This is a genomic window from Corynebacterium sp. H113 (assembly GCF_037572315.1).
Taxonomy (GTDB): Bacteria; Actinomycetota; Actinomycetes; order Mycobacteriales; family Mycobacteriaceae; genus Corynebacterium.
Map to the genome: position 1 here is coordinate 1 of NZ_JBBHKZ010000005.1, position 57,671 is coordinate 57,671.

At 56.3% G+C, this 57,671-nt stretch carries 47 protein-coding genes and 1 riboswitch (1 of these 48 running past the window's edge); of the genes, 27 read left to right on the forward strand and 20 right to left on the reverse strand.

Features of this window, described 5'->3' with window-relative positions; genetic code table 11:
- Positions 1-998 (reverse strand): biotin/lipoyl-containing protein (locus WG938_RS09885; protein ID WP_339980058.1); only part of this gene is annotated, 998 nt, incomplete at its 3' end.
- A 212-nt stretch (positions 999-1,210) separates the two neighbouring features.
- Positions 1,211-2,752, reverse strand: coding sequence for a leucyl aminopeptidase (locus WG938_RS09890; protein ID WP_339980059.1), 1,542 nt, complete (start codon positions 2,750-2,752; stop codon positions 1,211-1,213).
- A gap of 356 nt (positions 2,753-3,108) precedes the next feature.
- On the opposite strand from WG938_RS09890, the gene WG938_RS09895 reads away from it, so the two are divergent.
- Positions 3,109-4,227, forward strand: coding sequence for a branched-chain amino acid aminotransferase (locus WG938_RS09895; RefSeq protein WP_339980061.1), 1,119 nt, complete (start codon positions 3,109-3,111; stop codon positions 4,225-4,227).
- Positions 4,228-4,564: 337 nt separating this feature from the next.
- Here WG938_RS09895 and WG938_RS09900 read toward each other — a convergent pair whose 3' ends face one another.
- From WG938_RS09900 to WG938_RS09915, 4 genes are read right to left on the reverse strand one after another with little or no spacing between them, the layout of a single operon-like run.
- The gene (locus tag WG938_RS09900) at positions 4,565-5,443 is read right to left on the reverse strand and encodes an adenosylcobinamide-GDP ribazoletransferase (protein WP_339980063.1); all 879 of its coding nucleotides are present in this window, start codon (positions 5,441-5,443) and stop codon (positions 4,565-4,567) included.
- Between the two features lie 14 nt (positions 5,444-5,457).
- Positions 5,458-6,495, reverse strand: a complete 1,038-nt coding sequence (cobT, locus tag WG938_RS09905; protein WP_339980064.1) for a nicotinate-nucleotide--dimethylbenzimidazole phosphoribosyltransferase — start codon at positions 6,493-6,495, stop codon at positions 5,458-5,460.
- Positions 6,496-6,520: 25 nt separating this feature from the next.
- On the reverse strand, positions 6,521-7,102 hold the full coding sequence (locus WG938_RS09910) for a bifunctional adenosylcobinamide kinase/adenosylcobinamide-phosphate guanylyltransferase (protein ID WP_339980066.1): 582 nt from the start codon (positions 7,100-7,102) through the stop codon (positions 6,521-6,523).
- Between the two features lie 40 nt (positions 7,103-7,142).
- A complete protein-coding gene (locus WG938_RS09915; RefSeq protein ID WP_339980068.1) occupies positions 7,143-7,862 on the reverse strand; it encodes a DUF3043 domain-containing protein in 720 nt (239 codons plus the stop codon).
- Between the two features lie 240 nt (positions 7,863-8,102).
- On the opposite strand from WG938_RS09915, the gene WG938_RS09920 reads away from it, so the two are divergent.
- Positions 8,103-8,444, forward strand: a complete 342-nt coding sequence (locus WG938_RS09920; RefSeq protein WP_339980069.1) for a HesB/IscA family protein — start codon at positions 8,103-8,105, stop codon at positions 8,442-8,444.
- A gap of 290 nt (positions 8,445-8,734) precedes the next feature.
- On the opposite strand, the gene asnB is transcribed toward WG938_RS09920, so the two are convergent.
- Positions 8,735-10,660, reverse strand: coding sequence for an asparagine synthase (glutamine-hydrolyzing) (asnB, locus tag WG938_RS09925; RefSeq protein WP_339980071.1), 1,926 nt, complete (start codon positions 10,658-10,660; stop codon positions 8,735-8,737).
- 580 nt (positions 10,661-11,240) lie between these two features.
- Between asnB and ctaC the strand changes: the two genes are divergently transcribed.
- Together ctaC and ctaF are read left to right on the forward strand one after the other, a co-directional pair.
- Positions 11,241-12,404, forward strand: a complete 1,164-nt coding sequence (gene ctaC, locus WG938_RS09930; RefSeq protein WP_339980073.1) for an aa3-type cytochrome oxidase subunit II — start codon at positions 11,241-11,243, stop codon at positions 12,402-12,404.
- A gap of 33 nt (positions 12,405-12,437) precedes the next feature.
- A complete protein-coding gene (ctaF, locus tag WG938_RS09935) occupies positions 12,438-12,884 on the forward strand; it encodes an aa3-type cytochrome oxidase subunit IV (protein WP_339980075.1) in 447 nt (148 codons plus the stop codon).
- Between the two features lie 197 nt (positions 12,885-13,081).
- Here the strand turns inward: ctaF and WG938_RS09940 are convergent, their stop codons facing one another.
- The 5 genes from WG938_RS09940 to ctaE form a co-directional block, all read right to left on the reverse strand.
- On the reverse strand, positions 13,082-14,800 hold the full coding sequence (locus WG938_RS09940) for an ABC-F family ATP-binding cassette domain-containing protein (protein WP_339980076.1): 1,719 nt from the start codon (positions 14,798-14,800) through the stop codon (positions 13,082-13,084).
- A 391-nt stretch (positions 14,801-15,191) separates the two neighbouring features.
- Positions 15,192-16,820 (reverse strand): cytochrome bc1 complex cytochrome b subunit, encoded by a 1,629-nt coding sequence (gene qcrB / locus WG938_RS09945; RefSeq protein ID WP_339980077.1) that lies wholly within the window; start codon positions 16,818-16,820, stop codon positions 15,192-15,194.
- The gene (qcrA, locus tag WG938_RS09950) at positions 16,817-18,028 is read right to left on the reverse strand and encodes a cytochrome bc1 complex Rieske iron-sulfur subunit (RefSeq protein ID WP_339980079.1); all 1,212 of its coding nucleotides are present in this window, start codon (positions 18,026-18,028) and stop codon (positions 16,817-16,819) included. The genes qcrB and qcrA overlap by 4 nt, the downstream gene beginning before the upstream one ends.
- Entirely contained in the window at positions 18,025-18,915 is an 891-nt protein-coding gene (qcrC, locus tag WG938_RS09955) for a cytochrome bc1 complex diheme cytochrome c subunit (RefSeq protein ID WP_339980080.1), read from the reverse strand. The genes qcrA and qcrC overlap by 4 nt, the downstream gene beginning before the upstream one ends.
- A 68-nt stretch (positions 18,916-18,983) precedes the next feature.
- Positions 18,984-19,598: an aa3-type cytochrome oxidase subunit III gene (gene ctaE, locus WG938_RS09960; protein WP_339980081.1), complete on the reverse strand. Its 615-nt coding sequence runs from the start codon at positions 19,596-19,598 to the stop codon at positions 18,984-18,986.
- A 519-nt stretch (positions 19,599-20,117) separates the two neighbouring features.
- On the opposite strand from ctaE, the gene trpD reads away from it, so the two are divergent.
- Positions 20,118-21,188 (forward strand): anthranilate phosphoribosyltransferase, encoded by a 1,071-nt coding sequence (gene trpD, locus WG938_RS09965; RefSeq protein ID WP_339980082.1) that lies wholly within the window; start codon positions 20,118-20,120, stop codon positions 21,186-21,188.
- A 6-nt stretch (positions 21,189-21,194) separates the two neighbouring features.
- Here the strand turns inward: trpD and WG938_RS09970 are convergent, their stop codons facing one another.
- Positions 21,195-22,790, reverse strand: coding sequence for a DEDD exonuclease domain-containing protein (locus WG938_RS09970; protein WP_339980084.1), 1,596 nt, complete (start codon positions 22,788-22,790; stop codon positions 21,195-21,197).
- Positions 22,791-23,231: 441 nt separating this feature from the next.
- Positions 23,232-23,389, forward strand: a riboswitch (cyclic di-AMP (ydaO/yuaA leader).
- Between the two features lie 13 nt (positions 23,390-23,402).
- Here WG938_RS09970 and WG938_RS09975 point away from each other — a divergent pair.
- The 7 genes from WG938_RS09975 (at position 23,403) to WG938_RS10005 (ending at position 30,505) form a co-directional block, all read left to right on the forward strand.
- Positions 23,403-24,041, forward strand: a complete 639-nt coding sequence (locus WG938_RS09975; RefSeq protein WP_339980085.1) for a C40 family peptidase — start codon at positions 23,403-23,405, stop codon at positions 24,039-24,041.
- Between the two features lie 226 nt (positions 24,042-24,267).
- Positions 24,268-25,317: a C40 family peptidase gene (locus WG938_RS09980; RefSeq protein ID WP_339980088.1), complete on the forward strand. Its 1,050-nt coding sequence runs from the start codon at positions 24,268-24,270 to the stop codon at positions 25,315-25,317.
- Between the two features lie 42 nt (positions 25,318-25,359).
- On the forward strand, positions 25,360-26,508 hold the full coding sequence (locus tag WG938_RS09985) for a glycosyltransferase family 4 protein (RefSeq protein WP_339980089.1): 1,149 nt from the start codon (positions 25,360-25,362) through the stop codon (positions 26,506-26,508).
- A 91-nt stretch (positions 26,509-26,599) separates the two neighbouring features.
- A complete protein-coding gene (locus WG938_RS09990; protein WP_445292919.1) occupies positions 26,600-27,607 on the forward strand; it encodes an ROK family protein in 1,008 nt (335 codons plus the stop codon).
- A gap of 73 nt (positions 27,608-27,680) precedes the next feature.
- Entirely contained in the window at positions 27,681-28,445 is a 765-nt protein-coding gene (locus WG938_RS09995; protein ID WP_339980091.1) for a lysophospholipid acyltransferase family protein, read from the forward strand.
- Between the two features lie 29 nt (positions 28,446-28,474).
- Positions 28,475-28,966 (forward strand): polyadenylate-specific 3'-exoribonuclease AS, encoded by a 492-nt coding sequence (locus WG938_RS10000; RefSeq protein ID WP_339980093.1) that lies wholly within the window; start codon positions 28,475-28,477, stop codon positions 28,964-28,966.
- A 150-nt stretch (positions 28,967-29,116) separates the two neighbouring features.
- Positions 29,117-30,505, forward strand: a complete 1,389-nt coding sequence (locus tag WG938_RS10005) for a class II 3-deoxy-7-phosphoheptulonate synthase (RefSeq protein WP_339980095.1) — start codon at positions 29,117-29,119, stop codon at positions 30,503-30,505.
- A 134-nt stretch (positions 30,506-30,639) separates the two neighbouring features.
- On the opposite strand, the gene pknB is transcribed toward WG938_RS10005, so the two are convergent.
- Positions 30,640-32,910 carry a Stk1 family PASTA domain-containing Ser/Thr kinase gene (gene pknB, locus WG938_RS10010; RefSeq protein ID WP_339980096.1) on the reverse strand — a complete coding sequence of 757 codons (2,271 nt, stop codon included), beginning with the start codon at positions 32,908-32,910 and terminating at the stop codon, positions 30,640-30,642.
- A gap of 59 nt (positions 32,911-32,969) precedes the next feature.
- Between pknB and WG938_RS10015 the strand changes: the two genes are divergently transcribed.
- Positions 32,970-33,335, forward strand: coding sequence for an Rv2175c family DNA-binding protein (locus tag WG938_RS10015; RefSeq protein ID WP_339980097.1), 366 nt, complete (start codon positions 32,970-32,972; stop codon positions 33,333-33,335).
- A gap of 29 nt (positions 33,336-33,364) precedes the next feature.
- Here the strand turns inward: WG938_RS10015 and WG938_RS10020 are convergent, their stop codons facing one another.
- Genes WG938_RS10020 through WG938_RS10035 form a run of 4 tightly spaced genes read right to left on the reverse strand, consistent with a single transcriptional unit; the run spans position 33,365 to position 38,690 of the window.
- A complete protein-coding gene (locus tag WG938_RS10020; RefSeq protein WP_339980098.1) occupies positions 33,365-34,369 on the reverse strand; it encodes a phytoene/squalene synthase family protein in 1,005 nt (334 codons plus the stop codon).
- Positions 34,366-35,874, reverse strand: coding sequence for an alpha-(1->6)-mannopyranosyltransferase A (locus WG938_RS10025; protein ID WP_339980099.1), 1,509 nt, complete (start codon positions 35,872-35,874; stop codon positions 34,366-34,368). The genes WG938_RS10020 and WG938_RS10025 overlap by 4 nt, the downstream gene beginning before the upstream one ends.
- Entirely contained in the window at positions 35,871-37,559 is a 1,689-nt protein-coding gene (gene crtI / locus WG938_RS10030) for a phytoene desaturase family protein (RefSeq protein ID WP_339980100.1), read from the reverse strand. Before crtI ends, WG938_RS10025 begins: the two co-directional genes overlap by 4 nt.
- Before the next feature lie 18 nt (positions 37,560-37,577).
- Positions 37,578-38,690, reverse strand: coding sequence for a polyprenyl synthetase family protein (locus tag WG938_RS10035; protein ID WP_339980102.1), 1,113 nt, complete (start codon positions 38,688-38,690; stop codon positions 37,578-37,580).
- Between the two features lie 154 nt (positions 38,691-38,844).
- On the opposite strand from WG938_RS10035, the gene WG938_RS10040 reads away from it, so the two are divergent.
- The gene (locus tag WG938_RS10040; protein ID WP_339980103.1) at positions 38,845-39,831 is read left to right on the forward strand and encodes a methylenetetrahydrofolate reductase; all 987 of its coding nucleotides are present in this window, start codon (positions 38,845-38,847) and stop codon (positions 39,829-39,831) included.
- Here WG938_RS10040 and WG938_RS10045 read toward each other — a convergent pair.
- Together WG938_RS10045 and WG938_RS10050 are read right to left on the reverse strand one after the other, a co-directional pair.
- Positions 39,828-40,472, reverse strand: coding sequence for an LppM family (lipo)protein (locus tag WG938_RS10045; RefSeq protein ID WP_339980104.1), 645 nt, complete (start codon positions 40,470-40,472; stop codon positions 39,828-39,830). The genes WG938_RS10040 and WG938_RS10045 overlap by 4 nt on opposite strands.
- A gap of 65 nt (positions 40,473-40,537) precedes the next feature.
- Positions 40,538-41,149 (reverse strand): GNAT family N-acetyltransferase, encoded by a 612-nt coding sequence (locus tag WG938_RS10050; protein ID WP_339980106.1) that lies wholly within the window; start codon positions 41,147-41,149, stop codon positions 40,538-40,540.
- A 282-nt stretch (positions 41,150-41,431) separates the two neighbouring features.
- Here WG938_RS10050 and WG938_RS10055 point away from each other — a divergent pair, with 282 nt between their 5' ends.
- The 13 genes from WG938_RS10055 to murC all read left to right on the forward strand — a co-directional run.
- Positions 41,432-41,842: an SAV_6107 family HEPN domain-containing protein gene (locus WG938_RS10055; RefSeq protein WP_339980108.1), complete on the forward strand. Its 411-nt coding sequence runs from the start codon at positions 41,432-41,434 to the stop codon at positions 41,840-41,842.
- A gap of 153 nt (positions 41,843-41,995) precedes the next feature.
- A complete protein-coding gene (locus WG938_RS10060; RefSeq protein WP_339980110.1) occupies positions 41,996-42,418 on the forward strand; it encodes a DUF3040 domain-containing protein in 423 nt (140 codons plus the stop codon).
- Positions 42,419-42,976: 558 nt separating this feature from the next.
- A complete protein-coding gene (gene mraZ / locus WG938_RS10065; protein WP_339980111.1) occupies positions 42,977-43,408 on the forward strand; it encodes a division/cell wall cluster transcriptional repressor MraZ in 432 nt (143 codons plus the stop codon).
- 190 nt (positions 43,409-43,598) lie between these two features.
- A complete protein-coding gene (gene rsmH, locus WG938_RS10070; RefSeq protein WP_339980112.1) occupies positions 43,599-44,684 on the forward strand; it encodes a 16S rRNA (cytosine(1402)-N(4))-methyltransferase RsmH in 1,086 nt (361 codons plus the stop codon).
- A gap of 51 nt (positions 44,685-44,735) precedes the next feature.
- The gene (locus WG938_RS10075) at positions 44,736-45,494 is read left to right on the forward strand and encodes a hypothetical protein (protein ID WP_339980114.1); all 759 of its coding nucleotides are present in this window, start codon (positions 44,736-44,738) and stop codon (positions 45,492-45,494) included.
- A gap of 127 nt (positions 45,495-45,621) precedes the next feature.
- Positions 45,622-47,661 (forward strand): peptidoglycan D,D-transpeptidase FtsI family protein, encoded by a 2,040-nt coding sequence (locus tag WG938_RS10080; RefSeq protein ID WP_339980116.1) that lies wholly within the window; start codon positions 45,622-45,624, stop codon positions 47,659-47,661.
- Between the two features lie 56 nt (positions 47,662-47,717).
- Complete coding sequence (locus WG938_RS10085) at positions 47,718-49,292, forward strand: UDP-N-acetylmuramoyl-L-alanyl-D-glutamate--2,6-diaminopimelate ligase (protein ID WP_339980117.1); 1,575 nt, start codon at positions 47,718-47,720, stop codon at positions 49,290-49,292.
- A gap of 3 nt (positions 49,293-49,295) precedes the next feature.
- A complete protein-coding gene (locus tag WG938_RS10090; protein WP_339980118.1) occupies positions 49,296-50,834 on the forward strand; it encodes a UDP-N-acetylmuramoyl-tripeptide--D-alanyl-D-alanine ligase in 1,539 nt (512 codons plus the stop codon).
- Positions 50,835-51,941, forward strand: coding sequence for a phospho-N-acetylmuramoyl-pentapeptide-transferase (mraY, locus tag WG938_RS10095; protein WP_339980119.1), 1,107 nt, complete (start codon positions 50,835-50,837; stop codon positions 51,939-51,941).
- The gene (gene murD / locus WG938_RS10100) at positions 51,938-53,350 is read left to right on the forward strand and encodes a UDP-N-acetylmuramoyl-L-alanine--D-glutamate ligase (RefSeq protein WP_339980120.1); all 1,413 of its coding nucleotides are present in this window, start codon (positions 51,938-51,940) and stop codon (positions 53,348-53,350) included. The genes mraY and murD overlap by 4 nt, the downstream gene beginning before the upstream one ends.
- A 3-nt stretch (positions 53,351-53,353) precedes the next feature.
- Positions 53,354-55,129, forward strand: a complete 1,776-nt coding sequence (gene ftsW, locus WG938_RS10105; protein WP_339980122.1) for a putative lipid II flippase FtsW — start codon at positions 53,354-53,356, stop codon at positions 55,127-55,129.
- Positions 55,110-56,240 (forward strand): undecaprenyldiphospho-muramoylpentapeptide beta-N-acetylglucosaminyltransferase, encoded by a 1,131-nt coding sequence (murG, locus tag WG938_RS10110; protein WP_339980123.1) that lies wholly within the window; start codon positions 55,110-55,112, stop codon positions 56,238-56,240. Before ftsW ends, murG begins: the two co-directional genes overlap by 20 nt.
- 66 nt (positions 56,241-56,306) lie before the next feature.
- Positions 56,307-57,671, forward strand: partial view of a UDP-N-acetylmuramate--L-alanine ligase gene (gene murC / locus WG938_RS10115; protein ID WP_339980124.1) — the 5' portion only. The gene runs 126 nt beyond the window's last position; 1,365 of the gene's 1,491 nt are visible here — the first part of the coding sequence; it begins with the start codon at positions 56,307-56,309; its stop codon lies off the right edge, out of view.

Here is a 57,671-nt window from a genome sequence, read left to right on the forward strand (position 1 = left end):
TCTTCCTTCGGCTCTGGCTTCTTTGCTTCTGCCTTTGGAGCTGCGTTGGCATCGCCGACTCGTGCGATGACTGCGCCTACGTCGACGGTGTCGTCTTCGTCAGCGAGGATTTCAACGAGGGTGCCTGCAACTGGGGAAGGAATCTCGGTGTCGACCTTGTCGGTGGAGACTTCGAGAAGTGGTTCGTCGACCTCAACAGTGTCGCCGACCTTCTTCAGCCAGGTGGTAATGGTGCCTTCGGTAACGGATTCGCCGAGTTCTGGCATTTCGACGTCGGTAGCGTCGCTGGAAGCTGCTGGTGCTGCTTCCTCTTCTTCGGCTGGCTCTTCTGCTGGTTCCTCAGCAGGAGCTTCTTCGGCCTGTGGTTCTTCCTTCGGCTCTGGCTTCTTTGCTTCTGCCTTTGGAGCTGCGTTGGCATCGCCGACTCGTGCGATGACTGCGCCTACGTCGACGGTGTCGTCTTCGTCAGCGAGGATTTCAACGAGGGTGCCTGCAACTGGGGAAGGAATCTCGGTGTCGACCTTGTCGGTGGAGACTTCGAGAAGTGGTTCGTCGACCTCAACAGTGTCGCCGACCTTCTTCAGCCAGGTGGTAATGGTGCCTTCGGTAACGGATTCGCCGAGTTCTGGCATTTCGACGTCGGTAGCGTCGCTGGAAGCTGCTGGTGCTGCTTCCTCTTCTTCGGCTGGCTCTTCTGCTGGTTCCTCAGCAGGAGCTTCTTCCTTAGCCTCTTCAGCCGGGGCGTCCGAAGCTGCTTCGCCTTCTTCGCCGACCTTAGCGATAACTGCACCGACATCTACGGTGTCATCTTCCTCAGCGAGAATTTCCAGCAGGACGCCAGCAACTGGAGAAGGAATTTCGGTATCTACCTTGTCGGTCGAAACCTCAAGCAAAGGTTCGTCGACCTCAACAGTGTCGCCGACCTTCTTCAACCAGGTGGTAATCGTACCTTCGGTGACGGATTCGCCCAGCTCGGGCATCTCAACAGAGGTCGCCATGTGTGCACTCCTCGACTAATTGGTCTAAAGACGATGATCACATCCAAGACTACAGCCTGTCTGAAAGCCGTGCTTACAAGGTTGGGCCAAAACTGTTTTGCTTATCGAATTGCTACCTAAAAATGCAGGAGAGGCCACCCAAATCGCCCGTCGCCGGGTGTTTTCGGGTGGCCTCATTACTGGCATTCACCTTTGATGGTGGTCGAATTCAGTTACTCCAGGTTTTCAATGACGGCCAGCATTGTCCGAACTGGAACGCCAGTTCCGCGCTTTGGGGTGTAACCCCACGCGCCATTGGTGTTGAACGCTGGACCAGCAACGTCAATGTGAGCCCACTGGACATCGTCTGCGACGAACTCGCGAAGGTACGCAGCAGCGACGCTCATGCCACCCTCGCGTGAGGTCGTGACATTTCGTAGATCAGCGACGGGAGACTTCAGACCCTCGGTGAGCTCCTCAGGCATTGGCATTGCCCAACCGTTCTCTCCAATTTCGCGAGAAAGTTCAGCGACGCGATCTCGGAATTCATCGGTGCCCAACACGCCAGGCGTACGTCCACCAAGCGCAACGAGCTGTGCGCCGGTGAGCGTTGCGGTGTCGATAAGGTGAGTCGGCTGATCCTCGCATGCACGTACAAGCGCATCCGCAAGAATGAGACGCCCCTCAGCGTCAGTATTCAAAATTTCGATGGTTTTGCCACCGTACTGAGTAACAACATCGCCCGGACGGTACGACTTTCCGTCCGGCATATTCTCAGCCATTGGAATCGTTGCGACGACCGGCACCGCAGTCTCCAACTTCGCGGCGAGCACCACGGTCGCGATAACCGCTGCCGCACCACCCATATCGGAGATCATGTTCTCCATGCTGGCGCCTGGCTTCAACGAAATTCCACCGGTATCGAAAGTGACACCCTTGCCAACGAGCGCCATCTTCGCGTCCGACTCTCCCTTGCCTGCCCATTCCATCCGCACTAGGCGAGGTCCGCGGGCGGAGCCACCACCGACGGCGGTGAGACCACCGAAGCCCTGTTTCTCCAACGCGACGTCGTCAAGAGTGGTCACAGTAAGTCCTGCAGCTTCACCCAGGTCAGTTGCGATATTCGCGAACACCTCAGGGTAGAGGTGGGAAGACGGTGCGTTGACGAGGTCACGCGCAGTGCATACTGCGTCGACAATTGCAGTCGAGCGCTGGATCTCCGCATCCGTCGCACCAATAACATGCAGGGTGCAGTCCTTGCTGGAATCGGTCTCGTTCGACTCGCTTTCCGACGCTTCCTTCAAGGACTTCAAGCCGGAGTAAGAGTATGCACCCAGTGCGAAACCCTCGGCTGCTGCCTGTGCATCGATATCGCCAAGTGCGGTAGCAATGGAAGTGGCTCCCTTAGCTGCGCGACCAGCGGCACCAGATGCGCGACGGATGATTTCTGCGTCAGGGTCCGTATTGCCCAAACCAACAGCAATTACTGACTGCACACCAAGCCCGGAAGGTGCCGGAATGCGGGTAGTTGTTTCAAGCGAAGCGTTGGCATCTACTGCCTCGAGAGCTTCGAGGAGGGGCTTTGCGTATTCACCGACGACATGTGGGACTACGAGTTCCAGACCATCTTCGCCATCCATAATCGCGACAACGAGGCACTCCACAGAATCTGGCAAGGTGGCTGCGTCAGCTGCAGCTGCCCTGATGTCGATTCGAGTGCCGACAGCAGGGAGATGGCGCAACAAGATCTCGGAATTGGGGGTCTGGAAACTCATGAATTCTCCTTCATTGGTAAAGGCTGTGGGCAATGACTGTGCGGAGACTCCACATCGAACACGGGAGCAAACGCACCTGCCTCCCGCGGTTGTTGCGAGTTGCACAGTGATCATTCCTCTGTGTCGCCACTGTATATGTCACTGCGGATTGTGTCGTTAACTGAGACTGGTGAATCGGTGTCGGATGGTGATGCTTGTAGGCAGTGGGATGGTCACCCGTGGGGGTAATTATGTTGGCTAATAAAACTTGAATGTGATGTGCGTCACGCTCTAGTATCCCGGTTGGTGGGACTAAAATCCCAAAGCTTGGACACCTTCTCGTTTCACCTCGGTGAGTCGAGGTTTACTATGGGGATATGTCGTCACTTGAATTCGCCATCGAGCGCACCCCGAATCCACTTTCCGACTCTGAACGAGACTCAATCCTGGCAAACCCAGGTTTCGGTAAGCGGTTTACTGACCACATGATTCGAATCGACTGGGATATCGAAAAGGGCTGGCATGACGCAAAGGTCATGCCATATGGTCCGGTTTCTCTCGATCCTGCTACGTCGGTTTTGCACTATGGACAGGCGATTTTCGAAGGACTGAAGGCGTATCGCATGGAGGACGATTCCGTCGTCACGTTCCGTCCAGAGCAGAATGCGGAGCGATTCCAGATGTCGGCACGTCGTCTGGCAATGCCAGAGTTGCCGGTTGACCTGTTCTTGGAATCGCTTCGTCAGCTCGTGGAAATCGATAAGGCCTGGGTTCCTAAGGCTGGCGGTGAAGAGGCGTTGTACTTGCGTCCACTCCTGTTCGCAACCGAAGCAACACTCGGTGTGCATCCTTCGACGTCATACACCTTCTTGCTGATGGCTTCACCAGCTGGTGCCTACTTCAGCGGTGGCATCAACCCAGTGAAGGTGTGGCTGTCGCACGAGTATGTTCGTGCATGCCCAGGTGGTACCGGTGCTGCCAAGTTTGCAGGCAACTACGCAGCCTCTCTCGCTGCACAGGCGCAGGCGGAAGAAAAGGGCTGCGACCAGGTGGTCTGGCTCGACGCCATCGAGCGCACCTATATCGAAGAGATGGGCGGCATGAACCTTGCCTTCCTGTATGAAGATGACACCGCACCATCTGGAATCAAGCTGGTCACCCCGGCATTGTCCGGCTCGCTGCTTGCTGGCATCACGCGTGACTCGCTGCTAACTGTTGCACGGGATCTGGGCATGAATGTCGAAGAGAAGCGCATTTCGACGGATGAGTGGGAGCAGGACGCCAATAGCGGTGCAATGCTTGAAGCATTCGCCTGTGGCACCGCAGCTGTTATCACGCCGGTCGGCTTCGTTGAGTCTCGTGATGGATCGTTCACGATCAACAACGGTGAAACCGGCGAGTGGACCATGAAGCTGCGCAACCAGCTCACCGGCATTCAGCGTGGTTCGGTCGAGGACACCCACGACTGGCTCCATGAACTGAGCCCAGCCAAGTAGGCAAGTAGCCAAAGGTAGCCAAATGTTCCTTGGCTGCCGAAGATGAGCACGCAGCCACCGCATCCTGCGGTGGCTGCAGTGGTTAGAAACGAAAAATATCCCGAGTGGAAATCCACTCGGGATACTTCGTAAATCGGGAGGCCGAAGGTGTGCTCGTTGATGGTGCCCCGGCAAACGGTCGGCACTAAATAATTTGGGCGAGCCCCGAAACGAGCCTCCTACTCCGCCTTCCCGGCGGTGTGCCCTTAGTGTATGCCCGCTCACAACCAAGGTCAATGGTTTTGTGCGAAAGATAGTGAAAATCGGGGGTGGAGTCAGGGGAGGGTGCTCTGACCAGCTAGAACGCGAAGATGGTTAATGAAACTGTTACTGCAATCTGAATTGTGGCCCCCAAAACATCGCCGTTGACACCCGCCAACTTCTTCTGACAATGCCGCACAAACAGGACGGTGCTGGAGAGCGATACGATCGTCGCAAAGATCCCGAGGAATCCGGCAGCAAACCAGGCCCCAATTGCAATGAGCGCCCACCACAAGGCGATCGTTTTGGTGCCTTGAGTGCCTACCGTCAAACCTCCGAATCCAGTGCTTGACATGGGACGGAACCACGAAGAACACGCCGTTGTCGCAGCCGCTCGCCCAGCAATCGTGGCGATGACGAGCAGCGAAGCGTGAGCCACCTGCGTACCCCATGAACCATCAGATTGAGCAATCTTTGCAATGATCGCACCCATCGACATGGCCTGTACAAGAAGAACAAGCGCCACTGTGGCAGCGCCCATTGGGCCAGTCGAGGGATCGCGAAGGATGGCCTGGGCGCCAGCTGGATCCCGGTAGGAGCCCAGCGCGTCGGCAACGTCTGCCAGCCCATCAATGTGCATGGCGCGAGTCACTATCTCGGTTGCGCAGACGAGTAGAGCTCCAAACATGGGGTAGAGCGCGGGGTTGATGCCATTGATGGGATCAGCAGACCACGAGGCCAAACCTGCGAAGAGTAGGGCGAGGACCCCGACGACGAAACCCGGGATCACACCGGCAACTGGAGCGGCAGCCATCGCACGGCGTCCCGTGATGCGGTCGAATGTCGCAGCACCACGCATGGGTACGATAGTCAGCCAAGAAATGGCCGTCGTGACGCCTTCGTACACCGGATTACCGTGCTGCGCTGGATCACCTTTCAAATCAGAGTGATCGGAGGGCCCCGCTTTTCCCGACATAATGCGGTACCCGATTAATCCTTACCAGCGACGCCGGCATCAGCGAACGTCGCCATGTCGCGCATAATCGCACCGGCAGCCTTGACGACTGGAATCGCAGCTGCAGCGCCCGAACCCTCACCAAGTCGCATGCCATATTCCAACAAAGGCTCCAAATCGAGGTGCTTCAGCGCAATAGAATGCGCCGGCTCAACAGAGCGATGCCCTGCAACCCACCACTGGCGTGCACCCGGCGCTAACTGGTCCGCCAACAGCGCAGCAGACGTGACGACGGCTCCGTCCAAAATGCATGGCGTCCGCCGAACGGCAGCCTGAGCCAAGAATGCGGCCATCGCAGTGAGGTCTGGAGAACTAATGCGTCGGAGCACCTCAACTGGCTCGTTGCGGAGCCGGCGAACGCGGAACATCGCGTCGCGAATAGCGGCGGTCTTGATCTTCCAGCCTTCGTCGTCAATGCCCGTGCCACGGCCAACGACGACAACAGGTTCGGTGCCGGTGATAGCACCAATCATCGCAGCAGCTGGGGTGGTATTTCCGATGCCAAGGTCTCCCGGAATGAGCAGATCCGCGCCTTCGTCGACTGCCTTATTCGCGAGCGCAATACCCACGTGAATGGCCTTCTCGACTTCGCCGTGGCTCATGGCATCTTCACGATCAATTGACCCACACGAGCGGCGTACCCGGTACGCCCCCTCGGCTTCGTGGTCCAACGAAATATCTACTGATTCGACGGTCGCGTCACCATTAGCTGCAAGAACATTAATCGCGGCCCCATTCTGGCGGATATTCTCGTGCATCTGGATCGACACTGCAGGCGGAAAAGCTGATACACCATGCTGAGCAATACCGTGGTCACCTGCGAACACGACAACTCTGATGTCCTTCAGCTCTCGCGGTGGGCACTCGCCCTGGCACGCGGACAGCCAGATGCCGACTTCTTCTAAACGACCCAACGATCCTGCAGGTTTCGTTAGTTGCAAGTGTCGTTCACGGGCCAATTCCGCGATGTGTTCATCAGGGGCAGCCACCGGGCCAAAGTAATCCGCAGTCATGCATTAAAGATTAGTGCATGAAGAGTTAAGGCTGCTTCATCACCAGCTCGCAGCCAGCTACCACGAGCACAACCTTGTCACAGACCTCAGCCAACTGGGAATTCAGTGAACCAATTTCATCGCGAAAAAGCCTGCCCGAACGGTGCTCTGGGATCACACTCATGCCCACTTCCGGGCTCACAATGACCAGATGTTGCTCTGTGCTTTGCGACGGCCACCCCGCCACAGCATTTACCAATTCCTCGGTGTAATGCGCCAGGTGGCCACGTGGTTTTTCCCACGCGTCGTGCTGGTCAATGAGGTGGGTAAGCCAGGTTCCGACGTCGTCGAGAAGAACGTGCCCGGGAGCTGCCAGGGACTCCGGGGTGCGCAGAACATCCACGGCATCGGTGTCGTCGATGGTGGGCCAGTGAGCAGGACGACGAAGCTGGTGGGCGGCGATGCGTGCACCAAAGTCGTCGTCGCCAGGCCAAGGGCGGGCGGTGGCGACATAGTTGACAACCGGGCTGTCCGTGAGGCCCTCGGCGCGTGAGGAATCGTGGGCAAAAAAAGACTCAGCCCACGCAGATTTTCCGGAGCGCGCGCCACCAAGAACGAGAATCCGCATGGGCTGATGCCTTTCTACAAAGAAACTGGAAGCAAGAAACCTAGTAAGTGCCACCGATTTCGACTTGTGGACGAGGCGTGCGCAGACGACGTGGCTGTGACGCGCGTGAGTACGCATAAAAGCCGAGGCTCATTGGCTTCTCATCTGTATTTGGGTAGCGCTCACGAACGACGGCCATTGCCTTGCGGCCGATCCAGATGCCCTCGGCAAAGAGCGCCAAAATCATGACCATCGCAACCAACGTGGCAATGTTGGCTACCTGAGGCATCGAATTGCCAATCAACATGATGAGCAGCAACAAGAATGCAAATGGCATGAAGATGTTGGCGAAGAAACGACGAGAATCGACCCAGTCGCGGACAAGCTTGCGCTCCTTGCCCTTGTCACGGTCCAGGAGATACTGCGGGTCCCCAGAGGCCATGCGCTCATCAGCAATACGACGCTGCTCTCGTCGCTCTGCTCGTTCCTTGGCCTTCATGGCCTTCAGTTCGTCCTTGGACATCGACTGCTTCAGTTCACGCTTACGCGCGCGAGCTTCCTTCGATGTCAAAGGTGCGTCGACTGGTCCACGACGTACACCTTGCGCACGCTCGACCTCGTTACGCTTCGGCGTTGGGCGCCCCTTCTTTGGCGTATATGCGCTGCTGACCGGGCGTGCGTCAGCAGCAGGAGTAGCTTCCGCTGCAGGCTTTGCTTGAGCAGCAGCATCAGAGCTGCTTGATCGGTCAGCATTCTCGTTCTTATTCCACGGCTTCTTCACAGCCTCAAGATTAGGGCGTAGGGACTGAACTGCAAAAGTGGGGTGTATCGCGTTCGCTCAGGGCTTAATGGAATTGCGGGCGAACCGTCGTGAAGTAAACGAAGATCGGGACTACCCTTTCAAAGAACAGAGTCGATGGAATAGACTTCAGACCTATTACGTTGCCCCAAGGGCAGTACCGGGCAGGAAAATGTTCCGGACTCAGAATTTTCTTCTACATAAGTGAAGGAGCACCAAGGAATGACCACTGCACAGAGCACTGGCGTCACCCTGACCGAGACTGCAGCAGCTAAGGCAAAGGCTCTGCTTGATCAGGAAGGCGCAACCGATCTTTCGCTGCGCATTTCTGTCGCACCAGGTGGCTGCGCTGGCCTCCGCTACCAGCTGTACTTCGACGACCGTAACCTCGACGGCGACGTTGCAGAAGAGTTCAACGGCGTTCGCCTCGTTGTAGACCGTCAGTCGGTTCCTTACCTCATGGGCGCAACCATTGACTTCGCAGACACCATTGAGCAGCAGGGTTTCACCATCGATAACCCGAATGCAACTGGTTCGTGCGCTTGTGGCGACTCGTTCAACTAAGTCACTGTACCTCGTTGGCTTGTTGCCTGCGCAAGCAGGACGTAGTGATATAGCGAGGAAGCCTCAATAAAAAGGGGAGCCTTGCCCACATGAATTGTGTGGGTAAGGCTCCCTTTTATCTTCGGCCGAATGCGAAATGAGGCCCCTTCCGTCCTTCGGCCTCCCCGCCGTTTCGTCTCTCTGATCGACTCTCTGACGTATGACCGCGCTGGCAACATTTGAGGCCGAAAATTGCGTGAAATTGTTGCTAACTCGGTCATAGGTCGGAAGAAGCGGCCGTGCAATGAAGGCTAGAGGTTCACTGGGTAATCGCGCTCTTCAATCTCAGGCTTGATACGACCCTCGATGAAGATGCCATGCCAAATCATGAACGCAAGCACCGTCCAGAGACGACGAGAGTTGTCATTCTCGGTTGGGTGGTGTTCTTCGAGCATCTTCAAGACTGCAGCCTTGTCAATCAACTCTTCCGTCTGCGACTCACGAATGACATCCTCGGCCCAGCCACGAAGCTCGTCTCCAGCCAGCCAGTGACGAATTGGCACTGGGAAGCCCAACTTACGACGGTTCAAAACGTGTTCAGGAACAATCTGCTCCATGGCACGTCGCAAAGCGTACTTAGTGGTGCCGTTAGAAATGCGCATGTCCACAGGAAGGGTCTCTGCGACCTTCAGTACCTCGCGGTCCAGGAATGGAACACGAAGCTCCAGTGAGTTAGCCATGGTGATCTTGTCTGCCTTGACCAGAATGTCGCCGCGCAGCCACGTGAACAGGTCGAGGTGCTGCATACGAGTTACTGGATCCCAGCCCTGTGACTGAGCGTAAATCGGAGCAGTAACCTCGCGGTGATCCCACTCACGTGGAGCCCATGGCAGAACCGACTTCAACTGTTCGTAATTAAAGGAGCGAGCGTTGCCGTAGTAGCGATCTTCCAGTGGGGTAGTGCCACGCTGGAGCAGCGACTTGCCGCGGACACCGTTAGGCAGTGCGTCGCCGACCTTCGCTAGGCCACGCAACAATGGAGAAGGAACCTTCTCGAAAGGCTTCAGCGACAATGGCTCCTTATAGATGGTGTAGCCACCAAAGAGCTCGTCAGCACCCTCGCCAGAAAGTACGACCTTCACGTGCTTACGTGCCTCAGCTGCAACGAAGTACAGCGGGACAAGCGCAGGGTCTGCCACCGGATCATCCAAATACCAGATGATCTTCGGAATCGCCGCCGCGAACTCCTCCGGAGACACCACCTTCACGATGTGCTCCACACCAATCGCAGCTGCAGACTCCGCCGCGACATCGACCTCCGAGAAGCCCTTGCGTTCAAAACCAGTCGTGAACGTCAACAGATTAGGGTTGTGGCGCTTCGCTAACGTCGCAATCGCCGTCGAATCGATTCCACCGGACAGGAATGAACCAACCGTCACATCTGCACGCATGTGCTTCTCGACGGAGTCCTCCAAAGCATGAGCGATCGAATCAAAGACATCCTGCTCCTTGCCCTTCGCCACTGGCTTAATAGGGAAGGAAGGCTTGAAATAGCGCGTCTGCTCGACGATGCCACCTGGCTTCACGAAAGCGCTGCAGCCCGACTCGAGGCGACGGATGCCGGTGTGAAGAGACTCCGGTTCCGGCACGTACTGCAAATCCATGTAGTGAACCAGTGCGCGACGGTCCAGATCCTTCGTATCCACGCCCAACTCCGGAGCCATCTCCAGGATGGACTTCTTCTCAGACGCGAAAGCTGTGCCACGCTCAGTCGTCGCAAAGTAGAGTGGCTTAATGCCGAAAGGATCGCGGGCTAGGAACAGGCGACGCTCGACCGTGTCCCAAATGGCAATGCCAAACATGCCACGCAAATGCGTGACGACATCTGCGCCCCAATGGTGGAAGCCAACCAGGATTGGTTCACCGTCACCGGAGGTATTGAAGGTATAACCAGCATCGGTCAGTTCCTTGCGGAGCTCCAGATAGTTGTAGATCTCGCCGTTAAACGTCATGGAATAACGATTCGGCTGATCCTCCGGACCCCACTGCAGAGGCTGGTGGCTGTGCTCCAAGTCGATAATGGAGAGGCGATTGAAGCCAAATACGGCGTCCTCGTCGTGCCACGTTCCGGCCTCGTCTGGGCCACGGTGGCGCATACATGGCAGAGCGCGCTCGACAGCTGGAACCAGCTGCGCGGCATCAGCGTTTGCGGACAGAATTCCGAGAAGACCACACATGCCTTTTAGTGAGTACCTTTCCTAATGGATACGGCGAGCACCTCGACCGTACAAATCGGTCGAAGACTTTCGAGATGTAATCGATGCGTATCACCGCGTCCGCACTGGATAGTTAACTGTGCGAGACGTGACAGTGAAGTCGCGAAAGCAAAGGTGCAAGCAATTACTTCGACCACATTAGTACGGTAACCAACAATGTCGTGAACATTCGTGTTGGTGGTGTTAGTCACCGGGCTGGCGGACGGAGATTTCTCTCAGGGAGTAGGGCGCGGAGGACAGGGGACTGGCGCAGAGGTTCCTGATGAAAAGGAAACCTCTATTCCTGCCGTTGTCCTAGTTGTGAGCGTTTCAAGTGGGTAAAATTGCGTGCAATCTGTGGGAATCGGTACCTAATCTAAGAGATCTACCCCCGTAGGGTGGGGCACTCTCAGAGTTTTATTAGGCACGTTATACTCGGTGACACCCCTAAAGGTCTGTCCATTGTGGAGAATTCACAGGAATGGACTAACCTGCATTGGTAAGACTGAACCGATATTTAAGGTTCTTTAACAAATTGTGTGGATCAGGAAGGCAGACACACGTGAATCAGCGTAGAGAGCATGGAGCCGTTCGTAAGCTCGGCATCCTCGGCGTCCTCGCCGGAAGCGCCACCCTGCTCGCAGGTTGCGACGTCAATCCGCCGGAAAACGGCTTCTTCAAGCTACTCCGCTTCGGTTGGCCAATGGGCGTTACGCCTGAGGCAGAAGCAATGGGTAACTTCTGGGTGTGGGTCTGGGTTGCCGCGTGGATCATCGGCATCATCGTTTGGGGTATCACCCTGTACTCGATGGCCGCATTTACTGCTAAGAAGGCAAAGAAGACTGGCGAGGGTGAATTCCCACGTCAGACTGCTTACAACGTTCCACTTGAGCTGATTTTGACGATCTTGCCAATTCTGATCGTCATGTCTCTGTTCTTCTTCACTGTTCAGACGCAGGACAAGGTCACCGCGCTGGACAAGGAGCCAGAGGTCACCGTTGACGTCACCGCGTTCCAGTGGAACTGGAAGTTCGGTTACGCAAACGTTTCTTCCGACCTGATGGGTGGCGAAGAGTACACCGGGCGCAAGGAAAACCAGAGCCCAGAAATCTTCTTCACGGACGAGCACGCTGACGACGCTGAGAAGGCAGAGCAGAAGCAGTTCCCAGTTCACGGTCTGTCCAAGTCTGACCTCTCCTTCTTGCACTTCAACGAGATCGAGACCCTGGGTACCACCGAAGAGGTTCCAGTTCTGGTTCTCCCAGAAGACACTGCAGTTGAGTTCGACCTGGCTTCCGCTGACGTCGTTCACTCCTTCTGGGTTCCAGAGTTCCTCTTCAAGCGAGATGCATTCCCTCACCCAGATGCGAACAAGGTAAACCGTCTCTTCCAGATCGAGGCAATCGAGTCTGACAAGATTCAGAACCGTCCAGAGGACAACCCATCCTCCGAGGTTCACAATGCATTCGTTGGTCGTTGTGCTGAAATGTGTGGTACCTACCACGCAATGATGAACTTCGAGATCCGCGTTGTTCCTCGCGAGGACTTCGCTAAGTACATCAAGTTCCGCCAGGAGAACCCAGCCGCTACGAACGCTGAGGCTCTCAAGGAAATCGGCGAGCCAGCATTCGCAGTTTCCACCTCTCCGTTCAACGCTGGTCGTACCGAGACTCGTGACATGGGCAACCGTGAAGAGTCCAACACCGTCGACCTGAACCAGAACTAACCGCCCACTTTTTGGATTAGGAAGTCAACAGATATGAAGTCTGCAGCAAAGCTCTTCTACGGACTTACCGTGTTCTTGGGCACCATGACCGTGGTGTACATCTTCGGCACCATGTACTTGCAGGACACCGGTAACGTCATCAACGAAAACCAGGGCCGCCTCGAGTGGGTCGGTGCAACTGGTCTGTTCCTCGGTACCCTGCTCACCCTGATGCTCGGCGTTTACCTCCACTTCACGGAGACCCGCTCTGACATCACCCCTTCCGACTGGGAAGAAGCCGAGATCGCGGACGGCGCAGGAACCCTGGGCTTCTTCTCCGCAAGCTCCATCTGGCCATTCGTAATGACCATGGCAATCCTGCTCATGGGCTACGGCATCGCTTTCATGGCATACTGGCTCATCGTTCTCGGTGCGGTTATTCTCATCGTTTCCGGTACCAAGCTGAACACCCAGTACATCCAGCCAGTCGAAAAGCACTAGTCTGGAATACACTGTAAAAACGCCCTGTAGAACCCGGCCTTCCGGTTCTACAGGGCGGTTTTGTGTGCAGACAACCAATCTACGTAGGCATCCAGCGCAACCACAGCGTGCATAGAAAAGCCCGGAAGTCACCTCCCAGGACCCAACACTGGCATGTGACTTCCGGGCTGCTAGCACCGTGTAGAACTAATCAAGGCCTACGCAAACTCGACAGGCTTTTGTCCCTTAGGCAGCTCGGCTACTTGGCCTTCTTCTACGACCAAGTGACGCGCCTCTAATCGATCAACCATGCGGCGGTCGTGGGTAATCACGATGACAGTTCCTTCTGTCGCCACGATTGCGTCCTGGACTTCCTCAATCAGGTCAACCGAAAGGTGATTTGTCGGCTCGTCGAGAAGCAGAATCTCCGGGGGATCAGCTACTACGAGGGCCAAGGCAACACGACGTTGCTGACCAACAGAAAGATCCGAAACAGGACGGTTACGGTCGCGCTTTGTTAGCAACCCAAGGTCTTCCAACGTGACCTTTGGGTTGGGAGCACGGTCATAGAGCTCCTGAGGCGTCAGATTTGGGTTGTCCCAATGCTGTTCCTGCGCGAGCATTGCGATACGCGCCTCTTGGCCGATACGCGCCTCACCGGCCTGTGGAGCTACTTCGCCCATCATGACCTTTAGTAGCGTCGACTTGCCCGCTCCGTTCGGTCCAGTGACCACGACGGTGTCGCCCGGGCGAATGGTCAAAGAACCTACATGAATTCGATCAGGGACAACAACGCCACGCAACTTGATGTGGAAGTCCTCTTCGCTGCCTGCAGCTGCGCGCTTCGACGGCAACGGAGCTGTCAGTGGCGCATCGAAACCGAGCAGGGCAGGGGGCTTCGGTACACCGTCTTCGATCAACTCTTCAAGACGCTGTCGGGCAGCCCGGATTCGACGAGCAACTTGTCGATCAGCACGACCCCCAGCATGCCCGTAGCCCATCTTCTCGTTGTCGCGCTTCGGCTTGACGGGACCGGCATCTTCATTGACATTGTCAATGGTCTGTTCCAGCTTTGCACGTTCATGCTGCTCGGTACGCCACTGATGCTCCCAGAGTTGGCGTTCGTGGCGCCTGTGCTTGTCGTAATCGGTGTAGTTGCCACGGAACAAGCCGATACCCGGACGGTTCGGTACTAGGTCTCCAATGATTGTACAAACCGCATCCAGGAAGTCACGATCATGCGTTGCGACGACTACGACGCCAGGGTGCTTTCGAATCGTGTCAATCACAAGTGCGCGGCCACGGTCGTCGAGGTGGTTAGTCGGCTCGTCGAGAAGCAAGATCTCGGGCTTACGAATTAGGGTCAAAGCAAGACCCAAACGGGCACGTTGACCACCTGACATGTCTACGGTCCTCTGCTCGAGTACCGGACCGTCGGGGCCATCACCAGAGAGGCCGAGGTGATCGAGGACAACGGCAGCGTGATGCTCGGCATTCCAGTCATCGTGGGCCATGACATCGCTGAAGATGTCTGAATACGCCTTCTCGGCGGCCGCTGCAGCTTCATCACCGTCAGCTGTGGCCATGAGTTCGGCAGCTTCTTCTAAAGCCGCTAGACGGCGCTTTGATGGCCCGAGGGCTTCGTCGACAAGCATTTGCACTGTGGAGTCAAAAGGATCCTCTAGCTCTTGAGAGCCCAGCACACGAACACCGATATGAGAAACCTTGCCGCGGGTTGGCTTTCGGCGTCCTGACAACACCCATAGCAGCGTTGATTTGCCTGCGCCGTTGTCGCCGACGAGTCCGAGTACGTCGCCGGCCGATACAGTCAGATTGATGTCTTGGAGAACCGGCGTCCCCTCGTAATCAAAACTGACACCATTCGCGACAAGTTGAGTGTTGGTTGCGTCGACAAAACTCAATGTTGATTCAGCCATAAGCCGATTCGCCTCCTTCTAGAGATACCTAACTAATGCAATCCCGAAAATTGTGAAGGCGCTGCGAATTGATGGGGTAGGGGATCGTAAATGCTAGCCCGGTTCGCAACTGGCGTAATCAGTTCATAGCTGAAGATTATACGCTGTTAAGTCCGTGTTAAGTAGCGATTGCTCACGCGCCCTGATGATGTCTCGTTGGACTGAGACCTGTGTCCGCTGGCTTTCACGTCCACTGAGTTTTGCCTGCGCTGATGGAAAGTGGGCAACTAACGGGGCCTGACCGACTAATGCGCGCCGTCGAGAAAGAGCGCAGAAATGCGAAAACCGCCCTACTAGGAATTGTGATCCTAGCGGGCGGTTTTGGAACGCAGTGAAAGTAGGCGCTTAAACCTTACTTCTCCAGCTCTGCGCGATCTGCGGCGTTCTTTGCCTCCAGCTCGCGGAACATCTGAGTACGCTGCTTGTCGTTCTCTTCCTCGATGCGAGCGGCTTCAGCTGCGATCTCAGGAGAGTCAGGCTTGAAGTAGCTGCCTCGACCTGGAGCGCCGGATGCGCCGAGCTCGTTCATCTGGGTAGGAACGTATGCACCCTGGTACTCGAGTGGAATTGGATGACCGTGCTCGTCAACAGGACCCAGTGGCTGGTGAACCTCAATGAAGGAACCAGATGGGAGCTGGTTGATGATGCCAGTCTCAATACCGTGCTCGAGGATCGCACGGTCACGACGCTGCAGGCCAATGCAAATGCGGTACGTGACGAAGTACGCAATTGGAGGCAGCAGAATCAGACCGATACGACCGACCCAAGTCATCGCATTCAGCGAGATGTCGAAGTGGTAAGCAACGAGGTCGTTACCACCGGAGATCGTGAGCAGACCGTAGAAGACCAGAGCCATTGCACCCAGACCGGAGCGGACTGGAACGTCGCGTGGACGCTGCAACAGGTTGTGGTGGCCTTCGTCGCCAGTGATCTTGGCTTCGATGAATGGGTAGGTGAAGAGCAGGACCACCAGCAGTCCGAGCAGCAAAGCTACCCAGAAGACTGCAGGAATGGTGTAGTTGCCGAGGTACAGCTCCCATGCAGGCATGACACGAGCAGCACCGTCAGTCCAGAGCATGTAAATATCTGGCTGGGAACCAGCGGACACCTGCGATGGGTTGTATGGACCCAGGTTCCAAATCGCGTTGATCTGGAACAGACCAGCGATGAAGAACAGGAAGCCGAAGGTGATCAGACCGAACGATGCAGCCTTGACTGCGAAGATCGGCAGGATTCGAACACCGACAACGTTGTTCTCAGTGCGACCAGCGCCTGGGAACTGGGTGTGCTTCTGGTACCAGACCAAGGCCAAGTGAGCGGCGATGAGACCGAGCAGCAGGGCAGGGATGATCAGAACGTGAGCGATGTACAGACGAGGAATAATGATGTCGCCTGGGAAGTCGCCGTTGAACATCATCCAGTGCATCCAGGTACCGATGATTGGCAAACCAATGATGATTGCCGACATGATTCGGAGACCAACACCGGAGAGCAGGTCGTCTGGCAGGGAGTAGCCCATGAAGCCTTCTGCAACCGAGAGGAGCAGGAGGATCGAGCCGATAACCCAGTTAGCTTCACGTGGCTTACGGAAAGCACCGGTGAAGAAGATGCGGAACATGTGCGCCATGATCGAGATGGCGAACAGCAGAGCACCCCAGTGGTGGACCTGACGAATGAACAGGCCACCACGAACCTCAAACGAAATCTGCAGGGCGGTCTCGTAGGCGCGGGACATTTCCACACCATTGAGTGGCGCATATGCACCGTCGTAAATGACCTTCGACATCGATGGGTCGAAGAACAAGGTCAGGTAGACACCGGAAACGAGCAGTACGATAAACGAGTACAGCGCGATTTCACCCAGCATGAATGACCAGTGGGTAGGGAAGACCTTGTTCAGCTGCTGACGCAGGCCAGCAGACATGGTGTAGCGGTCGTCCATGTTACTTGCAGCGCGTGCTGCCTTTACGGAATTACTCATGACTGACGCTCCCAGAATGCAGGGCCTACAGGCTCAATGAAGTTGGACTTGGCGTAGAAGTAGCCCTCTTCGTCCACATCGATATCGAGCTCTGGCAGTGCGCGGGCAGCCGGACCGAAGACTGGCTTACCAAACTGCAGGGCGTCGAACTGGGACTGGTGGCATGGGCACAGAATGCGGTTGGTCTGAGCCTCATACAGCGAAGTTGGGCAACCAATGTGCGTACAAATCTTCGAGTATGCGAAGTAGTCGCCGTAGTGGAACTCTTCCTGGCCTTTGCGCAGGGTAGCGCGAGCAGCATCGGAAGAACGCAGGCGAATCAACATGACCGAGTTACGGGAACCGTGAATCGAGTGCATGTGAGCTTCGTAAGCATCGCGATTTGCATCGTACTTATCGCCGTCGTTGACATCAGCCTCTGGAAGCGGGAAGACCGTTTCCATTGCGCCAGCGGAGAGATCTTCTGGGCGAACACGAACCAGGCGGGAAACGCCGCGGGTGTGGTAACCGTGGGAGTCTTCTTCCGCAATTGCGCCGGTGTCGCGACCGAGGTAAACCTTCTCGCCCTTTTCGACGAGGGTCCAGCCGGTGGTCCACAGAGTGCCATCACCAGTGACGTCCATTTCGTGGCGTGGCTTCCAAGGATTCTTGATCATGCCACCGATTGGCAGAACCATGCCGAGGCCGGCGAGAACTGCACCGGTACCGAGCAGGCCCTTGATAGCGGAACGACGACCAAGAGTCGAGGTCTGCCAAGAATCGTTCAGCAGGGCGACGATGGTCTTACGGTCAACTTCTTCTGAAGGACCATCGTGGCGGCGCTGCACCGAGATCTCTTCTGGAACGAAACGCTTGGTGTACTTAACAGCACCAACGCCTAGGGAGATGATGGAGCCACCGAGGGTGAAACCGAGCAGTGGGGTGTACAGAGTGTAACGCCACAGGTTCTCGGAGCCGTGGCCCTCGTAGTTCCATGGGTAGAACAAGTAGATGGCGATGAATGCCAGTGCGAGAACTACTGCCAGCGACAGCCAGATGATGACGCCAGTTGCGGCGCGCTTTTCAGCTGGGTCGTTCTCGATTGGGAAGCGCTCCTTGCGGAACGCAATGGTAACGTCGTCGAGCTCTGCGCCGAGGCGAGCGAGCTCTGCGTTATTCATCTTCGACAGCTCTTCGGAGCTGTAGGTCTTCTTAGTGTTGTCACTCATTGGCGTGATCCAATCCACAGGGCTGCGGCGCAGAGAGCCACGATGCCAACAATCCACATGAACATGCCCTCAGTCACTGGGCCGATGCCACCGAGGCCCCAACCACCTGGGGTAGGGGTTTCGGAAGCATTCTTGATGTAAGCGATGAGGTCCTTCTTCTCGTCGGCAGAAAGCTGACGGTCAGAGAACTTCGGCATGTTCTGAGGGCCGGTAAGCATTGCCTGGTACAGCTCCTGCTCGTTTGCAGGATCCAGAACTGGTGCATACTTACCGCCAGACAGTGCGCCACCACGACCGGTGAAGTTGTGGCAGGATGCACAGTTCAAACGGAAGAGCTCCGAGCCACGTGCAACGTCGGCTGGATCGATTTCACCGTTCGGGCCGGCGTTCTTACCGCGCAGGGATTCCATTGCGATGGAGCCGTCTTCGTCGCGGACGATGCCTGCGCCACCACCATGAGACTGAACGTAGGCAGCAATTGCCAGCGTCTGCTCTTCGGAGTAGCGAGGGGTCTTACGCGAAGCCTGTGCCTCGTTGCGGAGCATAGGCATACGACCGGAGTGAACCTGGAAGTACACAGCGCCTTCACCGACACCGATGAGAGACTTACCGCGGTCCTTGACGCCCTGCAGGTTAGCGCCGTGGCACGTGATGCAGGCGACGTCGTAAAGTTCCTTACCCTGCTGAATCTGAGCTGCCTTGTCCTGCTCCGCTGTAGCAGTCTGGGCATCTGGGGTAAGTGCGTTAGCAAGGAAGCCCGCGCCGGTGAGGGCGAGAGCAAGCGCCATTACGCCGGAAGCGGCGCGACGCATCTTACGGCGACCCTTAGTCTTAGGGGCCGCCGTCGAGGAGACATTCTCCTCAGTAGCGGGGTTTTTGATTTCCATCTTGTTCCCTTTAAGAGTTCGTGGAAAGTGGATGGCCTCGTAGTCGCAGTTAGACCGCGACAGGCGGCCTACTGGATGAAGTAGATGGTTGCGAACAGACCAATCCACACGACGTCAACGAAGTGCCAGTAGTACGAAACCACGATGGCTGCCGTTGCCTGGGCTGGGGTGAACTTCGCCTTGGAGATACGGATCATCACAATCACGAAAGCCACAACACCTGCAAGAACGTGTGCTGCGTGGAAACCGGTGGTGATGAAGAATACCGAACCGTAGACGGAGTTCTGGATGGTCAAACCGTGGCCGACAAGAGTTACATACTCATATGCCTGACCAAGAAGGAAGATCGTTCCCAGCAGGGTCGACAATGCGTACCACCTGCGGAGGGCGAAAACGTCGCCACGTTCGGCCGCGAACACGCCCCACTGGGCAGTGAACGAAGACGACACCAAGATCACGGTGATCAAAAGTGCGTACGGGACGTTGAGGTGGCCGGTACCCCAATCCCACGATTCACCTTGGCCATTTGCGCGAGATACGAAGTACATCGCGAAAAGACCGGCGAAGAACATTAATTCCTGAGACAGGAACACGATCGTGCCGACACTGACCATATTTGGCCGATTCAGTGTCGCGGCACGACGTGGTGCTGTCATACCTTGATTTTCAACTGCGCTCGTCACGCTTAACAGTATGGCCTGTTTCTTAGGTGTAGTCACGTTGCAACCCCCATTTTGGCCAGAAATTTCGCAAAAGCCCAGGTCGTTGCAAAAGGTTCCTGAGAATTCACAAAGATTTTCGGATTACCGGGAACTCTTTGGGGTCGCTTTCCGACGCGCACCTGAGTGGGGGTTTTGATGAGCCAGGCATCCATGACCGCAAAGCGTCGAGCACTGCACCTGTGAGCTCCAGTAGCTTATGGAACTCTCATGCCTGATTAATGTTCCACAAGTGTATATGAACGACAGCTCCATGGGCGAACGGGGGAGCTTTGCCGTCCGCCCACGGATTGTGATGTTGACAAGTACTATTGTCTCCGTGCTCGGGGTCCGGATGCACGCAACGTCGATGAGCTGATCGACCCCGAGAATCTTGTTAACCGAGACTGAACGTATTGTGATCGTGGATGTCCCAACTGCGTGCGTTTCCACGTCGTTGTATCTCAGAGATTTGTAGCCCATATATAAGGAGGAATATCAGCCATGACAGAGTTGACCGAGTTAGTCGCCGATACGTCGTGGCGTGAAGTCCTTGGGGCTATCGGTGCGCGACGCGAGCTGACGGAGCCAGAGATCGCGTTCGCAATGGATCAGATCATGTCTGGTCAAGCAACGGACGGGCAGGTCGCTGGTTTCTCATTCGGCCTCTTCGTCAAGGGCATTACTCCTGCCGAGTTGGATTTTGCTGCCAATGGAATGTTGTCCTTTGCTACTGAGCTTGACGACGAAGAAGTCCTGCAGGCTGTTGCCGATGGTGCGGTCGATATCGTCGGAACTGGCGGCGATGGTGCGCATACCGTAAATATTTCGACTATGTCGTCGGTTGTCGTCGCGGCATCGGGTGTTCCGGTTTTGAAGCACGGCAATCGTGCAGCGTCGTCAAAGTCGGGTGGCGCGGACATGTTGGAAGCGTTGGGTATTGATATTGCCGATGGTCGAGTCTTCTCGCCGTCGCACCCTGACTTCGTTCTGCGATTTATCTTTGCAGCGTCGTATCATCCGGCGATGCGCTATGCAGGGCCGGTGCGTAGAGAACTTGCGGTGCCGACGATCTTCAATTTGCTTGGTCCACTGACCAATCCGGCTCAGCCCTCGTGCAGTCTGATTGGCTGTGCTTTTGAAGAGCAAATGGAGGCCATGGCGGGTGCATATGCACGCCGCGGTCAACGTGTACTCCTTGTCCGAGGTAGTGATGGCCTGGATGAAGTAACGGTGACTGGACCTACTCGGCTGTTTTTTGTCGAGCACGGCGAGGTCCACGAGGATGTGATCGATCCGGAGGATTTCGGATTCTCGTATGCACCAGCGGATTCCTTGCGTGGTGGTACGCCGGAGTACAACGCAGAGATTGCTCGCCAAGTCTGGGCTAGTGAGCTTCATGGTCCCATTCGAGATGCAGTAGTTCTCAACTCCGCTGCATCTTTGGTTGCATCCAAGGGATTGCAGGGGCGCACGCTTCAGCAGGCGCTGACGGAGGAAGTGGCAATTGCCGATCATGCGTTGTCGTCGGGGCGTTGTAAGGAAATTATCGAGTCGGTCATCGCGAACTCCTGATGTGCGTCAGGCCCCTTTAGCCTCACGTGCTCTTAGCGCCCATTCTCGATATTTGCCGACACCTTCTATATGGGATGCCCACGGAGACGAGGTTGGTCCAATATAGACGTCGTCACGTGTGAGCCATTTCCAGGTAATGGAGAGCTCATCCGGTGTCGTGCCACGGAAGGGGGCGGCAGTTGGCGTGACCGTTTCTGCGGATGCAGCGAGTAGTTCGATGACATGGGCGACGCGGGCGCCTCGTGGGCAGTGTCCGGACGCAGCGAGTTTCCCGTGACGAACAATTGCGAGATTCCAGCCTCCGCAGCCGTCTGGGAAGGCAGCATGAACTTCTTCGATTGCTGCCAAACTTGCGAGGCGTTGTTGACGGTCCAGAAGCAAGATTAATTCCGATGTCACATCACGCAAGTGGGCAGCACGACGGTATCGGCTTTGGTCTGCTGCATCTGACACGGCGCGGATGAGCGCGGCAATGCGGTCCGCGCCCCCATGGCGAAGTTCGGTGGCGATGCGGGTGAAACTGCCGTCGCCGATTCCTAGGGTGTCGCGTGCTTCGAGCGCGGCATTTCGAGTCTTGAATGGGCCGATGCTGAGTTCGCCTTGCGGAAGCCGACTGGCTTTGGCGGAGTCAGCCTTGCCATTGCTAATGAGGTACCAGCCTCGACCGGGTTCCTTCCGCTGGCGGTTATAGGGTGGGCGCGTGCTGGACAGAAGCCTGGCCTCCCGGACTTCAGCTGCGAAGCCATGGACGCACTCGATGGTGTCAATGCTTTCGGTGAGCATGACCATTTCTGACATTCGTTTCCGCGGGTCTGAACCATTGAAGTACTGGTTCAGCCGTCTGCGAAGGTCGACAGCAGTACCTATATATAAGGGGTCGCCGTTGGCAGATTTGAAAACGTACACACCCGGGCTGTGAGAAACATTGTCAATGAGGGAGCGTTTCGCGCGGACGCGAGGATCGACTGCAGGGGAGTATGCAGTTAATTCGTCAAGTGTTTCGACATTATGTCCGCCCAACCGTTCAATAAGGAAATAGAGGACATCGACGGTCGCGGCGGCGTCGTCAAGCGCTCGGTGCGTAGGTGTCGTACGTGCTTTCGCATATCGTGCCAGCGTGCCGAGTTTGAACGATCCGACCGTCTGTCGGTCCAGGACTTTTCGAGCGAGCCCTAGCGTGTCGACGACCGTCGGAGCTGGCCAAGGGAGTCCGAGTGCTTTGCAATTTGCCTGAATAAAACCGATGTCGAAGCGAGCGTTGTGAGCGACCCACACTGAACCTTCGGCAAACTTCAAAAACTGGGGCAGGACAGTTCCTATTTGGGGCTTGCCGACGACGTCGTGATTTGTAATACCCGTCAAATTGGTGATGAAGCCTGAAATGTCGACTCCAGGATCAATCAAAGTGTTAAAGCGTGCCAGCTCGACGCCTCCCCGAGTTTTCACAGCACCGATTTCCAGAATGTGATCACCGTCTGGGCGCATCCCTGTTGTTTCCAAGTCGAAAACGACAAAGGTCGTATTGAACAACAGGGTGTCAGCCTCTGATACGGATTCTCCCGAACCGGAGGACAAGGGGAGAGAAGGCTGATGTTCGATCACGGCTCCACTGTAGTTTCTCGCTTGGATTGGATGATGTTCGACCGCTATGAGTACTCGCGGGCAGCGTTATGAAGCCGTAATCGTAATGTGAATAGCGGGGGACAAGTGAAAGTTGGGGCAGAAAATAAACCGGGAAAGTGTATAGTGACATAACTCACATATAGAATTTTCATGGATGAAATGGTGCCAAACCTATGGAAGTACGCTGTTGTAATTCACCCGCTCATAGCTCCAGGTGGAACACTGTTTTTGAAATCTCCTGTCGGCAGGGTTGGTAGGGTAGCAATTTTGATAACGGCAAGGTAACGGCTTGATGGTCGCCTTGGTAACGACTTGGTTTCAGGTTGGTATTCGCGCGTCGACTGGACATAAGTCGATTCCATTTCGTAATCTTGCTGAGACATTGCAGCGGGGCCACAAAGTGTGGTGGCCGCTCATGGACAAGAAACCAGGCCAAATCAATTCCCTACAAGGAATTGAACCGGGGAACCACCTCAAACCATGGGGTGAATCTCACCGGTATTTGCCGGTGGGTAGGAAGTTCTTCCATACGCTTCCGAACCCGTCAGCTAACCCGGTCGGCACTAAACAGGAAGATTCGGAGTCTTTATCATGGGTATGCATTCCCGCCGTTCCAAGATTGCACGCAACGCAGCAGTTTTCTCTGCAACCATCGCTGGTGTTACCGCACTTGTTGCTCCAGCTGCATCCGCAAATCCACTTGCTCAGGTTCCAGGCCTGGACATGATCCCAGGTGCTCAGCAGGTTGTTGACCAGTTCGGTCAGTACATCCCACAGGGTGACATCGCTTCGCAGATCCCGGCTTCGGCACAGCTTCCAGGTGCTCAGCAGGGATTCGAGCAGGTCAACAACTTCGTAGGTAATCAGGCGGACGTACCTTCCGTAGGTGGACAGTCCGGCGTTGTTGCAGCAGCTCGCTCCCAGATCGGTACCCCATACGTTTGGGGTGGCACCCAGCCAGGCGGCTTCGACTGCTCCGGTCTGACCCAGTGGTCTTACTCCCAGGTTGGCAAGTCCATCCCACGCACCTCCCAGCAGCAGGCATCTTCTGGTGCTCCAGTTGCTTTCGGTGCAAAGCAGCCAGGTGACATCATCTCCTTCTACTCCGGCGCTAGCCACGTTGGTATCTACTCCGGTGGCGAAAACGTTATCCACGCTCCAACCGAGGGTGACGTTGTGCAGGAATCCCCAATTTCCTACATGCCAGTTAACAACGTGGTTCGCTTCTAATAAGCGTTTCTTGTTTCCATTAGGTGTCAGTAGTCGGCACCTAGTTGGTTAATACGCCGTAATTGAATAGATTCTTATCATCCTGTTTCAAGGGCGAGGTTCCACTGTGATGGAAACCTCGCCTTTCGGCGTTTTCTCGGTCGAACTTCAGTTCAATATGCCTGGTAGATACTGCTAGTATCGATGGCAGTAGTTTCTTTAATTCTGTTCTTGAAAGGCGTACCAGTTGTCTAAACGAGGACGTCGTGGTGCTTCTTGCTCCACCACCCGCGGAGCGCTTCTTGCAAGTGTCGTAATTTCGGCGATGTTGGTTCCTGTAGCCGTAGCGCCTTCCGTGTCGGCGCAACCCGTCGAGTCAAATAATGTGTTCGCTCAGATCGAGTCACTGTCGCGCGAAGCGTCAGCTGTTTCTGAGGAGTACATCCGCATCGACGAAGATGTGAAGGCGAAGGAAGCTGAGCTTGCGGGTTTGGAAACTCGCGTCACCCAAGCGACGGAGAGGGCAGAGAGCCTGCGGAGCTCTGCAGATGAGTTGAAGGGTGATGTCGGTACGTATGCCTTGCAGCGTATGCGTGGCCAGACTCTGGATCCGATGACTGCGGTTCTTGGCTCAGATGACGCGCAGTCAGCGATTGACCGTTCGGCGTATGTCAATCAGCTCGCTCGCGACAAAGAAAACAAGCTCGCTGCAATTTCTCAGGCGCAACGCGCTGCTGCTGATGAGTACGCGGCGGCTTCCTCTGCCCGCACTATTGCGCAGTCGGAGCTGAAGGGTCTGGAAGTAAAGCGTGGCGAGCTCGACAAGCGCGCTGACGAGCTCGAAGCCTCCATCGATGAAGTTACCGTGCTGGTCAATGCGCTTACTCCAGAAGAGAGAATTGTTTGGGAAAACAAGAACAACCCGGTCACGGTTGGGTTGGAGACGTTCACTGGATCTTCTGCAGCGGTTGATGCCGCGATGACCAGGATTGGTGCACCCTATGTGTGGGGCGCAACCGGTCCGGATTCCTTCGATTGCTCAGGTTTGATGCAGTGGGCATATGCGCAGATCGGCAAGTCCATCCCACGCACTTCCCAGCAGCAGCTCGCTGGTGGCACCCCAGTCGCGTTCGAAGATCTGCAGCCAGGTGACCTGATCGGCTTCTACCCAGGTATTACGCACGTCGGTATGTATGTTGGCGATGGCAAGATTATCCATGCAGCGGACTACGGCATTCCTGTTCAGGTAGTGCCGATGTCTCAGGGGGGTCCATACCAGGGGGCTGTTCGCTTCTAGGCATTGCACGCTTCTCCGGGCACATTCGCTACTGTTGCGGGTGTGCCCGGACGTGTTTTGCTGATTACTAATGATTTCCCACCCCGCCAGGGTGGTATCGAGTCGTACCTTCGTGATTTCTGCGACTGCTTGAACCCTGAAGACATCACTGTTCTCGCATCGACTCGAGCTCCGGGCGCGGAGACGGTCGAGCACGACTCAGCGTTGCCATATCGAGTGCACCGTCTGCGGGATCGGGTCTTGCTGCCACTTCCGCACGTAGCCCGTGCAGCTGCGAAGATCATCGCTGACGAATACATCCATACCGTATGGTTCGGAGCTGCGGCACCAATGGGTTTGCTGGGCGCTGCTTTACGACGAGCCGGTGCCGACCGCGTCGTTGCCACTACTCACGGCCATGAAGTGGGTTGGTCCATGGTTCCTGGCGGGAGGCAATCACTACGGACAATAGGCCGTTCCGCGGATGTAGTGACATACATTTCGCAATACACGCGCAATCGTTTTGCAGCGGCGTTTGGCGCTGGTACTGCGTTTGAACGATTGCCTTCTGGCGTCGACATTGATCGTTTCGCGCCTAACGCTGAGGCTGGTCTTGCTATTCGTCAACGCCATGGACTTGATGAATCCACTCCGCTGATCGTGTGCATTTCTCGGCTCGTCCGTCGTAAAGGGCAGGATATGTTGATTCGAGCACTGCCTGCGGTGCTTGCCGACGTTCCCAATGCCAGGTTGATGATTGTGGGTGCAGGTGGGCGTCGCGAAGCTCTAGAGAAACTGGCGGAGCGAAAAGGGGTAGCGGACCGCGTCATTTTTACGGGAGCTGTCCCGTATGAGGAATTGCCGGCGCATTACAACGCTGCGTCTGTCTTCGCGATGCCAGCACGAACCCGAGGGGCAGGGTTGGACGTGGAAGGTCTGGGCATCGTGTATCTCGAGGCGCAAGCGTGCGGTGTGCCAGTTATCGCGGGCGATTCTGGTGGCGCGCCGGAGACGGTTATTGATGGCGAAACTGGTTTCGTTGTCGGTGGTCGAGATGTAGCTGGATTAGGTAGCGCGTTGGTCAAAGTCTTGGCGGACCCAGTGCGCGCTGCGGAGATGGGTGCTGCTGGTCGTGCGCATGTCGCAGAGCATTGGACGTGGGATGTGATGGGCGCGCAGCTTCGTCGAATCTTGGCTGTTGATACTGAATAACCTTCTCGCTGCATTCCTAGGTAGAATGAGCGAGTTCGTTCGTATCTAAATGCATTCAGATGTGCACTTTGGGTAGCGCACCTTAAAAACAATGGAGTTTGCAGTGCCTTTGGAAGCCTCTCCGCAGCAGATGCAAGATGTAATGCCGACAACGATCGGCTTCGACATCGGCGGCACCAATCTGCGTGCAGCAGTGGTGCGCGGAGACGGAACGATTGTCGAAAGAATGCAGACATCTTCCGACGGTTCGGTGAAGGCTGTGGAAGACGGCATCGTTCGAGTGACAGAACGTTTGTATGCCATGCATCCTGAAGCTCAGGCGGTGGGGTTGGCGGTCGCTGGGTTCTTGGATAAGGATCGGCAACGAGTGCGCTTTGCGCCGCACTTGCCGTGGCGTGACGCAGATGTAGTTGCCCGACTGAGCCCTCGGCTTCCAGTACCTCTCGAACTCGAGCACGATGCCAACTCGGCCGCGTGGGGTGAATACAAATTCGGTGTCGCACAGAACGTTGATAATTGGGTTCTTTTCGCTGTCGGCACCGGTATTGGCGGCGCCATGATGCACAACGGCGAGATCTTCCGTGGTGCATACGGCACTGCACCAGAATTCGGTCATCTCACAGTTGTGCCCAATGGCCGCCCATGCTCGTGTGGCAAGCGTGGCTGTCTCGAACGCTACTGTTCTGGCACAGCACTTGCAGCCACTGCTTGTGAGCTTGCCTCGACCCGACGCTTTGCGACGCCACTCGTCGAATCATGCCTCCGTGGAGAAGTCACAGGCACTGACGTGATGGTGGCAGCACGAAATGACGATCGACTTGCTGTCGCCGCAGTCCAGGAATTTGCTCATTGGTTGGGGCAGGGGTTGGCGCTGGTAGCGGACATCTTCGATCCTGAGCTCATTGTGATCGGAGGTGGCGTGGCCCAGGCAGCAGACCAGTATCTGGACACTGCCACAGCATTGCTGGGGCGTTACACCACTGGAGCTGGTTATCGTCCGCTTCCACGTGTTGATGTGGCCTCGCTCGGAGTGGATGCTGGCTTGATTGGGGCTGCGAACATTGCAGCGACGAGCGTCGTCAAGAATTCCCGTACGTAGTTTTCACGGAGAAATTTAAGCCACGCCCTTGCGAAGGCCAGCGAATGTCACAGCAAGCGGTAAGATTCGACCCGTGAACAATCGGTGGTATTGGTTTTTTAAGAACATTCTTATCGGCCCATTCCTTCGGGTATGGAACCGTCCGTTTTACAAGGGTGGCGAGAAGATCCCCGAAACCGGTGGAGCTCTGATGGTGAATAATCACCTCGCGGTGATGGATCACTTCTTCTTCCCGCTGGTGTGTGATCGTCAGCTCACGTTCCTAGCAAAGCAGGAGTATTTCACTAACCCTGGTTTGGTTGGCCGGATCCAGAAGTTCTTCTTCACTTCGGCAGGTCAGGTTCCCATTAACCGCGAGTCTGGCGATGCGGCTCGTGATGCCCTGCAGGCTGGACTGAAAGTGCTTGAACGCGGTGATCTGATCGGCCTGTCCGCCGAAGGTACACGTAGCCCAGATGGGCGACTGTACAAAGGCAAGACTGGTGCTGCACGTATGGCTCTCAAGAGCGGTGCGCCGGTAGTTCCCGTCGCTTTGATCAATACCGAAAAGGCGAATCCAATTGGTACCTGGATTCCACGCCCATACCGCGTTGGCGTCGTCGTCGGCGACCCGATTGACCCAGCTGATTACGCAGACATCACCGATGAGTACCAGGCTGCTCGTGCGCTGACGGACGACATCATGAAGGCTCTACAGGAACTCTCCGGCCAGGAATACGTTCATGAGTATGCGTCGGTCGTGAAAGAGTCGCTGAACGCAGGCAAGGGCTACCCAGAGGGCACGGAACCAGGTGGCGCACTGACTACACCAGCAACGAATCCAGTACCACGCGGATAACACGATGGTGGCTAACGTAAAGTAAGAGCGTGCGCTATTTTTATGACACCGAGTTCATCGAAGACGGTCACACCATTGACCTAGTATCTATCGGTGTCGTCTGTGAGGACGGTCGAGAGTACTACGCAGTATCGACCGAATTTGATGAACGCAAGGCAGGGCAGTGGGTTCGACAGAATGTGCTGAACCAGTTGCCAAGCCCGTCGTCCCCACTATGGAAGTCCCGCGCAACCATTCGAGAGGAACTCACCGAGTTTCTTTGTCCTCGCGGCGATGATCGCCCGGAGCTGTGGGCGTGGATCGGCGCTTATGACCATGTCGCATTTGCTCAGCTGTGGGGAGATATGACGAAGCTCCCACGACAGATGCCACGTTTCACCCGTGAACTACGTCAGTACTGGGAAATGGCTGGTAAGCCACGACTTTCGAAGCAGGCTGACGGAAAGCACGATGCTTTGGCAGATGCCCGGCATAACTTGGTTCGTTTTAACGAGATCGCGAAGGCGTTGCCTCTCCGCTGATGCGACCGAACACGACATTGTGTGTCATGTCAGTTCTCGACGAATTGCTGTGCCGGTGCCAGTTTCGGTGATCGGCACAGTGCCCCCGGTTATCACTAGAACATGGCTAGTTAGGTCCAGCAATGTAGTTAGTGGCTAGAATGTTCCATTGTGAGTTGGAGCATTGACCTACCCGTAGACGAATTGCCTGATCTGCCACCATTGCCAGCGGACCTACGTGCCCGTTTGGATGAGGCACTGACCAAGCCGGCATTGCAGCAGCCGAGCTGGGATAAGGATCACGCGCATCGCGTGCGCCGCATCCTTGAATCTGTGCCACCTATTGTGGTCGCGCCGGAGATTCGTAAGCTCCAACAGGAAATGGCCGACGTGGCTAACGGTCGCGCATTCCTTTTGCAGGGTGGCGACTGCGCTGAGACGTTCGAGTCCAACACTGAACCGCATATTCGCGCGAATGTGAAGACCCTGCTGCAGATGGCCGTAGTTCTTACGTACGGTGCATCGACCCCAGTGGTGAAAATGGCTCGTATTGCAGGTCAGTATGCGAAGCCACGCTCAAAGGACATCGATGGCGATGGTCTGTTGAGCTACCGAGGTGACATGGTTAATGGTGTCGAGCCAACAGAGGAGGCTCGCGTCCACGACCCAGCTCGAATGGTTCGCGCCTATGCTAACGCATCTGCCGCCATGAACTTGGTTCGTGCCCTCACTAACTCCGGTACCGCTGACTTGCATCGTTTGCACGAGTGGAACCGTGAGTTCGTCACCAACTCGCCAGCAGGTGCGCGCTACGAAGATTTGGCGCGCGAGATCGACCATGCGCTGTCCTTCATGGCAGCCTGTGGTGTGTCGGATACCAATTTGCAAACCGCGCAGATCTACTCATCGCATGAAGCATTGGTCGTGGACTACGAACGCGCGCTGCTTCGCCTGGCCGAAGACGAGGACGGCAGCGAGAAGCTGTACAGCCTGTCTGCCCACCAGTTGTGGATCGGCGAGCGTACCCGCGGTCTTGACGATTTCCATATTGCGCTGGCTGCGCTGATCGGCAACCCAGTGGGTGTGAAGATCGGCCCGACGACGACGCCGGAAGAGGCTGTTGCGTACGTCGAGAAGCTAGATCCATTGAACCAGCCAGGTCGATTGACTCTGACCTCGCGCATGGGCAATGACAAGGTTCGCTCGACATTGCCAGCAATCGTCGAAGCTGTGGAAGCTACTGGCCACAAGGTGATCTGGCAGTGCGACCCTATGCACGGAAACACGTACAGTGCATCCAACGGTTACAAGACCCGTCATTTCGACCGTATTGTTGACGAGGTGCAGGGCTTCTTCGAAGTTCACCGCCAGATCGGCAGCCACCCGGGCGGTTTGCACATCGAGTTGACCGGTGAAGACGTAACGGAGTGCCTCGGTGGTGCGCAGGACATTCTTGATGTTGATTTGCCAGGTCGCTACGCATCAGCGTGTGATCCGCGATTGAACACCCAGCAGTCGCTGGAACTCGCGTTCCTTGTTGCGGAGATGCTTCGTAACTAGTCAGCGCAACTGGTTAAAACATTGCACACAGTGGGGTCGACCTATTTTCAGGTCGACCCCATAGTTGTTCAATGGTGAAAATCAGCAGCGATCAGAGAAAAGTGCCACGAAACGAATGCTTTTCGTTTGTGCTGCTACAGAGTTCGAACCGTCACCTTATCGCCAGACTTCGCGGATTTCCCTGCGCGTGGAGTTTGAGTAATGACCAGTGCGTTTTCGCCACCATCATTCTTCAAATCGAGTTCAAGTCCCGCCTCGCTGACCGCAGTACGCGCTTCGGCAACGGTCATCCCAATCACCATGGGCACACTGACGCGGTTTGAGACAACGATGTCAATATTTGGCTCCGCCGGGTCAACTAGTTTTCCGGCAGCGGGCGAGGTCGACTCGACCTGACCGGCTGGCAGCGAAGACGACGAGGTTTCCTTTGTCTCCGTCACAGTCAACCCCGCAGCGTGCAGAGCGGTGGTGGCTTCCTCAGCGGACATGCCCCGGACATCGGGCACTTCGATGGCATTATTAACAACAAGCGTGACCTCAGAGTCGCGTTCCAGACCAACTCCCGGTTCAGGTGAGACATCGAGGACTTCGTTCATGTCCGCTCCTGCCTCAAATTCCGTGTCAACGCGCGCAACTTTAAGCCCTGCTTCTGTCAACCGGGAACGAGCAACGTCTTCGGAGTCACCGATAACGTCGGGGACCTTCACAGGAGCGGCGCCCTTTGAGTGGTACACAGTCACAGTGGAGCCAACGAGTACAGCTTCACCTGGCGACGGTTGTGTAAACACCACTCCTCCGACAGGAACGTCATCTGAAAAGACTGGGTTGCCGGTCTTTTCCTTCAGTGTTCTTTCGGTAAGGGCAGCAGAGTAGTCAACTGCCGAACTATCCGAAGGGTAGCTCGGCACTACCGGTTTTCCCAGGCTGATCACCACTGCAACGTCTTCGCCTTTGACAACCTCACTGCCGACGCTGGGGTCGGTCCCGATGATGTGCGTCTTGGGGACACTGTTGTGGTACTCGTCCTTGGTCACCGGCGTAAAGCCAGCATCCGTCAAAGTCGTTATCGCTTGGCTCTGCGTCATTCCCGAGATAGATGGCACTTCGCCATAACGCCCCGAACCAAGCCACCATGCACCAAGACCCATGCCAAAGGTGGCAACCAGCGCAATGATGAGCCAGATCGCGCATCCGGTGCGCGTACGCTGACGACCAGCACGCTGGTGGGAGCCACCATTCTCAACCTCGTCGGTGTCGACTTCCCGTGGTGGGAACCGTTCCGGAACTGGAGCTTCTGCCTGGTACTGAGTTGTCTGCGAATCAACGGATGGCGCAATGGCCGGTCCAATGGGAACCGCCGGGCCAGGTGGTGCTGGGAACAGCACGCCCGTTTCATTACCGCCGTCATCGACAGCCCAGTCTTCCCGTGCAACCTTGGTGAAGTTCAGTTGTGAACCGGCTGCCTCGGCAGGCCGGGCTTCCGGACGGGTATTCATCTGTGTTGCTGCTGCCTCCAACGCACGATGCGAAGCGGAGTCAACCGGCGCTGGAACACGGAACCGTGGCAGACCGAGCTTTACGACGACGTCGTCAAGCGCTTCTCCAAACTCCACAGCAGTAGCGAATCGTTCGTGCGGATCGCGGGCACAGGCGCGGAGGACGAGATCATCGAACTCCGGGGGAACTCCATCGATGAGCTCGGACGGAGGAGGCACATCTTCTTTGAGACGCTTGAGAGCGATGCCGAGTGAACCATCACCAGTAAACGGTGTCTCACCAGTGAGCAGCTCGAACATGAGGACCCCCGCCGAATACACATCGGATGCGGGGGTGATGTCAGTTCCGGTGACTTGCTCAGGGGAGAGGTAGGCAACAGTGCCGACGATGACGGACGTAGACGTGATCTTGGCATCGGCCACAGCCCGCACGAGCCCAAAATCGGCGAGCTTTACTCGGCCGTTGTCGGAGATCAGGACGTTTTCCGGTTTGATATCGCGGTGCACCATGCCACGTTCATGCGCCAGTGATAGAGCTTCCAGAACCGGCTTCATCACCGCTGCAACCGCATGCGGAGGCATGGGGCCACGTTCGCGCAGTAGCTCGCGCAGCGTGCCGCCGTCGACAAGTTCCATGATGAGAAAGACGTGTCCAGCTGAGTCGACTCCCTGGTCATACACATTGACCAGGGTTGGATCCGTCATGCGCGCGACCGCACGAGCTTCGCGTTCAAAGCGGGCGCGGAACGATGCATCGTCAACGAACCGGGGATCCATGACCTTTGCAGCAACATGGCGACCGAGGCGAAGATCCGTGGCACGATGCACCGTACTCATGCCACCACGCGCAATGGTGGCGCCGATGCGATAGCGACCATCAAGAATGTCGCCTTCACGCAGTTCGGCCATCCGAGTCCGCCCCTTTCCGGAAAAACAAGTTTTTGTACTACAGCGGTAAGGTTACCTGTGTGAGAAAAATCCCTACCTGTACGGACATTCTAAATCCTGAAGAATCCACCCTAACCCTGCCAGATGTCGCGGATCGTATTGGCGTCGTTGTCACTCGTGTCCACTCGCTGCTGCAGGAGGGCAAGCTCGTTGCTGTTATGCGTGACGGAGTTCCGCGAATCCCTGAGCGCTTTCTCGACGACGATTCGGTGAATCGCTTTGTCCCCGGAGTTTTAGCAGTGCTGTCCGATGGCGGGTTCTCAAAGGAAGAATCACTGGAATGGCTGTTCGCCGACGATGAGTCGTTGCCAGGACGCCCAGTTGACGCGCTGCACGGGCACCTTGCACGTGAGGTCATGCGTCGTGCGCAGGCAATGGCGCTGTAAAACTCTGTCGCTGTAACTAACAGCCTGGTTTATTTAGTTTGCGCTGTTAGCGCACGTAGCCGTTTTTGTGGTCTGCCGGCGATCCACAGCAACATGCCAGCAGCTCCATTAGGAACGGCTACTTCCATTTTTCGAAGCTGCGGAACAACTGCGCGACCAGCGAAAACGTCATAGTTCGCTTTGACAATTTCGTCGAGAATATCCGAATACAGGACACGCGCCGTTCGAATGGCCTGTCTACTTGGCACCGCCAACATATCGATGCCTTTCTCGGCAGTGCGATACATCGACTGGTTTACAGCAATGAAGTGAGCAATCGCGGATCGAACTCGTGCATCTGCACATCCGTGAACATGGCAGTACCGCAGCCGATCCTCATCGACACCGAATGCCTCCCACTCATCGAGGGGGAGATACACACGATCGCGTTGCAAATCTTCCGATACATCACGCAGGAAATTCGTGACTTGGAAGGCTCGTCCTAACTCAGCTGCGTAAGGGGCGGCGTCGTCACGTGATACCGACGCTCGGGTGCCCAGAATCGGCAGCACTTCCAGCCCAATGACAGCGGCGGATCCCCACATGTACGAATCGAGTTGCTCCCACGTGCGAAAGTGTGAAACATGACCGCCGGTACCGGGGATATCCATGAGCATCGACTCGAGGAAAGCATCGGTGAGTTCCGTCGAAATACTCCACTCGCGCAGCGTGTGCGCTGTGGCAGCGAGGATATGATGCTCTTTCTCGCCGAACTCTGTGAGGACTGACTCTGGGACGGAGCCGTCGTGAAGCGTTTGGTGCAGAGCCTCATTGAGCGCCTGCACTCGTTGCTCGACAGCCTCAGCGTCTCTCACAGGGGACACTGAGCCATCGTCCAAGTCCACGTAATCGTCGATGCATCGCGCCCAGGCATACAACGCCCAAATTGCTAGACGACGACGCCACGGAAGCAACCGAGTCGCAAGAGCATACGTCTTGCCGTTTTCTTCGGTGACATCGCGGCACAGCTCGTATGCCTTCATCAGATCGTTCACTTGGCAGCGTCCTCTCGCCACTTCAGTGAGCCGTTCACCTTGCCGGTGAAGAGCCACGCGGTGGCAAACCATGCCGCAATAGTGACAACAGCCATCCACGTTGGGTCGTAGAAGCGGTTATTGCCACCACCGGAAAACGACAAGCTAAGAATCAGCGTCGCAATCACAGTGCCTTGGATGAGCCAGCGGCGAGGCTTCACCGCACCCATGGGAGTAAGCAAGCTCGCGTAGTACCACGGCAGGGCAACGGCATTGAATACACAAGCAACGCCGTAGGCCGCGACCATACCCAGCACATTGCGACGCGGGTTCTGGAAGAACAGGAACCAGCACACGACGAGTCCGGCCAACATAATGATGGACGACGCGATGCGGGTGTACGTCACGATGATGTTAAACGTGACATCATCGTTGATAAACGCCATGATCTTCGCAATAACGTTCGCCACTGCAGACGGTGCTGCCAGCGGATTAATCACCTTTGTGTTGCCACTAATTTCCGTGACCCAGCCCCACGTCGAGCCGGACAGTTTCGTTACCAGCGCCAGCGTCGCAACCATGATGGCCGCCAACCCGATGCCCACACCAAGGATGTGATGGAGGCGCTTAAACATATCCGTCCAATGTTCCATAGGCTTCTGGCGAGTAATGACCATCCACACAATAAAAGGCAGCGCAATCACTGCGGTTGCTTTCAACGACACAGCGATGCCGATGAGTACAGCCGACACAATGGCACCACGTACTGGGCGTGACTCCAGAGCAGCAACTAACGCTAAGGAAACCAGCCCGACCATCAATGCTTCGTTGTGTAATCCAACGACTAGATGCAACAGCACGAGGGGATTCAAGACTCCAAGCCATTGGGCAAGGACGGGGTCGCCACCAAGCTTCGTCGCAAGGCGTGGCACTGACCAGATGATTGCGTAGAAACCGGCAAGACACAGGATCCGGAAAAGAATGACACCAACAGTGATGTTGTCACCAACGATGCGCGTCACCGCTTCGCCGATACCGAGATGCAGCGGGCCATACGGGGTGGTGGTGTTGCGCCAGTCTCCCGAGACTTCGAGCAGCATCGGACCAGGATTGACTGCAGCGCCTTCGGTGTAGGGGTCGAACCCGTCACGCATCATCGCACCCTGCATCAAGTACGAGTACACGTCGCGCGAGAATGTCGGCGCGGACAAAGACAGAGGGATGATCCACCACAGCAAATTCCGGTTGATGGTCGCCAATCGAGCCTCGCGAGGTGAATCGATAGCATCGCCAGTACGACCCCACAAGACATTGCGACCAAGCAGCAGCCAGGCCCCCAGCACACCGACGATGCCGATCCAGATCATTGCCTCAAACAGCGCAAAGCCATGTCCGTACGTAATCCAACCCATACCGAGCGCATCAACGATACCACCGCGATACCGCGTGGCTCCGGCGCCGAATGAGCCGATTGCGATGAGAATCGCACCGATCGCGCCAAGGTGGGCGCTGGATAAACGGCTCATCCTTCATCTTCTTTCGCTGTTGATGGCATCACACTAGGCACAGAAGCGGTGCCAAATCGTTCTGCCGCGAGGCGCCCTGACACCATGACAGTGGGAACACCAACACCTGGAACGGTGGTTGATCCAGCCAATACGATATTGCCTGGCATCCGGTCAGAGAAATTGCGGGGACGGAATGGGCCGGTTTGCCGGAACAGATGCGCCAACCCGAACGGTGAACCGTCGCCCATGCCCTGTTCTGCCCAGGTTGCAGGAGTATCGATTTTGCCGGCGATCCATTGCGTGGAAATACCCGCGAACCCCCGTTCTTCCAGCTCCGTTGTGACTTCTGCGATGTAGGCGTCGGTAACCGATGCCCAATCGATTTCCGCCGACTTCAAATTTGGGCATGGAGCCAGCACACTGACGGGTTCCCACTGGGTGCCGTTGCTATCGGTCACAATCCTCGTCGGATCGGTATGCGCTGGCCTCGTAATGAGCAGCGACGGATCCGACATAACTCGACCTCGCGTAGGTGAGGAAATCTCCTCGAACGTTTGATTCCAGTGCTCACCGAAAGAAATGTTGTGGTGCGACTGTGGCCACTTCTTTGCGACGTCGACAGGTACAACACCATGAGCAACGACTGCAGAAGGAGAGAAGCGAAGGGGGACTGGCCGGAACGGAACATCCCAGCCAGCATCCTCCAGCCATTCTTCGACGACGGGTAGATCCGTCGTTGCGATCACACCATCACAAGACAGAGCCGTGGGGACTGGCGTTGGCGAGCTAGACACGACAACTTCATTGACCTGCCACGTGTCGTTGTCGATGTCGAGGCCCAACACTTTGGTCCCGGTGAGGATGGTGCCACCTGCGTCGCGAACAGCAGCCGCGAGGAGTTCAGGTACAACACCTAGTCCGGAACCCCAACGCTGAGAGAGCGGGTAGTAGACACCCATGGACGTGTCCATGTGGGAAATGCATCCATAGACTGCGCGAGCACGCCGTGGCGTTACGCCTGCGTATAGTGCTTGAAAGCTGAATACCCGCGACAGCAGTTCGTCTGGCAGGAAGCTGCGAATCTTCGATTCCAGACCACCAAAAGCACCGTTGCGCGCCAGCCAGGTCAAGTCACGAATGCTTGTGCCGTCGCCGACCATATTCAGTGGTGAGTCAAAACTGCGAGACATGAAGTTGGCAAAGGACGATTCGAAAACGCCCTCGAACCAGCTACGAAGTCGGCGATACCCTGCAATATTGGTGTCAGCTGCAGCGGGGTCAAAGTCGCGCAATTGGTTTTCCATCAACGCTGGTTCACCGAAAACTTGCAGACGTCGACCATCCGTAAACATGGCATTGTAAGCAGGCGACATCTTCTTCACGACGAGCGAAGGGTCCACCTCCGCCATCGACGTGCCGACCGCAGCCAAGGCATTGTCGACGAGTTCCGGCATCGTCCATACCGTCGCACCAGTGTCGAAACGAGCGGTTACAGAACCAGCCGGGGTCGTGCACTCCACATCTTCCGTGGCACACCTGCCGCCGACATGATCACTAGCCTCGACAACAGTGACGGCATATCCGGAGCCGAGCAGGTACAACGCTGAGGTCAGCCCCGACAAGCCAGCGCCAACGATGACGATGTGATCACCCGGCGCGGAGTCCTTCACCGTACGACGCTTATCCCAACCTAGAAAACCCACCGAAAGTCATCTCCTGCGTTACTTGGCACGTGCAGTTGCACGCTTGCCCATTTCAATGAGGCGTTGCTTGTGCGTGTCTACGATCGGGGCAACATCAATTGCCGCGAGACCTTGATTGGTTAGCCGTTCAATCTCCTTTTCGACGAGCTCATCAGCTCCCGACGCACGAATAAGTTCAGTGAGCTCGGAAATCTCCGCTGGGGTGCGGACATTGCCCAATGCATCATCGAGTCGTTGTGCCCCCGCAGGATCCGATTCCTGCAAACGTGTGATCGCGGTGCTGACCAGTACTGTTCGCTTTCCTTCACGGAGATCGTCACCCGCTGGCTTACCCGTTACTTTCGGATCGCCGAAGACTCCCAACTGGTCGTCGCGAAGTTGGAACGCGATGCCGATGTCTTGTCCGAACGTTCGGTACGCATCGAGGATTTCGGTGGTCGCGCCCGCAATCGCGCCACCGATATGCAGTGGACGAGCGATGGTGTACGCGGCGGTCTTGTACAGGTTGACCTTCTCGGCAACCTCGATGCGTGAATCGCCGGACGCTTCCGCAGTGATATCCAACAGCTGCCCACCAAGCACCTCGGTGCGCATCCTCCACCACGGTTCCCACACGCGGTCGATAGCTGCATGAGTCAAGCCAGCAGAGTGCATCATGTCATCTGCCCACGCCAGTGCAACATCTCCGGCGAGAATCGCGACGCTGCGACCGTAATGAGCAGAGCTGCCACGCCACGAGTTTTCCGCGTGCTTGTCTTCATAAATGCGGTGAATCGTTGGGGCACCACGGCGAGTATCGGAGTCGTCGATAATGTCATCGTGAACCAGAGCACAGGCTTGAATGAATTCCAATGCACAAACTGCTCGGAAAACAGCCTCCGGATCCTCTGCATCCGCAAAAGTGCCCATATTCCCACCAGCACCGAGCCAGCCCGCCCACGCAAATGACGGACGGACGCGCTTGCCACCATTCAGAGTGAAGTCCTTGAGCGAATCAACCACCATCGTAAACGCCGGATCAATGGCTGCGACACTTGCCGACCGCTCCTCGAAAAACGAAGCAAGCACGGATGTCACCGTAGCGGGAATGTCCTTGAGCGCCATGTCCGGGTGGATGTGGAGGGCAACCATGATGGGGCAGACCTTTCCATGGTGTTGTCAACCAAGATTTGAAATAGAAATGCAGAGAAACAACTGAAAACACCTGGCCCAATCCTGAGGCTTTTGCCGAAGAACGCACGTGTTTTACATCTCCACAATATGGCACCCCTTAGAATACTTGTTCATGTCCTCAACTCCGCTGCCACCTGCCGGTCTCCAAGTCCCCATTCGACAGGCACTACAGATGCCCGGCCCAGGTCGCATTCCATTCAGCGTTGAGTTCATGCCTCCGCGTGACGACGACGCCGAAACGCGACTCCTCCGCGCAGCCGAGGCTTTCCATGATCTAGGCGCGACATTCGCGTCCGTGACATACGGCGCTGGCGGTTCGAGTAGGCAGCGCACGCTGCGTATTGCCGACCGGGTATCTAAGCAGCCACTCACCACGCTTGTTCATCTGACCCTGGTCGAGCACACAGTCAGCGAACTGATGGAAATCATGCGCTCGTACAAGGAACGCGGTTTAACCAATCTTCTGGTACTCCGAGGTGACCCACCGGGAGACCCATTGGGTGACTGGATTCCCACTGAAGGCGGCCTGCACTACGCCAGTGACCTCATCGAACTGATTCGCAACGAACCTGAATTCGATGATGTGGAAATTGGCATCGCGTCCTTCCCAGAAGGCCACTATCGAGCGGCCGATCTTGAGGAGGATACGAAGTACACCATCGCGAAGTTGCGAGCAGGGGCAGAGTATTCGATCACCCAAATGTTCTTCGACGTTGAGCACTACCTGCGCTTGCGAGATCGACTAGTTGCCGCTGATCCCGTCCATGGTGCGAAGCCTATTATCCCGGGACTTATGCCCATTACGTCGCTGCGATCGGTTCGTCGACAGGTAGAACTGTCGGGCGCAGCACTTCCGTCAGCGCTTGAGGAGCGGTTGATTGCGGCAGCGAATGGTGACGAAGTGGCTAATCGAGGTGAGATTCGGAAAGTTGGTATCGAAGTCTCGACACAGATGGCCGACCGACTGATTGCTGAAGGCGCGCCGGGCCTTCATTTCATGACTCTCAATTTTGCTCGAGCTACCCAGGAAGTTCTGCACAACCTTGGCATGGCGCCGGCGTGGGGTGGGGGTCAGAGCATGGTGCGTGGAGGCTTTTAAAGCCCATTCATGTCATACGAGCGACGTGCCCACAGGAAGACCAACACCGCAGCGAGAATACCGATGGCAGACACCACCCCAGTCCAGATCAGGAGCTGATTGCGGTTGGTCTCGCCTGCAGGAGCCGAAGCCCAGAAATTGGTTTGCTGGCCACCCTTGAGTTCCCACTGCACGGTGTCATTGTGAATCGAGCCATTCGAATTGATCACGGCCTCGGGGAACGTGATCGCCAACGCCACATAGGCGGTCGGGGCGCTCTCTAGATCAGCTTGCCCCGTCACAGACACCTGACCTGCAGTGGTGCGCTCAATTTCGACATCAATCGCTTCGTCACTTGCCGACGAAACCAATGCCTGCACTTCATCGAAGCCCAGTTGACGCAACTGAATGGTCATCGCACCCGTGTCAGGGTCCGTAGTTTCGACAACTACGCGATCTTCCATGCCACCAGGAACCTGCCACTTGTGAAAGTCCGCTCGGTACGCTTCTTCAGGAGTAACACGAATATCGCCGTTTACTTGGTCATCGCCAGTGATAACCAATCCAGCTTCCGACTGAAAACACCCCGAGAGTGCTACGACAGGCGCAAAGGCAGCGATAGCCAATGCTGCTTTTCGGGCGCGCAGTCCACGAGAGTGCATGGAAATCCTTTCGGGTGGGTCGTCGAAAAGCATAGATGAATTGCAGCCCATGGGGCACGTCGGAGCTAGCGGGACGTGTTCGAAGAGGTTGGTGGAGGCGAGTCGAGTGGAAGCTTTGCGCCGAGTACTGCGAAGGGGCGGGAATCACCGGCGAACTCGAAATTGCGGAGAACATCTGTGAATCCGACGCGTCGGTACAAGCTCCAGGCTCGGTTGTTTTCGTGGGCAACTTCGGGTGTTGACAGTAAGACATGGTCCTCTGTGCGCCCAGCCAACAGCGTGCGAAGCATCTGCTCCCCAATTCCAGCGCCTTGATGGTCCGGGTGAACGTGGATTTCTGCCAGCTCAGTGTAATTAGAAAGGACAGCGCGACGATCGGCGAGCGGCCACTGGAGAGCCGCCATGCCAGCGCGAACCTGGGTATGCCACCACTGTTCAGGGCGCCCTTGATGGCAATACGCGATACCGACAAGACTGCAATCTGTGTCGAGCAACGCTTCTTTGGGAGTTACGGATTCTGGATGCTGAATAGCTGCGACAGCAGTGAATTTCGGCTCTAAACGGTGATTTGCCCACGCGCGTAGCCGCCCATCAGTAATGGCGGGGTCGTATCCCATGGCGTAGATGTACAAGCTCACGGCTTCGTGGAGACGAAGGCGGAAAGCTGAATCTGGCATGGGGAGAACGCTATATTGCACGCTGTACAGAGTAGCCTCCCCGCGCTGGTCAACGTGTCTTACTTGGTGAAAAGGTGTGGGATTCTTGCCCACATCGGAAAAGCTGGCCCTTTTCGACAGTGATTCGAACAAACGAGCTAAACTTGGGGTGTGGATGGAGTGGCGATCCGAGCTTCCCTATATCTTTCGGAGGCAGAGCGGGAAGTTTGGATTGCGGTTTCTCGAATTGCTGATTTTGTCCGTGTTCGCAGGTTCGTGCAGGAAGTAAGGAGGTTGGTTCGGATGCTGTTTAAAGATGAAACGTATGTAGTGCCGACTGGCGTTAGTGAGGAAGCGGTGATGTTTATTCGCCGTGCCCACGCCTTGCTCGCACAGGCGCGACATGCTGAGCCGGCCGAGAAGCTGGAATACAGCATGCAAGCTGCTTTTCGTGTGGCAGGTGCGGTAATTGCGCAGCGACCTGCGAAGCGCCGGCGGGGGAGTAGTAGTGCGTGGGTGCGTCTGCGCGCAGTAGCCCCGGAATACGCAGAATGGGCAGACGTTTTCGAAGAGTTTATGCCACTACGGGAGGATGTTCGGATGGGGCTGAATTTCAACCCCGATGAGTTAACGGTAGTGCGTATTAACTCGCAGGCTACTCAGTTCTTGGCAATTATTGAAGACGAAATGGGTGTATTGCCAGCGGTGGCGTAGATGTCTTTTTTCCTAGTCAGAGTGTGTTGAGTAGACTTTGGAGCTGAGACCGACTGCAATTTTTTGGCGAATTCAGTCGATGGGAACTTTTTGGCCGTTCGGTGCGTTTACATTGTTAGTACTCGGACCTGAATAGCGGGAGGCGGAAGCGTCATGGGACTGTCTGAGCAAGAACAGCGAATGCTCGATGAGATCGAGTCAGCGCTGTATGCAGAAGACCCTAAGTTTGGGTCGACCATGTCTGGTCATGTGCGGAGTTTCGATGCGCCATCGGCCCCTCGCGGATTCTCCCTGCAGGTTATTGCTCTGATCGGTGTTGGGCTGGTGCTGCTCATTGGCGGTGTTGCTGGAGCGATGGTCAATCTGTGGTTGATTTCCATTTCCGTTCTGGGCTTTTTGCTCATGTTTGGCGCTGGTGTCTGGGCACTGATGGGACAATCGGGCTCTGATTCTGTGTCTCGCAGTGCCAAGTTGGGTGGCGCGCGCAAAACGAAATCGGGTAGGGGATCCAGTGCTGCTCGCGGTGACTCCTCTAATCTGGAATCTCGCTTCCGCGATCGCTTCAACGGTAGGTAAGTCAGTGGCTGCGGCTTCGTGCAGTAGTTAGGTATCTCATAACCACCCCAGATTTTTCTGGGGTGGTTTTTTCGTGCCTGCGACGTGGGTTAACCCACTTCCTCGCGGGGTGGTTCACGGTTCACCTACTACGACCCACCATCGCTCCCCACTTTGCCCCACTTACGCGATTTGGCAGACCAATGAGTGTGTTGACCGGTGATTCCATAGTATCTGGTGCCACTTTAGTCACTCTAGCAACATCGGTTACCCCATCTAGTGAAGTTAAATGCCGTTATTTACGAGGGGCGGGAATTCCTCCCACTTTGACTTTGATGCTCTCGCTTTTAGTTTGTGCAGGTCAGCCGTGGCCCTAGGTGTCTTCTTTTGTTAAGAATGGCTGAATCGCTCGGACTTGTTCGTCGTTTAGCTATTGATAGTGGGGACAAGTGGGGTATTGTGGGGCATGATGTTGAAGAGGTTGGTCAACATTGCAGGAATTGAATAACTGAAAGACAGCGTCCGAGGCCTACAGCGCCACGGATGAAGGGCATCGAATGGGGAAGGAGCCGTTGACTGATGTTCCTCGGCACCTACACCCCAAAGCTTGATGACAAAGGTCGACTCACTTTGCCAGCGAAGTTTCGCGACGAACTGGCGGGCGGGTTGATGGTTACCAAGGGGCAGGATCACTCTCTTGCGGTCTACCCCAAGGATGAGTTCGTCAAGCTGGCGCAACGAGCCACTAAGGCTTCGCGCACCAACACTCGAGCTCGTGCGTTTATCCGCAACCTTGCGGCTAGTACGGATGAGCAACGCCCAGATGGTTCGGGTCGAATCACGCTTAACGCGGACCACCGCAAGTACGCGAATCTGACCAAAGAATGCGTTGTCATCGGTTCTATCGATTTCCTGGAGATCTGGGACGCAGAGTCCTGGGAGGCCTACCAGGCGGAGCATGAGGCTGATTTCTCCGACGGCGAAGATGATTCGCTGTTCGGCGTTCTCTAAGTCGCATCGATTCGCCGACTATGGGAGTGTCCGCATGGACTCTGTCCGGTTGCACCCTGGTGTACTTCCCCGATATCAGGTTGTGGCCGGGCAGGGCCCTGTGAACATTCCCTCCCCATTTAGCAGGGGTCATTCGAGCTGATGGTCACGTACAACTAGCACGCCTCGAGTAATGGGAGGAGGGTTCTTCATGTCGCAAGCACACACCAACAATCAGGACACCGATGTAGCGCAGAATGACGGTGATCGACGTTCTGGTGAGCACGGACACGTGCCGGTATTGCTGCAGCGCGTGACGGATCTCATCTCTCCGGGAGTGGAAGCTGCCCTTGCGGCGGGTCGAACTCCCGTGATTGTCGATGGCACCTTGGGTGCTGGGGGTCATACCGAGTACTTCTTGCAGACGTTTCCAGAAGCTCTCGTAATTGGACTGGATCGTGACATCAATGCTTTGACCTCAGCGCGTGCACGCTTGGCAGCTTTCGAGCATCGTTTCATTGGCGTGCAAACCCGCTTTGATGGTTTGCGAGATCTTGTTGATGGCTCGTTGGCCGACTTCGATGAAGATGTCGCTGATCCGCACGGCATTGTTGCCGCTGCTCGCCAGAATGGTCTCGCCGGTGCCTTGTTTGACCTGGGCGTGTCATCAATGCAGCTCGATCAGGTGCAGCGTGGTTTCGCATACCGCGTCGACGCTCCACTGGATATGCGCATGGATGCATCACAGGGAATTACGGCAGCAGACGTTGTGAATACGTATTCGCACGGCGACCTTGCGCGCATCCTGTCCATCTACGGAGACGAGCGTTTCGCAGGTCGTATCGCGTCCGCAATTCTCCGGGAACGCGACAAGGAACCCTTTAGTACATCGGGTCGTTTGGTCGAATTGCTTTACGACGCGATCCCTGCTGCTTCTCGTCGCACTGGCGGACATCCTGCGAAGCGTACGTTCCAGGCGCTACGCATTGAAGTCAATCGTGAACTGGAAGCACTAGAAAATGTCCTTCCGCAGGTGTGTGATCTGCTCGCTGTCAATGGGCGAGGGGTATTCATGAGCTACCAGAGTTTGGAAGATCGGCTGGTCAAGCGTGATTTCGCTGAATTGGTGAAGTCCACGACTCCGCCAGGGTTGCCAATGGAATTACCCGGACATGAGGCCAAATTCCAGTTGATAACCCGTGGCGCGGAGAAAGCGACCAAGCAAGAAATCGAAGATAATCCGCGCGCCGCACCTGTGCGAGTGCGCTGTATCGAACGAATATTGCCCAACAACTAATAGCCAGTCAGTACACCGCCAGCAACACTGCATCTTCTGGGAGAAAAACACATGGCAGCCACCGTTTTGGACGATGTCAAGGCTCGGACCTCATCCGTCGGGACCGCAACCCCAACTCGTCCTAGCTCGATTCCAGCGAAGCGTACCCGCCCACGTCGCTCGACCTACCGAGGCCGTTTCGGCTCGCAGCAGGTGGTGTCAGTTCGAGGTCGTCGTCTCACGAATACGACGAAAGACCGATCGTCGTTCAACTTTGCCCTTGGCGCGGTGCTGATTGCTGTTGCTGGCATCATCGTGGCCATGGTTTTGTCGGGCTTGTCGACATCGCAGTCCCTCGACCTGAATGCTGCTCGCGAGCGGGAAGTCGACCTGCAGAACAGTGTCGAGGTTCTCGAGCGCGATGTCGCGTACTTGCAGTCGACGGGTGAGATTGCTCGTCGTGCGGGTGAAATGGACATGGTTCACCATGATCAGCCAGCGATTCTGGCTACGGGCGAGGATGGTGTCGTTCGCGAAGTGCGCCCAGGCACCGGCGAGTACCAGAAGATGATCGACTTGAACGGTGGCAGCGATCGTCCTCACGCACCTACCTCTGACCCAGCAGAGACCAAGGTCGTCCCAGGCATGCAGGCGCCAACTATTCAGGAAGCAAATCCAGCAGGTCAGCTACCAGCTACTGCGCCGTATGCTCCGCAGGGCTACCGCACTCCAGCGCCAGCGCCAGCGCCAGCTCCTGCACAGGCTCCAGCTCCAGCAGAAGATAACGCTGCGCCTGCAGGCGAGGCACCACTGCCGGCGCCAGCTCCATAGGTAAGCTGACCGGCGCAACAGTTCTGTGACCGTCGTATTGATCGCATTGCGTTCGCGTCGGTCATCTTGTCGTTTAGTTTGTGATTTTGCATTTTCTGATTCCTAGTCCATTAAGAAGGCGCCTGGCATGATTCGTTCTTCGAATGATTACCGCGATTCGGGGTATGACCGTGAACAACGCAATCATCGAATCAACATGCGTACCGAACAGCGACAGAAGCCACCGCGAAACCGCGAGTTCGCCACAGGTGAGCGTCTTCGGACATCGCACAAGGACTTTGTGCAGCGCCGCAACTGGCTGCAATTGATTGGTCTTCTGGTTGTTATTACCTTGGTCGCGCGTCTGGCTTGGGTACAGCTCATAGTGGGGCCGGATCTGGCCGCACAGGCGCAGAGTCAACGAAGCGTTGAAATCGTTGATCCGGCTCGTCGTGGAGCTATCACGGACCGTAATGGGGCTCAGCTCGCATTCACGATGGAAGCGCGAAGCTTGACGGTGCATCCAGGCACGCTACGTGCATTCATCGACGAGCGTCATCGGCTATATCCTGATCAGACTGATCCGTATGACGAGCGTCTGAAGCAGATCGCTGCTGAGCTTCCAGAAATGCTCGGCGTAAAGAATAAAGATGACGAAGAGGAAAAGAGCTCTCGTCGTCGACAAGCTTCACAGCCTGAACAGGAAGAAGGAATTCAGAATGTTCAGGAATCGATCAGTGCTAAGGAAATCCTTGCGAAGCTGAGAAACGAAAACAGCTCGTACGAGGTGTTGGTCCGAAATGTGGATCCAGACAAGGCCGCGGAAGTTACGAAGAAGTTCCCGGAGCTGGTGGCAGAACGCCAAGATATTCGTCAGTATCCAAATGGTGCGGCAGCAGCGAATTTGATTGGCAAGATCGGCATGGATGGTGTTGGTCAGTTCGGTTTCGAAGCATCGCGGGATTCCACGCTGCAGGGTGTCAATGGTGGAAAAACCATTGATGTCGCTGCAAATGGAATCGCCATTCCGGGTTCGACCCGTGATGTCAATGCGCCTATTGATGGGACGAACTATGAGCTGACCATCGATGTCGACATGCAGTACTACGTTCAGCAGCAGTTGGAACAGGCTGTAGAGAAGTCCGGTGCGAAGTCTGCATCTGCCGTCGTTCTGGATGCAAAGTCTGGCGAGATTTTGTCGATGGCGCAGTCGGGTACGGCAAATCCGAACCGCGACATCGGTGCAGAAGTTGATGCAGGTCGCAATATGAACAACTCCCCAGTGTCGGATCCGTTCGAGCCGGGTTCGGTTGCGAAGATCATTACAGCAGCGGCAGCAATCGAAGATGGGAAGACAACTCCCGATGAGGTCCTGCAAGTTCCAGGATCGATCGAAATGTCTGGCGTGACTGTGCGCGATGCGTGGGAACACGACACGGAAGCCTTCACTACCACTGGTGTCTTTGGTAAATCGTCAAATGTTGGCACGCTGATGTTGGCCGAGCGACTTGGACAGGACCGTTTCGCCGAGGTGTTGCACCTGTTTGGTCTTGGTCAATCAACAGGGGTTGAACTTCCTGGTGAATCCGCAGGTCTAGTGCCACAGCGTCCGCAATGGTCCGGGGGTACGTTCGCTAACCTGCCAATCGGGCAAGGCATGGCAATGACCTTGCTTCAGATGACCGGGGTTTACCAGGCTATTGCAAATGATGGTGAGCGTATCCAGCCTCGTGTCATTCGCAAGGAGACAACGTCGGACGGCACTGTCACGAAGCAGAATCCGCCCGAGCGGGTACGCGTTGTTAGCCCAGAAACTGCTCGCACTGTCCGTGACATGTTCCAGTCCACTATGCAATCGGATGAAACCGGCGTGCAGATGGGTACTGCGGCTGGAAACGATATCGAAGGCTACCGACTATCCGGCAAGACCGGTACGGCACAGAAGGTTGACGAGGAAACGGGCGCATACTCGAACTCTCAGTACTTCATCACCTTTGCTGGTATTGCTCCGGCGGATGATCCTCGGTTCGTCATCGGCATCATGCTCGATGAACCCGTTCGGGGAGTACACGGTGAGGGCGGGCAGTCGGCTGCACCATTGTTCCGTGACATTGCTGCGTGGGCGCTGAATCGTTACAACGTGCCTCCGTCTGCACAGCCAGAACAAACGCTAGTGTTGCAGCCCTAATGAATCGTCAAGAAAAAGACAGTCTTACAAAGACACATCGACAAGGAGGACCAGTCATGGCCGTCACCATCGGAGACGTGGTCGCGCTCTCAGGAGGCACTGTTCATAACGGTGCGGATAGTGCGGATACTGCACTCGTAGGTATGGATCTGAATGCAGCAGCGACTCCTGAAGGTGGATTGTTTGCTGCAGTACCAGGAACTCGTACCCACGGGGCAACGTATGCCAATCAATCCGCAGCAGCTGCAGTACTCACCGATGAGGCAGGGCTGGCACTCCTGAACGAAGCAGGAGAAAAGCGGCCAGTCATCGTCGTCGACGATGTGCGCGCGGTAATGGGTTCCGTTGCGGCGGAGATCTATGGCCGTCCCGTCGACAAGCTGACAATCATTGGTGTGACTGGTACGTCCGGCAAGACGACGACAACGTACATGCTGGAATCCGCGCTGCTTGAAGCGGGATGCGCGACCGGCATTATTGGTACCACCGGCACCCGGATTAATCAGCGAACCGTGCCAAGTAGCTTGACGACTCCGGAAGCACCCTCGTTGCAGCGGTTGTTTTCTGAAATGGTCGACGAAGGCGTGACCCATGTTGTGATGGAAGTGTCGTCGCACGCCCTGTCACTCGGTCGCGTAGCAGGCGTGACTTTCGATGTAGGTTGCTTCCTGAACTTGTCGCAGGATCACTTGGATTTCCACCACACGCTGGAAGAGTACTTCGAAGCGAAGGCATTGCTGTTCCACGGGGACTCCCCAGTACATGCGCGCCATGCAGTTGTTTGCGTGGATGATGCATGGGGGCGTCAGATGGCAGAGATTGCGGGCGAAGATAGCGCTGTCACCGTGGACAAAGTGGCCACACACCGCATGCAGCTGGACGACGCACGGACCAACGACGCGCTGCCAGCAGGCAGCGAGCTTGCCTGGAAAGCCCAAGACGTCACGGTGGCACCGAACGGCATGCAGCAGGTAACGCTCGTCGGAGCTGAGCAGGTGACTCTCGACGTACCACTGCCAGGTGAGTTCAACGTTGCAAACGCAACCGTCGCGTGGGGCGCGTTGGCAGCAGTCGGAATGGCTAACGACGCCGCACAGCGCGGTTTGGCAAAGGTCGCGGTGCCGGGCCGAATGCAGCGAATTGACAAGGGGCAAGACTTCTTGGCCGTTGTTGACTATGCACACAAGCCTGCTGCAGTTGGCGAAGTATTACGTACCCTTCGTGCACAGACCAGCGGCAAAGTCATTGCGGTTGTTGGTGCAGGTGGCGACCGGGATGCTACGAAGCGCCCACTCATGGGAGCAGAGGCTGTCAAGGTTGCTGATGCAGTGTTCGTCACCGACGACAATCCGCGTAGCGAAGAACCTGCCCTGATCCGCGAGGCTGTCGCAAGTGGCGCCTACGACCAGCAGAAGATCGAAAAGGATGCAGGTCGCGATGTCCCAGTCGAGGTCATCGGCGATCGCGCCGAAGCCATTTCCGCGGCGATCAACTTGGCGACGACCGGCGACGCAGTCGTCGTAGCTGGAAAGGGACACGAGACGGGTCAAGAAATCAACGGCGTGATGCATCCGTTTGATGACCGCGAAGAGGTTGCTAAGTCGCTGGAGCGAAAGAAGAGAGTGGACTAGATCATGATTCCAACTACTGCAGGTGAGATTGCCACCATCGTTGGCGGGCAATTGTCGAATCTTGACGCTGCGACCCCAGTTACTGGTCCAGTGGAGTTTGACTCTCGGAAAGTAACCCCCGGCTCTGTATTCTTATGCCTTCCCGGTGCTCGAGTGGACGGCCATGATTTCGCTCAGACTGCCGCTGAAGCAGGAGCAGCGTGTTCGTTGGCCGCACGGCCGGTTGCTGCAGGGGCGATCGTCGTAAAGCCGTTGGGTAAACAAGACTCCAATGCTGATGCGTTTGCGCATGATCCGGATGGATCAGGTGCGGCTGTGCTGGAGGCGCTGGGTAAGTTGGCGCGACATACGGTGGATGCACTGGCGGATCGCGAGCAGTCTGGTCTTCCGGGTGAGAACTTGACGGTAGTTGGAGTAACGGGGTCGGCAGGTAAGACCTCGACGAAGGACATGATGGCGACCGTCCTGCGTACCGCAGGTGAAACGGTTGCACCGAAGGGATCGTTTAACAACGAAATTGGTCACCCTTATACGGTGATGACCTGCACCGAAGATACGAAGTATCTCGTCGCTGAAATGAGTGCTCGCGGTGTCGGCCACATTGCGCATTTGGCTGAGGTTGCTCCGCCGAAGTTTGGCGCTGTGCTGAATGTTGGTACCGCGCACCTGGGCGAGTTCGGTTCCCGCGACGTCATCGCGCAGGCCAAGGGAGAACTCGTCGAATCGCTTCCTGCTGCGGAAGACGGTGGTGTGGCAATTCTGAATGCTGACGACGACTACGTCGCCGGAATGGCACCTCGTACCACCGCAAAGGTGGTGTACTTCTCGACGGACCCTACCAAGGCCGACAGCGCCGATTATGTGGCGAAGGACATCGAGCTTGATGAACTCGCCCGTGCCCGGTTCACTCTGGTGTTCCCGAACCGGGAGGAACATCCGGTAGTGCTGCAGGTCTCGGGTGCTCATCAGGTGTCGAATGCCTTGGCTGCTGCGGCTGTTGGCGTAGAAGCCGGACTTCCAACAAAGCAGGTCGCAGATGCCCTGAGTAGCCATGTCGCTGCATCGGAGCGCCGGATGGACGTGCAAACCCGCGCTGACGGGGTGACTGTCATCAACGATTCGTACAACGCGAATCCTGATTCAATGCGAGCAGGAATTGACGCGTTAGTTCGGTGTGCCAATGCGCGTGACGACGTTCGTTCGTGGGCAGTGCTTGGACAGATGGGGGAGCTGGGCGACAGTGCAACGCAAGAGCATGAGAAACTCGCCGAGAATCTCGCGGAACAAGGCGTCAAAGTGCTGGTTGCCGTGGGAACCAGCGCCAACGTGTGTGCCTTGGCAGAGAAAGCACGTCAGTTGGGGTTAAATACTGTACGGGTCGCAAATACCGACGAAGCAGCGAACGCTGTTTCGGAAAGTATTTCGAGTGATGATGTCGTCTTAGTGAAGGCATCGTATGCAGATGGCCTGTGGCGAGTGGCAGATGCGCTACTTGCGGATGAACACGTTGGACAGAATCTCTCAGATAAAGAGGCGAATTAAGTGACTCAACTCATTGTCAGCGGGGCAATCGCATTCATTGTGTCGGTTTTTCTGACCCCCGTACTTATTCGTAAGTTCTCCGCTGAGGGCATCGGTCAGGAAATCCGTGAAGACGGCCCCAAGAGCCACTTGAAGAAGCGCGGTACGCCCACGATGGGCGGAATCGCGATTATCGCCGGTATCGTCGCTGGCTACGCGATTTCCAGTGTCATTAGCTTTATCCAGACCGGAGCAGGTCCAACGGCATCCGGCTTGCTTGTCATGTTCCTGACGCTGTCGATGGGTGCGTTGGGATTCGCTGATGACTTCATCAAGCTATACAAAGGTCGCAACCTAGGCCTGAACAAAACTGCGAAGTTGGTAGGTCAGCTCGCAGCGGCATTGATCTTCGGTGTATTGCTGCTGCAGTTCCCGGACGCGAACGGCTTGACTCCAGGTTCGACTCAGTTGTCATTCATCCGCGATATTGCACCGTGGAATTTAGCGCCAGGTCCGGTATGGCTCGGGATGATCGTGTTCTTGGTTTTCGTCTACATCGTGATTGCAGCGTGGACGAATGCTGTGAACCTCACCGACGGCCTGGACGGCTTGGCTGCCGGTGCCACCGCTTTGCTGATGGGAACGTACACCATGATTACGTTCTGGCAGTTCCGCAATTCTTGTGAGACATCGGTGGGCCCTGGTTGCTACGACGTTCGTGATCCTCTAGATGTGTCGGTTATCGCCGTTGCAGGCCTTGGTGCATGCCTCGGCTTCCTCTGGTGGAATGCAGCACCAGCAAAGATCTTCATGGGCGATACTGGTTCGCTCGCGCTAGGTGGACTCGTTGCAGCATTGTCGTTCGTCACGAAGACCGAGCTGCTGATGGTGATCATCGGCTTCCTGTTCGTCATGGAAGTTGCCTCGGTTGCTATTCAGATTGCGGTCTTCCAGACCACGGGCAAGCGAGTCTTCCGTATGGCTCCAATTCACCACCACTTTGAAAACGGTGGGTGGGCTGAAACGACCGTCGTCATTCGCTTTTGGCTCCTTGCTGCAATCTTCAACATTTTGGGTTCGGCCATCTTCTACAGTGATTGGCTCCTACAGGTAGGCGTTTTGCAATGACACATTCCACTGACCATGCAGATCTGACGGCTCTGGTTCGATCCGGCCGGGTCCTGGTTGCGGGCGCGGGAGTGTCTGGTGCAGGTGCTGTGAAGATGCTGGCTGACCTTGGTTGCCCGGAGATTTATCTCGTTGATGATTCCGAACAGCGAGGCACGGAGCTGGCAACCGCGCATGGGATTCAGTGGTCTGACACGAATACTGCCCAGGAGCTGCTTGCAGATGCCGCAGCAGTTGTTACGTCTCCTGGATGGCCACCATCGGCTCCATTGTTTGCTGCAGCCGCAGCTGCTGGAGTGCCCGTCGTCGGTGATGTTGCCATCGCCTACGCTGGTGATCGTTCGGGGGTTTGGGGAGAGCCTCGTACCTGGCTCGTGGTTACCGGTACAAATGGCAAAACGACGACCACTGCCATGCTGGCTGCCATGATTGGTGATCGGGGATCCGCAGTCGGAAACATCGGAGTCGCTCTTCACGACGCGCTGAGCGCACCAGAGCGGATCGAGGTTCTCGCAGCCGAGCTGTCGAGCTTCCAGTTGCATTGGGCACCGAATCTCAAGCCTGATGCAGGGGTGCTGCTTAACCTGGCAGAAGACCATATTGATTGGCACGGCTCCTATCAAAACTACGCTGAGGACAAGGCGCGAGCCTTGACAGGTTCGATTGCTGTATACGGTGCAGATGACGACGACGTCGTAAAGCATGTCGCTCGCCTGCGGGCCAGCGGTGAGCTTGGGGCAACAGTGGTCGGGTTTACCGAAAGGGAACCAGCAGCGGGCGATATTGGTGTCGTTGACGGTTACATCGTTGACAGGGCTTTTTCTGACGGGGAAAAGATCGCTCCGATCGACGGGATTTCTCCTCCGGGGCGAGCAGGCGTGTTGGATGCGCTTGCGGCGACATCGCTAGCTCGAGCAATCGGCGTTCCGGCATCTGATATTGCAGCAGCACTGGCGGTCTTCACAGTCAATGCGCATCGTGGCCAAGAAGTTCATAACGCTCGTGGAGTGTCGTGGATTGACGACTCCAAGGCTACGAACCCTCATGCCGCCAATGCCGCGCTTTCTGGACATGACTCTGTGGTTTGGGTCGCGGGTGGTCAGTTGAAGGGTGCTGATGTGGGGGAGCTCGTCGAAAAGCACGCCCACAGGTTCCGTGCCGTCGTGGCGTTAGGTGTGGATGCTCAGATCATCGCCGATGCGGTAAAGGCGATTGATGCTGCAATCCCAGTGACGTTAATTTCAGAGAAAGACCCGGCGGTCGCTATGCAGCAATCCTGCGCGGCGGCAGCTGCGGCAGCACATTCCGGTGATGTCGTACTACTCGCACCCGCTGCAGCCAGCCTGGACATGTACACAGGTATGGCTCAGCGAGGAGACATGTTTGCCCAATACGCACGAGAGACGTAAGCAGTGACAGATCGCACTCACACTTCAGGTTCGAAGCGCCCGTCCCGACCGGCCGGCGCCTCTTCATCGCGTGCAACGGCTGCGAAGGCAGAACGGCCAGTAAAGTCAGCGGGCCCTTCCAGCCGAGGCGGTGGTCGCATGGTGTGGCGTGATGCAATCGAGGATTGGAAGTCACGGCCACTGTCGGACTACAACTTGCTGCTGATTATCGTCGGTCTTCTCACCGGTATTGGTCTCGTCATGGTGCTATCTGCATCAATGGCAAAGGCTGGTACCGAATCCGGCAACGTCTGGAGCGTGTTTATCCGCCAGACTGGCATGGTCATTTTCGGTTTGGTGGCCATGTGGTTTGTCGTGAGAATGCGCGTGGAAATCATTCGGCGGTTTTCGATCGTTGCGCTTTTGGGGTCACTTGTCTTGCTTATCCTCGTCATCATTCCCGGCATCGGTGTCGGTATGGAAGAAACGGGTGCGCAGTCGTGGCTGAACATCGGTGGCATGTCAGTACAGCCATCGGAGATCGCGAAGATCGCTATGGCTATGTGGGGCTCCAAGATCCTGGCTGATCGCACTCGAACTGCAACGACAACGAAGGAATTGTTCGGCGTCTTTGGTGTCGTTTCTGCCGTAATTTTGATGTTGGTGTTGCTGCAGCGCGACCTCGGCATGGTGGGTTCGATGTCTTTCGTCGTGCTCGCTCTAGCGTGGTTTGCTGGTTTGCCTCGCTGGATTGTTGCTGCCATCGGTGTATCCGGCGTCGTGTTGATGGTGGTGTTCTCTGTCTTGGAGAGCTTCCGTTCTGCGCGTTTCCGTGTCTACTTCGATTCGCTGCTGGGGAACTTCAATGACGTGCGTGGCGACGCGTACCAGTCTTACCAAGGCTTCCTGTCTCTGGCTGATGGCTCTATGACGGGCGTTGGCCTCGGCCAGTCGAATGCAAAATGGTTCTACCTGCCTGAAGCCAACAACGACTTCATCTTCGCCATCATTGGTGAAGAACTGGGCTTCATCGGCGCCGGAATTGTCATTCTGTTGTACGCCGCTCTCGGCTGGGTTGGACTTCGTATTTCAGCGAAGCAGGTGGACCCATTTCTTCGTTTGATGGCGGCGACTGTTACCGCTGCTACGGTGGTACAGGCGTTCATCAATATCGGTTATGTCGTTGGCGTACTTCCCGTCACTGGCTTGCAGCTACCGCTGATTTCCGCAGGCGGTACGTCGGCTTTCGTCACCCTCGCGTCGATGGGCCTGCTTTTGACGTGTGCACGTCACGAGCCTGAGGCCATTTCTGCAATGCAAACATCCGGGCGTCCAGCTATCGATCGCCTACTTGGAATCCCAGAGCCGATTGCCTACGACCCGTCCGCACGCGATCCACGGCCAGTTCGCACTCACCGCGAGACCCAGCGCTTCGGCGCCCCGGTTTCGGTGGCGGGCGTGCAAGAACGTGACGACGACCCCACGGGCCCACGTCGCAGCTCTGGCTCTGGCGGACACTCGAATCGGGCGAACCTGAATCGACAATCCAGAACGGAGCGGGTGGAACGCCGCCAACGACGAGATCGGCGTGATGAGAATCGTCGTAACGTAGATCGTCGTGGCGTTGATCGACGTGACGCCCCGATGTTTGAGAGCAACACGCGCGCTCGTGGCGGAGATATGTACCGTCAGAAGCAACGTGATGGTCGGTCGGTGCGGCCGATTGGCGAACGTCGTCCGGTGAGAGACCAACGAACTAGCTCAATGAGGAGAGAGAACCGTGACTACAGGCAACGATAAGGCCGTCTACACCAAGGCGGATGGCTCGGCACCATCCATCGTTGTTGCTGGTGGAGGTACCGCGGGTCATATTGAACCTGCCTTGGCTGTTGCCGATGCGATTCGCGAACTCTGTCCCGAAGCAACGGTGACGGCACTTGGCACGTCCCGTGGTTTGGAATCGACGTTGGTACCGGCTCGCGGGTATGAGTTGAAGTTGATTCCCCCTGTGCCGGTTCCACGCAAGCCGAATGTGGACTTGTTGAAGCTGCCGTTCCGGGTAGCTGATTCAGTGCGCCAGACCCGGAAGGTACTGGACGAAGTACAGGCAGATGCTGTCATTGGCTTTGGTGGCTACGTATCAGCGCCTGCGTACTTGGCGTGCAGGAAGGGACGAAAGATTCCGTTCCTTGTTCATGAGGCAAATGCACGTGCCGGCATGGCAAACAAGCTGGGTGTGCGTTTAGGCGGTGAGGGCTTGGCTGCGGTTTCGGGTTCCGGTTTGGATGCAGAGGTCGTCGGCATTCCAGTTCGCGCAGCGCTAGCAAACCTGGACAGGGAAGCTCTACGCGCTGAGGCTCGCGAGTTCTTTGGCTTGCCTCAGGATGGCTTGGTTTTGTTTGTTACCGGCGGTTCGCAGGGCGCGCAGTCGATTAACAAGGCACTGACGGGTGCAGCTGCTGCACTTGCCGAAGCCGGCATTTCCGTTTTGCACGCATACGGCAAAAAGAACTCAGTTGAGGTCGAATCCACAAACGAGAAAGCCCCATATGTTGCGGTGCCGTACATCGACCGGATGGATCTCGCGTACTCAGCAGCTGACCTGATTTTGTGTCGCTCCGGTGCCATGAGCGTCGCGGAGATTTCCGCAGTGGGATTGCCAGCGGTGTATGTTCCTTTGCCTCACGGCAATGGTGAGCAAGCACTGAATGCCACTGACATTGTCGAAGCTGGCGGCGGTTTGCTCATCGCAGATGCGACGCTGACTCCGGCAACGGTTAAGGACACTGTTATTCCTTTGCTTCGCGACGAAGATCGTCTCAATGGCATGGCTGCCGCAACAAAAGCTCACGGGCACAGCTCGGCAGCTGAGGTTATCGCTGCTCGTGTCCTCAGCGCGGCGTGCAAGTAACATCACGAACTTTCACAACTATTTCGACATCATTTCGACTCACCACATAAAAGGGATTTCACACACATGTCTGACCTGAATTTTGACGCATTCCAGCCAGTGACGGAACCGTTGCCGGCAAGCGTTCACATGATTGGTATTGGTGGCGCGGGTATGTCGGGTGTTGCTCGAATTCTTCTCGCTCGTGGAGTCCGGGTGTCTGGTTCCGATATGAAGGAATCACGCGCAGTCATCGGACTCCGCGCTATGGGTGCATCGATTGAGATCGGCCACGCTGTCGATAATTTGGAGATCAGCGGTTCGTTGCCGGACGCAATTGTTGTGTCCTTTGCTGCGATTCCGCAGGATAACCCGGAGTTGGCTCGTGCCAAGGAACTGGGGATTCCAGTGCTCAAGCGCTCCGACGTACTCGCAATGCTGATGCGTGACAACCGTGCGTTGCTGATTGCCGGTACCCACGGAAAGACATCCACCACCTCTATGACTGTTGCTGCATTGCAGGCAGCGGGCATCGATCCTTCATTCGCAGTGGGTGGTCTGATGTCGAAGGCCGGCGTCAACGCGCATCAGGGCACCGGCGACGTGTTCGTTGCAGAAGCCGACGAATCCGATGCCTCTCTGTTGACGTATGCGCCTCAGGTCGCCGTCGTCACGAATATTGAGCCAGACCACCTCGACTTCTTCGGAACTGAAGAGAAGTACTTCCAAGTTTTCGATGAGTTCGCTAAGCGTCTTGTCGACGGTGGCACATTGGTCGTTTGCGCTGAAGACGAGCACGCTGCCGCGTTGGGTGAGCGTGCGGTTGCCGAGGGGCTCAATGTGCTGGCCTACGGTGGCCCGGAAGCTCTCAAGGCGCATTCTTCCTTGCCAGTAGGCGCGGAATTGCATGGCTGGACGTCTATCGGAGGTGGCGCAAAGATTGAAGCAACCGTGATGGACACTCCAGTGTCCTTTGAATTGCAGCAGCCTGGCCGACATATGGCGCTCAATGCTCTTGCCGCGTTGGTTGCCGGTAACTGCGTCGATGCCGATTTGGCGCGCATGGCTCGTGGCTTGGGTGAGTTCACGGGTGTTCGTCGTCGCTTCGATTACCACGGCGCAGTGGCAAGCGGTCAGTTCGAAGGCGCTCGTGTATATGACGATTACGCACACCATCCAACTGAGGTGCGTGCTGTGCTGGGTGCGGCCCGTGAGATTGTGGACGATGCGAAGGCCGGCAACGTCATCGCAGTTTTCCAGCCACACTTGTACTCGCGTACCCAGAATTTCTCCCAGGAATTCGCTGAGGCACTGTCGTTGGCAGACAAGGTCATTGTGCTGGATGTTTTTGGCGCACGTGAACAGCCAATCCCAGGTGTTGACGGCAACCTAATCGCCAAGGATGTCACCGTACCGGCTATTTTCGAGCCACACTTCGCATCCGCACCGGAG

What these genes read in the sequence shown, in the direction of transcription:
- qcrA (WP_339980079.1), bottom strand. Translation starts at nt 18,028, where the DNA reads ATGAGTGACAACACTAAGAAGACCTACAGCTCCGAAGAGCTGTCGAAG.
- qcrC (WP_339980080.1), bottom strand. Translation starts at nt 18,915, where the DNA reads ATGGAAATCAAAAACCCCGCTACTGAGGAGAATGTCTCCTCGACGGCG.
- WG938_RS09920 (WP_339980069.1), top strand. Translation starts at nt 8,103, where the DNA reads ATGACCACTGCACAGAGCACTGGCGTCACCCTGACCGAGACTGCAGCA.
- WG938_RS10045 (WP_339980104.1), bottom strand. Translation starts at nt 40,472, where the DNA reads ATGCACTCTCGTGGACTGCGCGCCCGAAAAGCAGCATTGGCTATCGCT.
- WG938_RS09890 (WP_339980059.1), bottom strand. Translation starts at nt 2,752, where the DNA reads ATGAGTTTCCAGACCCCCAATTCCGAGATCTTGTTGCGCCATCTCCCT.
- WG938_RS10060 (WP_339980110.1), top strand. Translation starts at nt 41,996, where the DNA reads ATGGGACTGTCTGAGCAAGAACAGCGAATGCTCGATGAGATCGAGTCA.
- cobT (WP_339980064.1), bottom strand. Translation starts at nt 6,495, where the DNA reads ATGACTGCGGATTACTTTGGCCCGGTGGCTGCCCCTGATGAACACATC.
- WG938_RS10035 (WP_339980102.1), bottom strand. Translation starts at nt 38,690, where the DNA reads ATGGTTGCCCTCCACATCCACCCGGACATGGCGCTCAAGGACATTCCC.
- murD (WP_339980120.1), top strand. Translation starts at nt 51,938, where the DNA reads ATGACACATTCCACTGACCATGCAGATCTGACGGCTCTGGTTCGATCC.
- pknB (WP_339980096.1), bottom strand. Translation starts at nt 32,910, where the DNA reads ATGGCCGAACTGCGTGAAGGCGACATTCTTGATGGTCGCTATCGCATC.
- WG938_RS09990 (WP_445292919.1), top strand. Translation starts at nt 26,600, where the DNA reads ATGGAGTTTGCAGTGCCTTTGGAAGCCTCTCCGCAGCAGATGCAAGAT.
- WG938_RS10055 (WP_339980108.1), top strand. Translation starts at nt 41,432, where the DNA reads ATGCTGTTTAAAGATGAAACGTATGTAGTGCCGACTGGCGTTAGTGAG.
- trpD (WP_339980082.1), top strand. Translation starts at nt 20,118, where the DNA reads ATGACAGAGTTGACCGAGTTAGTCGCCGATACGTCGTGGCGTGAAGTC.
- WG938_RS09910 (WP_339980066.1), bottom strand. Translation starts at nt 7,102, where the DNA reads ATGCGGATTCTCGTTCTTGGTGGCGCGCGCTCCGGAAAATCTGCGTGG.
- rsmH (WP_339980112.1), top strand. Translation starts at nt 43,599, where the DNA reads ATGTCGCAAGCACACACCAACAATCAGGACACCGATGTAGCGCAGAAT.
- WG938_RS09900 (WP_339980063.1), bottom strand. Translation starts at nt 5,443, where the DNA reads ATGTCGGGAAAAGCGGGGCCCTCCGATCACTCTGATTTGAAAGGTGAT.
- WG938_RS10090 (WP_339980118.1), top strand. Translation starts at nt 49,296, where the DNA reads ATGATTCCAACTACTGCAGGTGAGATTGCCACCATCGTTGGCGGGCAA.
- mraZ (WP_339980111.1), top strand. Translation starts at nt 42,977, where the DNA reads ATGTTCCTCGGCACCTACACCCCAAAGCTTGATGACAAAGGTCGACTC.
- ctaF (WP_339980075.1), top strand. Translation starts at nt 12,438, where the DNA reads ATGAAGTCTGCAGCAAAGCTCTTCTACGGACTTACCGTGTTCTTGGGC.
- WG938_RS10080 (WP_339980116.1), top strand. Translation starts at nt 45,622, where the DNA reads ATGATTCGTTCTTCGAATGATTACCGCGATTCGGGGTATGACCGTGAA.
- WG938_RS09940 (WP_339980076.1), bottom strand. Translation starts at nt 14,800, where the DNA reads ATGGCTGAATCAACATTGAGTTTTGTCGACGCAACCAACACTCAACTT.
- WG938_RS10025 (WP_339980099.1), bottom strand. Translation starts at nt 35,874, where the DNA reads ATGAGCCGTTTATCCAGCGCCCACCTTGGCGCGATCGGTGCGATTCTC.
- WG938_RS10040 (WP_339980103.1), top strand. Translation starts at nt 38,845, where the DNA reads ATGTCCTCAACTCCGCTGCCACCTGCCGGTCTCCAAGTCCCCATTCGA.
- WG938_RS10075 (WP_339980114.1), top strand. Translation starts at nt 44,736, where the DNA reads ATGGCAGCCACCGTTTTGGACGATGTCAAGGCTCGGACCTCATCCGTC.
- WG938_RS10085 (WP_339980117.1), top strand. Translation starts at nt 47,718, where the DNA reads ATGGCCGTCACCATCGGAGACGTGGTCGCGCTCTCAGGAGGCACTGTT.
- WG938_RS09895 (WP_339980061.1), top strand. Translation starts at nt 3,109, where the DNA reads ATGTCGTCACTTGAATTCGCCATCGAGCGCACCCCGAATCCACTTTCC.
- qcrB (WP_339980077.1), bottom strand. Translation starts at nt 16,820, where the DNA reads ATGAGTAATTCCGTAAAGGCAGCACGCGCTGCAAGTAACATGGACGAC.
- WG938_RS09975 (WP_339980085.1), top strand. Translation starts at nt 23,403, where the DNA reads ATGGGTATGCATTCCCGCCGTTCCAAGATTGCACGCAACGCAGCAGTT.
- asnB (WP_339980071.1), bottom strand. Translation starts at nt 10,660, where the DNA reads ATGTGTGGTCTTCTCGGAATTCTGTCCGCAAACGCTGATGCCGCGCAG.
- WG938_RS10050 (WP_339980106.1), bottom strand. Translation starts at nt 41,149, where the DNA reads ATGCCAGATTCAGCTTTCCGCCTTCGTCTCCACGAAGCCGTGAGCTTG.